Raw genomic sequence first — 57671 nt, 5'->3', positions numbered from 1 at the left:
ACTGCCCCAGATTTAAAGGAACTTGGTGTAGTTGATGAAATTATTCCAGAAGTAAAAGGTGGAGCACATAAAGATGTAGCTCAGCAAGCAACCAATATTACTGAGGTAATCGCAAGCTCTTTAAAAACTCTCTCAACTATGACAGGGGAAGAATTAATTCAGCATCGTTATGAAAAATATAAAAGAATAGGTCAAGTATCGTTTGCAAACGATCTACTTGGGGTAAAATAGAAAAACGTGTGGCCGACTGGTCCACGTTTTCTTTTGCGGATGTGAAAGAAAATACAATTCATTCTATTTTATTTACAGATTAGACTTTTTAGGCAAAGTAGGACAATAATTTTGCAAAATTACATAATTCATTAAACACAGCAGATAATTTATTGTATAATGAAAAAGGCTCATAAAAAGGTTATTCGACAAAAGTTGACTCTTTGTTGTATTGACATTATAATCATGTTATTTTGGAAGTAATTTAGTATTGCTACTTATCTATAGTGGGGTGAAAGTTTTGAAAAAAATTGGCGTCTTAACCAGTGGTGGAGATTCCCCTGGTATGAATGCTGCTGTTAGGGCAGTTGTACGTAAAGCGATCTATCATGATGTAGAGGTTTATGGAATCTACCATGGATATACAGGTTTAATTGAAGGAAGAATAGAAAAATTAGAACTTGGCTCTGTTGGAGATATTATTCACCGCGGAGGAACGAAATTATATTCTGCTAGATGTCCTGAATTTAAAACAATAGAAGGCCAGAAAAAAGGGATTGAACAGTTAAAGAAACATGGGATTGAAGGCCTAGTTGTTATTGGCGGAGACGGTTCTTACATGGGAGCGAAAAAACTAACTGAACATGGTTTTCCATGTGTAGGTGTTCCTGGAACGATTGATAATGACATTCCTGGTACAGATTTTACTATTGGATTTGATACAGCACTTAATACAGTTATAGATGCAATTGATAAAATTCGTGATACAGCTACATCACACGAACGTACATATGTTATTGAAGTAATGGGAAGACATGCTGGTGATATTGCCCTTTGGTCTGGTTTGGCTGGAGGAGCTGAAACAATCTTAATACCGGAAGCTGACTATGACATGGACAATGTTGTTGCCCGCTTAAAACGTGGTCATGAGAGAGGAAAGAAACATAGTATTATTGTAGTTGCAGAAGGTGTAGGTAGTGGAGTTGAATTTGCTAAGCAAATTGAAGAAGCTACTTCATTTGAGACTCGTGTTTCTGTACTAGGTCATGTTCAGCGTGGAGGTTCCCCAACTGCATTTGATCGTGTATTAGCAAGCAGACTAGGTGCGTATGCTGTTGAATTATTGTTAGAAGGAAAAGGTGGACGTTGTGTTGGTATTCAAAAAAATGAACTTGTTCACCATGATATTCTTGAAATACTAGATCAACCACATACGATTGATGATAATATGTACCGATTATCTAAAGAATTATCTATATAAATACTAGTTGGTATCGTTACCATATTATTTTACAAAGCTAAAAATAAAACAATAAAACCATACTAAAAATGGGTAAAGGAAGAAACGAATCTAATAGGGGATAAGTGAAACCTTTACCCTTCTAAATGGTAGGAGGAAACGAAATGCGCAAAACGAAAATTGTATGTACAATTGGTCCTGCAAGTGAATCAATTGATAAATTATCAGAATTAATGCAGGCTGGAATGAATGTAGCCCGTTTGAATTTTTCACACGGTGATTTTGATGAGCATGGTGCAAGAATTAAAAATATTAGAGAGGCTTCTGCCAATCTAAACAAAACTGTAGCTATTCTTCTAGATACGAAAGGCCCTGAAATCCGCACAAACACAATGGAAAATGGTGCTATTGAGCTTGAGGCAGGAAAAGAAATTATTGTGTCAATGACAGAAGTAGTTGGTACAACAGAAAAGTTCTCTGTTACATATGAAGGACTTATTGATGATGTACATATTGGATCAACAATTTTACTAGATGATGGTCTCATTGAGTTGGAAGTAATCGGCCTTGACCAAACAAAAGGTGAGATCAAAACATTAATTAAAAATACTGGTACATTAAAAAATAAAAAAGGTGTTAACGTACCAGGTGTTAGTGTGAAGCTTCCAGGTATTACAGAAAAAGATGCTAAAGATATTGTTTTTGGTATTGAACAGGATGTTGACTTTATAGCTGCTTCATTCGTTCGTCGTGCTTCAGACGTACTTGAAATTCGCGAGCTGCTTGAAGAGCATAATGCAGGCCATATTCAAATTATCCCTAAAATTGAGAATCAAGAAGGTGTAGATAACATCGATGAGATTCTTGAAGTGTCAGACGGTTTAATGGTTGCTCGTGGAGATTTAGGTGTTGAGATTCCTGCAGAGGAAGTTCCATTAGTTCAAAAAGAATTAATTCGTAAATGTAATGCTCTAGGAAAGCCTGTTATCACAGCTACTCAAATGCTTGATAGTATGCAACGTAATCCAAGACCGACTAGAGCGGAAGCAAGTGACGTAGCCAATGCTATTTTTGACGGTACGGATGCGATTATGCTTTCTGGTGAGACTGCGGCCGGTACTTATCCAGTGGAAGCGGTTAAAACAATGCACAATATTGCTTCAAGAGCAGAGGAAGCTTTAGATTATAAGCAAATTTTATCGAAACGCAGTGCACAGGTTGGCACAACAATCACAGATGCTATTGGCCAATCTACAGCTTATACAGCTTTAAATTTAGGTGTATCAGCAATTGTTACTCCTACTGAAAGTGGACACACTGCAAGAATGATTTCAAAATATCGTCCTAAAGCGCCGATCATTGCTGTAACAGTTTCTGATTCATATTCTCGCAAGTTAGCATTAGTATGGGGTGTTTACCCAAGAAGTGGAAATTATTCCACAACAACGGATGAAATGTTAGATCGTTCTGTATTAGAGGCAATTAATAGCGGACTTGTGACACATGGTGATCTTATTGTGATTACAGCGGGTGTACCTGTTGGTGAAGCAGGCACAACAAACCTTATGAAAGTTCACGTTATTGGAGATGTTATTGCAAAAGGACAAGGCATCGGTCGTAAATCAGCTTTTGGTAAGGTTGTAGTGGCAAGCACTGCAAAGGATGCACAGGAAAAAATGACACAAGGTGCTATTCTTGTTGCACAAGGAACCGACCGTGATATGATGGATGCTCTTGAGAAAGCATCTGCTCTTGTAACAGAAGAAGGTGGCTTAACAAGTCATGCTGCTGTTGTGGGGTTAAGTCTTGGAATTCCTGTTATTGTAGGTGTAGAAAACGCAACAACATTGTTAAAAGATGGTCAAGATATTACAGTAGACGCTGTTCGAGGAGTTATTTACCAAGGACATGCAAGTGTACTATAATTATCATTAAGAGAAGGGGTATTCCCTTCTTTTTTTTGCATTTTTAGAATAGAATAGAGAGGTATAGAGGCTTATCGTTTTATTAGTAGAGTTTAAGAGGTGAATACATGCGATTATTAATGTTTCTTATTATTGTTATACCTGCTCTAGAAATCGGAATTTTAATACTATCAGGCAATGCAATTGGTCCAATTCCAACTGTATTACTTATTATTTTAACGGGTGTTGTAGGAGCTTGGCTTGCTAAGAAACAAGGATTGGAAACGTTAAGAAAAGCTCAGCAAGACATGCAATTTGGACAAATTCCTGGAATGGCCATTATTGACGGGCTTTGTATCTTGATTGGTGGAGTTTTGTTATTAACTCCTGGCTTTATAACAGATACAGTTGGGTTTTTATTGTTATTTCCATTTAGCAGAAATAAGTTTAAACCGATTTTATTAGCAACTATTCGAAAAATGATTGATAAAAATCGGATAACGATCATTAGGTAGAAGTTGACCAAAGAAATTGCGGGGCTGATCTTAGTATCAGCCCCGTTTGTTTTACTATTATCTATTATTCCCTATGATGAATTTCCATAGGTCCTCATATAGACCCGCGCTTTTAAATGTTTTTAATATGACTAATGCAACTGGCCCAGCAATCAGCCCTAAAAAGCCAATTAGTTTATAACCTATAAAAAGTGAAACGAGGGTAGCGAGTGGATCTAGTCCGATATTGGAGGAAAGTACTTTTGGTTCCATTATTTGACGCTGTATTAAGACGATAAGGTATAATACTCCTAGTCCGATAGCAAGCGGTATTCCTCCACTGAACGATAAGTAAATAATCCATGGAATGAACACTAAGCCCGTACCTAAATATGGGAGAATATCAACTAAACCAATTAATAAAGCGATTGTGATCGCGTAATCAACCCGTAAAATCAAAAGTCCTATTAAAACAATGGCGGTGGTAATGGAAATTAAGGTTGCTTGTGCACGAATAAAACCTATCAATGCTTTCTTTAGCTCATCAGTAATTGTCCTGCCACTTGATTTTGCTCTCTGTGGTAGTAAACCTGAAACAGCAGATTTAAATTTATACCAATCTTTACTAATGAAAAAAGTTGCAAGTAAAGAGAAGATGATGACAGTTGCGGCATTTGGGAGCCAACTAATGATGACTGGAATATTTTCTAAAAAGCCTTTGATGAAATTTCCAACACTGGATGCAACTGATTCACCGATATTTTGAATGTTTGAGATAATGGATTGTTGCTGATTTGATTCAAGACTGTTAAAAAGGTATGTTAATTGGTTATATAGTGGCATGATTTTTGTAACAAAGAATGTTTCGATGTAAACAGCTAATAACTCTAAATGTCCAGGGAGAACTCTTGCTAAATAGGTGGTTCCTGTTACAATTTCTGCTACTAAAAGAATGAGAATACCTGCTATTAAACAAATCAGTAAAATAATTGAGATAATCACTGAAAATCCTCTCGGAATCCTGAGAATCCGTTCCAACCCATTTACAAGAGGATTAATAATCATAGCAATTAAGATTGCAATTAAAAATGGATAAGTCAAAGTAGATAGATAATAACATATTGATATTCCTAAAAATGTAACAGCGATAATAAGTAAAAGTCTTAACATGCTATATAAATAATTCATATTCACTTAATGAATTCCTCCCCATTTTTCAATTCCTATGGGCTTTTCCAATCTTTAAATAAGGCTATATAGCATGTTTATTACATATTAAGCTTGTTTATACTATTTGAATTAATCTTTTGAGTTTCGATGTTTTGTCATGGTTTAACCATATTATTACTATTTGGAGGTTTTACTCAGTGTTTAGTCAACCAGTACTCTTTTTATTAATCTTATTAGGAGTTGGATTTTTAGCGAAAAATCAATCATTGTTAATAGCTGTTGGATGCTTGCTAGTCATTAAATTGGTTGGATTAGAATCAAAGTTATTGCCAACTATTGGGGCAAAGGGAATTAACTGGGGAGTTACGGTTATTACAATTGCTGTCTTAGTGCCAATAGCAACAGGAGAAATTGGATTTAAGCAACTAATTGACGCTTTAAAATCTTCTTATGCTTGGATTGCTTTAGGAGCGGGGATAGCTGTCGCTTTAATTGCCAAAAACGGGCTAACGTTGCTAGCTGAAGATCCTCATATTACAACAGCTCTGGTATTTGGCACAATTCTAGCAGTTTCGTTATTCAATGGTGTGGCTGTAGGTCCTTTAATAGGGGCAGGAATAGCTTATCTAGCCATGCAAATTGTAAAACTATTTAGTTCTTAAACATACATTTACTTTAAAAAGCCAATTAATTTAGATGAATTATACACTAATATAACAAATATATGTTATGGTTATATTAGTAAGGCAGTTTTAACGAAAAAATCCCTAAAATAAAATTTTTCTAACAAATTTTTAAGTAATAAAGTGGTTTTCATTCACAAAAGTCTGATAATTGTTTATAATAGGGATATGTTCTAAAATAATGCCTACATGATAAGGCAACCTTATCTCATCTTGATATGAGATAGGTATACGATCTATCATTTAAAAGATTACCTGATAGTGTATATCACGTTCGATTTTAACGGAGTGATGCTTTATCAAAATAATGAAAAATGTAAGCATTTTCTTTTTCTTTGCTTGCATGTGAGCAAGCGCTCAATCATCTAAAAGTTTAAAATAATACTATAAATTCATGATTCGTGATCTACGAAACATAGAGAAATATCTACTTTGACAAAAGCTTCTTTCCTTACATATGGAACAGTTTATGACTGAGTCAAGTAGGATTTCTACTACTTATATCATTTAAACTTTTAAGATGAAACAAATGGGGAAAAAAGGTAAAGGAGAGGGATTTATATGACAGCAACAAAAGGTCTTGAAGGTATCGTTGCAACTACTTCATCTGTAAGCTCGATTATTGATGATACATTAACATATGCGGGCTATAACATTGATGATTTAGCAGAAAACGCAAGCTTTGAGGAAGTGGTTTATTTATTATGGCACAGAAAACTTCCGAATGCAGAACAATTAAATGAAATTAAAAAACAACTTGCGGAAAATGCAAAAATTCCACAGCAAGTTATTGAACACTTCAAATCATACCCTATCAATAAAGTTCACCCAATGGCTGCTCTACGTACTGCTGTATCTTTACTTGGCTTGTTTGATGAAGAAGCAGATGTGATGGATACAGAGGCTAACTACAGAAAAGCAATCCGTCTACAAGCACAACTTCCGATTGTTGTTACTTCTTTTGCTCGTATTCGTAAAGGTTTAGAGCCAGTTGAGCCTAGAACAGATTTATCAATGGCTGCAAATTTCTTATATACATTATCAGGAAATGAGCCAGATGAAATTGCTGTTGAAGCTTTTAATAAAGCGCTTGTTTTACACGCGGACCATGAATTAAATGCATCTACTTTTACAGCACGTGTATGTGTTGCAACATTATCTGATGTATATTCTGGTGTTACAGCTGCTATTGGTGCTCTAAAAGGTCCTTTACACGGAGGAGCTAATGAAGCAGTAATGAAGATGCTTTCAGAAATTGGTGAAGTAGCAAATGCTGAAAGCTATATTAATGAGAAGTTAGCAAATAAAGAAAAAATAATGGGCTTTGGACATCGTGTGTACCGTCAAGGTGACCCAAGAGCCAAGCACTTAAAGAAAATGTCTGAAAAGCTAACAAAAATTACAGGTGAACCAAAATGGTATGAGATGTCAACAAAAGTTGAAGAATTAGTTACTTCTCAAAAACCACTACCACCAAATGTTGATTTCTATTCAGCATCTGTTTACCATAGCTTAGGCATTGATCATGATTTATTCACACCAATCTTTGCTGTAAGTCGTGTATCAGGCTGGTTAGCTCATATTCTAGAGCAATATGAAAATAACCGATTAATTCGTCCACGTGCAGAGTATGTTGGACCAGAAAAACAAGCTTATATTCCTTTAGAACAAAGAGGATAATTTTATAGTGATATAGAATAGTGAAGAGACAATTCCACATTGTCCTCCCTCTATGGGAGGATTACTGTGTGGAATCGTTTTCTACGCTTTCAATATTCAGGCTTTTTATAAAACGCCTGAATAATATAAATTTAATTAATTTTATAAAAACAAAAGGAACAACACTTTAAGAGAAGTAAATCTATTGGTAAAATAGATTTGAAAAATCAATTACATAACCCGGGAGGTAATTTTCTTGACACAAGGTGAAAAAATTACAACAACTAATGGAGTATTAAACGTACCAAATAACCCAGTAATCCCATTCATTGAAGGAGATGGAATTGGTCCTGATATCTGGGCGTCTGCATCACGTGTTCTAGAAGCAGCTGTAGAAAAAGCATACAACGGAGAAAAACAAATCGTATGGAAAGAAGTATTAGCTGGTGAAAAGGCTTTTAACCAAACAGGTGAATGGTTACCAGCAGAAACACTTGATGTGATTCGTGAATATCTAATTGCAATCAAAGGACCTCTAACAACACCAATCGGTGGAGGAATTCGTTCTCTAAACGTTGCGCTACGTCAAGAATTAGATTTATTCACTTGCTTACGTCCAGTGCGTTATTTCCAAGGTGTACCTTCTCCTGTTAAACGTCCAGAAGATACAGATATGGTTATCTTCCGTGAAAATACAGAAGATATTTATGCTGGTATTGAATATGCCAATGGATCAGAAGAAGTTAAAAAGCTTATCAGCTTTTTACAAAATGAAATGGGCGTTAATAAAATCCGCTTCCCAGAAACATCTGGTATCGGAATTAAGCCTGTATCACAAGAAGGTACTAGCCGCCTAGTGAGAGCTGCTATTAACTATGCAATTGAACACGGCCGTAAATCAGTAACACTTGTTCACAAAGGTAACATTATGAAATTTACTGAAGGTGCTTTCAAAAACTGGGGTTATGAACTAGCTGAGAAAGAATTCGGTGATAAAGTATTTACATGGGCTGAATACGACCGCATCGTTGAAAACGAAGGTAAAGATGCTGCAAACAAAGCCCAAGCTGATGCTGAAGCAGCAGGAAAAATCATTGTAAAAGATTCTATTGCAGATATCTTCTTACAACAAATTCTAACTCGTCCACGTGAGTTCGATGTTGTTGCGACAATGAACTTAAATGGTGACTATATCTCTGATGCACTTGCTGCACAAGTTGGTGGTATTGGTATTGCTCCAGGAGCAAACATTAACTATGAAACAGGACATGCAATTTTCGAAGCAACTCACGGTACTGCTCCTAAATATGCAGGTCTTGATAAGGTTAATCCATCTTCTGTTCTTCTTTCTGGTGTTCTTATGCTTGAGCACTTAGGATGGACTGAAGCTGCTGAATTAGTAATGAAATCAGTAGAGAAAACAATTGCTTCTAAAGTTGTAACTTATGACTTTGCTCGTTTAATGGAAGGTGCAACTGAAGTTAAATGCTCTGAGTTCGGTGATGAGTTAATCAAAAACATGGGTTAATTTGTAACCTAAAAAGCTCTGTTAAAAAACACAGTAATTAGGGTATCTAGGTACTCTGCAAGAATTGACCATGAAAAGTCGAATAGAATCAAAGAGGGGCTTTGCGCATAAATGTACTTCATTTATGCGCTTTGCCCTCTTTCCTAATTTATACAGAATTTAAGGAGATGTTTACATATGGCTATTAAGCGTAGAAAAGTTTCCGTAATTGGTGGGGGCTTCACTGGAGCCACTACAGCGTTTTTATTAGGGCAAAAAGAACTTGCAGATGTAGTATTAGTTGATATTCCTCAAATGGAAAACCCAACAAAAGGGAAAGCTCTTGATATGCTTGAAGCTAGTCCTGTACAAGGTTTCGACGCAAACATTATCGGAACATCTAATTATGAAGACACAGAAAACTCTGATATTGTCGTTATTACAGCAGGTATTGCTCGGAAGCCAGGTATGAGTCGTGACGATCTTGTTGCAACAAATGCAGGCATTATGAAGGCTGTAACAAAAGAAATTGTTAAGTATTCTCCTGAATGCACGATCATTGTGTTAACCAATCCCGTAGATGCAATGACTTATACAGTTTTTAAAGAGTCAGGTTTTCCTAAGCATCGAGTAATTGGACAATCAGGAGTGTTAGATACAGCTCGTTTCCGTACGTTTGTTGCACAAGAGCTTAACCTTTCTGTGAAGGATGTAACAGGGTTTGTTTTAGGTGGACATGGTGATGATATGGTACCATTAGTACGCTATTCTTATGCGGGTGGTATTCCTCTCGAAACATTAATGTCTAAAGATAAATTAGATGCAATTGTAGAAAGAACACGTAAGGGTGGCGGTGAAATCGTTAATCTGCTAGGGAACGGCAGTGCATACTATGCACCTGCAGCTTCACTGGTGGAAATGGTAGAGGCCATTTTAAAAGATCAACGACGAGTTCTTCCATCTATAGTTTATCTTGAAGGAGAATATGGCTTTGATGGAATTTACCTAGGTGTTCCAACTGTACTAGGTGGAAATGGTCTTGAACAAATTATTGAACTTGAGCTCACCGAAGAAGAAAAAGCAGCACTTGAAAAATCTGCTGATTCTGTTAGAAACGTTATGAAAGTATTATCTTAAGAAAGTGTTTAAAATAAAAAGAAAGTTGAGGATTTCCTCAATTTTCTTTTTTACTAAGAAATAACCTAAATAGTAAAGTTACAGTGTTGTAAATCAGTTTCACTAATTTGGAAAAAGGGGTGCTAAAATGCTTCTTGGCAAAAAGAGAAAGATTGGTAGACATATCGAAGAAATATCGGTTGGAGAAAAATTAACTCTAACAGAAAAAATGGAAGATAAGGATTTACTTCTTTATTTAGGACTAACCAATGATGCCAACCCACTTTATATTCAGCATGATTATGCCTCACAAACTCCATACGAAAAGCCAATTGTACCAACAATCATGCTAACTGGAATCATTACAGCAGCTGTATCGAAATATTTACCAGGTCCAGGAAGCCACATTGTAAACCAAGAAATTTCATTCCTTCAACCGTTATACCATTATGATGTTGTCCAATTTCTCTTTGAGGTTGGAGAAGTCCATACTTCCGAAAATAAAATTGTAGTAAATATCCATGCTGTGAATAGTGAAGAACAAACAGTTTTAGAAGGAAAAATCACAGTATGCCCTCCTCACAAAATGACTCCAATGGAAGGAAAAGCATTAGAAAACTTCTAACTAAAATGTGCTGATAACTAACTGACTCTACTTAGAGCCAGTTTTTTTGTGAAGAAATATCCTGTTGTGAAGATAAGGTGAATTAAAAACAAAAACATTATTACAAACAATAGTTGCCCTTTTTCCCAACTATTCGCTAGAATAGAACTAACAAACATAGATAAATAACGAATAAAATAGATTGGTTCAATTGAAGGGAAATTTAATCTCTGGAGGCCTATATGAGTAAGAGAGTATTAGTAGTAGATGATGAACAATCAATATCAACCTTGTTAAAGTATAATTTGGAACAAGCAGGCTATACAGTTTCAACAGCTTTGGATGGTGAAGAAGGTCTGAATACTTGTTTGAAAGAAGAGCCTGATTTACTTGTGCTTGATTTAATGCTTCCGAAAATGGATGGAATTGAAGTGTGTAAACAGCTTCGACAAAGGAAAATCATGGTGCCAATTCTTATGCTAACCGCAAAAGACGATGAATTCGATAAAGTATTAGGCTTAGAATTAGGTGCAGATGATTATATGACAAAGCCTTTTAGCCCTAGAGAGGTTGTAGCAAGAATAAAGGCTATATTAAGACGCAGTCAGTCACAGCCTGAACCTGAGGTGCAAGAAATTGAGGATGAAAATCAAGTACTGATTGGCGATTTACGAGTGTTACCTGATCACTACGAGGCTTATTATGGAAAAGAACGTTTGGATTTAACTCCTAAAGAATTTGAATTACTAGTGTATTTAGCAAAACATAAAGGAAGAGTGCTTACAAGAGATCAGTTACTCAGTGCTGTTTGGAATTATGATTTTGCGGGCGATACTAGAATTGTGGATGTTCATATTAGTCACTTACGTGAAAAAATAGAAAGAAATACAAAAAAACCATTATATATTAAAACAATAAGAGGGTTGGGGTATAAGCTTGAGGAGCCAAAGCTGAATGAATAGATTTCGTTCACGCTTTTTGTTTGCCCTTATTACATTAATCATTGCGGTACTGGTTGGCTTAGGGTTATTGCTAGGGCAAATTTTTAATAGCTACTATCTGAACACGTTTAAAGAAGAGTTACAAAGAGAAGCGAATTCAATATTAACGATCATATCACGTGATGATTTATCGAACTCTCAAATCTCAGAATTACTGTCTGATTTAGGGAAAGATTATAAATCACATATTACTATCATAGATGAAGATGACACCATTTTGTTTGATGCAGGTGATTTAACACAAGATCTCGATATGAATTCATTGAAGAATAACGTACTTCCAATCATGAGGGGACAATCTAAGGGCTATTATTATAGTGACCAAGTTAACGGGGTAGCTTATTATGGATTGCCAATAAAGGAAAAAGCTGCTTATGAAGGGATTGTGCTCGTTAGCGCGTCTGTGAGTTCTTTAACTAAGGTAAATCAACAAATGTGGGGTATTCTAGTAGCTAGTCTCGGTATCGCATTTATCATTATATTATTAATTGGAGTAAGAATTACAGCCCAATTTACCAGGCCGATTGAGTCTGCAATTAAAGTATCTATGGAACTTGCAAAGGGAAATTATAAAGCACGTACATATGAAGATCATTTAGACGAAACAGGAATACTAAGTCAGTCAATTAATATACTCGCTCGAAACCTTCAAGATATGACAAGGGCACAGGAAATGCAACAAGATCGTTTGCAAACGTTAATTGAAAATATGGGAAGCGGGCTAATTTTGATTGATGGAAGAGGTTATATTAACTTAGTCAACAGAGCATATAAAGAATTATTTGAGGTTGACTCTGCTAAGTTTCTTTATCAGTTATATTATGACGCTTTCACCCATAAAGAAATTATTGAAATTGTTGAAGAGATTTTTATGACTGAGGTAAAAGTCAGAAAGCAGCTTCATCTTCCCTTGAAGATTGAACGTAAGCATTTTGAAGTGTATGGGGCACCTATTATTGGAACAAATGATGAATGGAAAGGAATTGTCCTTGTATTTCATGACATTACTGAACTTAAAAAACTCGAACAGATGCGTAAGGATTTTGTTGCGAATGTATCACATGAATTAAAAACACCTATCACATCTATTAAAGGATTTAGTGAAACATTACTGGACGGGGCACTTAGTGATAAGCAGACAGCCGAATACTTCCTATCTATTATTCTAAAGGAAAGCGATCGTTTACAATCTTTAATTCAAGATTTGCTTGATTTATCGAAAATTGAACAGCAAGGATTTGAATTATCAATCCAAACATGTGATTTACGGGAAATCTTGGATGATATTACTGTAATGTTAGAAAGTAAATCAAGAGAAAAAGAGGTAGAGCTTTCTGTTTCTTTACCTGAAGGTCTAACTTATATTGAAGGCGACATTTATCGATTAAAGCAAATTTTTATTAATTTAATTAGTAATGCTCTAACATATACTCCACAAGGTGGCTCTGTGCATGTAAAAGTGGATAAATATCCTGATTATGCAATCGTTACTGTTTCAGACACTGGGATCGGTATTAAAACGGAGGAAATTCCACGTATTTTTGAGCGTTTTTATCGTGTTGACAGGGCGAGAAGTAGAAACTCTGGGGGAACAGGCTTAGGATTGGCTATTGTAAAACATTTGGTGGAAGCTCATAAAGGTCAAATTAGTGTGGAAAGTGAAGTTGGAAAAGGTACTACGTTTACAGTTAAGCTGAATAGAAAATTTGATGAAACCTCATAACGGAGTGGCCATAAAACCTTTTGATCTATTAAATTCGACATTATTTACAATTAATTTACACTAGGTTTATTATTACTTAATAAAATGTTGGTAATATACTAAGTGAAAACCCCTTCATCCAAGGAGCCAATCTTTTGGACGTGAGTTTACCAAATAAACTCACGTCCCTTTTTTTGTTGTCATAATAAATCCTCATAAAATTCAACTCTTCATAAATTTATTTTCTAATTAATACTAATAGTGGGAAGCTATTAAAAGGGAAATGTGAAACCTTTTTAATGGTGATTCGTATATAACTTAACAAGAAAAATAAAGCAGTACATACTAAATGTACCGAATAAGAAAGGCAGGGGTTGGATGTTAAGTATAAAACGAGTACTCACGATCTTCGGATTTGCGTTGTTAATTGTGGTCTTAGGAGTTGTTGCTTTTACTTCATGGTATACCGTAGATGAGTCAGAACAAGCCGTGATGATTACTCTTGGAGAGGTAGAAGAAGGAATTAGTGAACCAGGTTTACATTTTAAGATGCCTTGGCCAATCCAATCAGTTGAAGTTCTATCTAAAGAAACCTTCAGTTTACAGTTTGGTTATGAGGAATCTGAGGATGGTGAAGTAAAAGATTTCCCAAAAGAAACAAAAATGATTACGGGTGATGAAAATATCGTTTTAGCAGATATGGTTGTTCAGTGGAAAATTACCGAACCAGGTAAATATTTATTTAATGCGGAAAATCCACAGGAGATGTTAGAAGATGCTACATCAGCAAGCTTGAGAAGTATTATTGGAAGCTCAACAATTGATGATGCTTTAACGTCTGGAAAGGTAGAAATTGAGAAACAAGTCCAGGAATTATTATCGAATCTTGTAGATGGCTATGATATTGGCATTACCATTTTAGCCGTAAAGCTTCAGGATGTAGATCTACCAAATGAAGAGGTTAGAAAAGCTTTTACAGCTGTTACTGATGCCCGTGAAACGATGAATACACGTAAGAATGAAGCAAATAAATACCGGAATAAACGAACAGAAGAAGCACAAGGGGAAAAGGATGCGATTATGTCTTCAGCAGCTGGTGATAAAGCCGCCCGAATGGAAGAGGCGCGTGGAGATGTTGCACAATTCAATGCAATTTATAACGAATATGTTAATAACAAAGAAATTACACAGAAGCGTTTAGTATTAGAAACAATAGATCAAGTTCTCCCAAATGCTGAGATTTATATTATGGAAGATAACGGAAACACAATGAAGTATTTGCCGATTAAAGATCCGGCTTCAAAGCCTGTCGTACCAGCTGAACAGGAAGGAAGTGATACGAATGGACAATGATAATATTGTCAACATGGAGGAGAAGAAACCTGCTTTTTCATTCAAGGGATATTTACGTGGAGGGATTATTCTTCTAATTTTAATTGTCTTACTTGTATTAGTCTTCACTAACCTTTTTATCGTTAAAGAAAATGAATATAAGGTTGTCCGTCAATTCGGTGAAGTTGTGAAGATTATTGAAGAACCAGGATTAAGCTTTAAAATACCGTTTATTCAATCAGTTACAACTCTTCCTAAATATCAAATGACTTATGATGTAGAAGAGGCTGAAATTAATACAAAGGATAAGAAGAGGTTAATCATTGATAACTATACAGTTTGGCGAATAAGTGACCCTAAAAAGATGATCTCCAATGCAAGGTCGATTGTTAATGCTGAAACGAAGATGGCTGAATATGTTTTTTCAACAGTTCGTTCTGAACTAGGTCAATTAAACTATGATGAGATTATTAATGATGAAAAATCTTCAAGAGGAAGTTTAAATGATAAAGTAACGGAGATAGTTAATAATTTATTAGAAAATGGTAACTATGGGATTGTTGTGACAGATGTGAGAATGAAAAGAACAGATTTACCTGCTGAAAATGAGCAGTCAGTATTCACACGAATGATTTCTGAACGGGAATCAACTGCACAGGGGTATCTGTCAAAAGGTGATGCTGAAAAGAATCGTATCATCGCAGATACTGATCGAGAAGTAAAAGAGATGCTAGCAAAGGCACAGGCTGATGCTGATGTTATTCGAAGTGAGGGTGAAAGGGAAGCAGCGAAAATTTATAATACTGCTTATTCTAAAGATCCAGGCTTCTATGAGATGTATCGAACATTACAATCATATAAACAAACAATTGATGAAGAAACCGTCATTATTATTCCGTTCAATTCTCCTTATGCTTCTTTGTTAAAGGGAGTCCAGTAAAACAATAACAAATTATATAGAACCCCTGATTTTCCTTTCTATTTCAAGACATGATAAAATAGAAGGAAATAAGGGGTCTTTTTTGGTTTATTGCTAATTTAGGTACATGTACAAGTAAAAGAGTGCTCCCGGACCTCCTGCAAAAAGCGAGTGTCTGAATTAGAAATCAATAGACCAGTAAAAGAGAGCTTTAGACATAAAATGTTGAACAAGAGCTTGTTCAACAATGAATACAGGAGGCTGTAAAAGTTGACGAAAAAAATAGTATTAATTGATGGGAATAGTATTGCCTATCGGGCTTTCTTTGCCCTACCATTATTAAATAACGACAAAGGTGTACATACGAACGCAATCTATGGATTTACCATGATTTTAATGAAAATACTAGAAGATGAGAAGCCATCTCATATGCTTGTGGCTTTCGATGCAGGTAAAACAACATTTAGACATAAAACATTCCAAGAATACAAAGGCGGAAGACAAAAAACTCCTCCTGAGCTATCAGAGCAATTTCCGTTTATTCGAGAACTATTAGATGCTTATCAAATCTCAAGGTATGAACTGGAAAACTATGAAGCAGACGATATTATCGGAACTCTTTCCAAACAGGCTGAACAGGATGGTTATGAAGTTAAGGTTATTTCAGGGGACAAAGATTTAACTCAATTAGTTACAGATAAAATAACAGTTGATATTACAAAAAAAGGGATAACAGATGTAGATTCCTATACGCCTGACTTTGTGATGGAAAAGTATGGATTAACTCCTGAGCAAATTATTGATATGAAAGGTCTTATGGGAGATACGTCTGATAATATTCCTGGTGTACCGGGAGTAGGAGAAAAAACAGCAATAAAACTGTTAAGTGAGTTTAAAACATTAGAGAGTGTATTAGATTCAATTGAGAAAGTAAGCGGGAAAAAATTAAAGGAAAAGCTTGAAGAAAATCGCGAGCAGGCTTTAATGAGTAAAAAGCTTGCAACGATTGACTGTGAAGCACCCTTAGCGATCACATTGGATGAAGTGCAATATGAAGGATTCGATGCTAGTAAAGTAAAGGAAATCTTTAAGGAGCTAGGCTTTAATTCTTTGTTAGAAAAGATGGGTGAAGATGTAGCTGAGGAAGAAGTGTACGAGGATATCAGCTTTGAAAACGTAACAGAGCTTACCTCAGATGTACTGACAGATGAAGCAGCACTGTATGTAGAAATACTAGAGGATAGTTATCACCAGGCAGATATAAGTGGCGTTTCAATTATAAATAAAAATGGTCATTATTATGTATCAGCTGAACTTGCTCTTAACTCTGATTTATTTAAGGAATGGGCTGCAGACGAAACCAAACGTAAAACAGTTTATGATGGTAAAAAAACAACAGTTGGCTTAAGTTGGAAAGGAATCTCTTTAAAAGGGATTGACTTTGATATTTTAATTGCGGCTTATTTATTGAATCCTTCGGCAACATTTGATGACGTGGCTAGTGTAGCTAAAGCACATGGGATATCGATTGTACAAGCTGATGAGGCTGTTTATGGAAAAGGTGCAAAACGTTCTATTCCTGGTGAAGAGACTCTTAGTGAGCACCTTGTTCGTAAAGGATTAGCGATCTTTGATTTAAAAGAAAGGTTAATTGAACAACTCGAACAAAATGATCAGTCATCTCTATTGTATGATTTAGAATTACCTTTATCTCTTATTCTTGCGCAAATGGAAGCAGAGGGAATAGCTGTTGATGTGGACCGTTTAAAAGAGATGGGTGAACATTTAGCAGAACAATTAAACACTCTTGAAAAAAATATCTATGAGCATGCTGGTGAATCATTTAATATTAATTCACCAAAGCAACTTGGTGTTATTTTATTTGAGAAGCTTCAGCTGCCAGTTGTGAAAAAGACGAAGACAGGTTATTCAACTTCAGCGGATGTATTAGAAAAGCTTGAGGATAAGCATGAAATCGTAAAGGATATCTTGCATTATCGTCAGTTAGGTAAATTGCAATCAACCTATATTGAAGGGTTATTAAAAGTTGTTCATAAAGACACACATAAAATTCATACTCGTTTTAACCAGGTGCTAACAACAACAGGAAGACTTAGCTCAATCGATCCTAACTTACAAAACATACCGATTCGATTAGAAGAAGGACGTAAGATTCGTCAAGCTTTTGTACCTTCTCATAAAGATTGGGTCATTTTTGCGGCTGACTATTCACAAATTGAATTAAGGGTATTAGCGCATATCGCAAATGATCAAAATTTAGTTGAAGCCTTCCAGAATGATTTAGACATTCATACGAAAACAGCTATGGATGTGTTTCATGTTAAAGAAGATGAAGTGACTTCAAATATGAGAAGACAAGCAAAGGCTGTTAACTTTGGCATTGTATACGGAATCAGTGATTTTGGGCTTTCTCAAAGTTTGGGGATTACTCGTAAAGAAGCCGGTGAATTTATAAAGCGCTATTTAGAATCCTTTGTTGGAGTACAAGACTATATGGATGATATTGTAGCTGATGCAAGAGAGAAGGGTTATGTTAAAACATTGCTTCATCGAAGAAGGTATATTCCTGAAATCACGAGCAGAAACTTTAATCTTCGTAGTTTTGCTGAACGAACAGCTATGAACACTCCAATTCAAGGAAGTGCAGCCGATATTATCAAAAAAGCGATGATTGATATGGCTGCAAGATTAAAGCAAGAAAAGCTGCAAACAAAGCTGTTATTACAGGTGCATGATGAATTGATTTTTGAAGCACCTAGGGAAGAAGTCCCTATCTTAGAAAAAATTGTTCCAGAAGTAATGGAAAATGCGGTTGAGTTAAAAGTGCCGCTTAAGGTGGACTATTCTTATGGAGATTCTTGGTATGATGCAAAATAACATAGAATGTAAGGGGGCTTGATTGGCCCCTTTGTTTTTATACTATAGGAATAACTAATGCTTTCGCCATTAGAACTAGGTGATAAGCTAAGTTCTAATGTAAAAAGGATGTGGATAATTAACAATGCCTGAATTACCAGAGGTTGAAACTGTACGACGAACGTTGCTTCAGTTAGTGAAAGGGAAAACAATAAACGGAGTCAATATCCATTGGCCTAAAATCATAAAAAAGCCAGAAGAACCTGAACAATTTAGAGATGCAATCATTGGTCAAACAATTCATGATGTTCAGCGCAGAGGCAAATTCTTAAAATTTATGCTTGATGATTTTGTTCTTGTTTCTCATTTGCGAATGGAAGGAAGATATGGTTTATATCAACCACATGAGGAATTTGATCATCATACACATGTTATTTTCATGTTTACAGATCAAACGGAGTTAAGATATCGGGATGTTCGAAAGTTCGGGACTATGCATTTATTTAAGAAGGGAGAAGAAGAACGTACACTTCCACTTTCTCAATTAGGTCCAGAGCCATTTTCTGAAGAATTCACGGTGGACTATCTCCGAGGTCGTCTAGCAAAAACTGAACGGAAAATTAAAACGGCTTTGTTAGATCAATCAGTTGTTGTTGGACTTGGGAATATATATGTAGATGAAGCTCTTTTTAGATCAGGTATTAAACCAGATCGTATAGCCAGTAAATTAACAAAAGCGGAATATAAGATTTTACATGAGCAAATCATTAAAACCCTTGAAGAAGCAGTTGCTCAAGGAGGCAGTACTGTTCGCTCTTATGTAAATACACAAGGTGAAATCGGTATGTTTCAGCTTCAATTATACGTTTATGGCAGAACAAATGAGCCATGTAAAACATGTGGAAAAACATTAACTAAAACAGTTGTGGGCGGACGTGGAACTCATTTTTGTGAGCAATGTCAAAAATAGTATGAAGAGAAAAGGCAAAAAACATAAAAATGTTTTTTGCCTTTTTTATTTATAAAGAAACCATATAAATCATAAAGTAATCCATACTTAAAAAAATAAAGCGACCTTCTTTAACATTCTCTAGGCGTTCATCATACACTATCTTAGCAATTAGAAGGAAGGAGCTAGGCAATATGTTTCAATATACATCACTCTTGTTATTAGCGATCGCAGTTAGTTTGGATAGCTTTTCAGTTGGATTTACTTATGGAATGCGAAAAATGAGGATACCAATCAAATCAATATTAATTATTGCGTGTTGTTCTGCTGCCACAATGCTTGGAGCGATGTTTCTTGGTGAGCTATTAACAAAAATCTTTCCAGTTGTCGTAACTGAAAAGCTTGGTGGTATTATTTTAGTGTTTATTGGCGCATGGGTTTTGTACCAATTTTTCCGTCCTGCAAAAGAAGAAACTTCAGATGAAGAAGAAACTGAAAAAATGTTAATTAATTTTGAGATCAAAACATTTGGAATTGTCATCAATATACTTAGAAAACCTATGACGGCAGATATTGATAAATCTGGTACGATTACAGGTGTCGAAGCATTGTTACTTGGGCTGGCATTATCACTGGATGCCTTCGGAGCAGGTATTGGCGCTGCATTATTAGGTTATTCTCCTATTGTAATGAGTTTACTAGTAGCGTGTATGAGCTCGTTATTTGTATCAATTGGGATTAAATCAGGACATATTTTCTCTAAATTTGCGTGGATGGACAAATTTTCTTGCCTACCGGGTATTATTCTCATTATGATAGGGATATGGAAACTTTAGACAATGGAGGCTTATCATAGTGACAGTAGTTATTGGTCTAACGGGTGGAATTGCAAGTGGTAAAAGTACAGTTTCAAATATGTTGCAAAACCTGGGAATCCGCGTTGTAGATGCAGACCAGATTTCTAGGGAAGTGGTTGAGGTTGGAAAGCCAGCTTATCAACAAATACTTTCTTTTTTTGGTGATGAAATACTGCATCAAGATAAAACCATAAATCGAGAAAAGCTTGGTTCCATTATTTTTGGTGACCATTCCAAAAGAGAGCAATTAAACAAAATAGTACATCCCGCAGTTAGAAAAGAAATGCTAAACGGAGTTGAAGAAGAAAAAGCTAAAAATTCAAAGGCAGTAGTGCTTGATATACCATTGCTTTTTGAAAGTAAATTAACTCATATGGTTGATAAAACCATTCTTGTGTATGTGAATGAGGAAACACAGCTTAAACGTCTTATGGAGAGAAATGGATATACAGAGGAAGAAGCCAAAATGAGAATCGAATCACAGCTTCCATTACACAGTAAAAAAGAACTCTCCGATGAAATTATTGATAATAATGGCACAATTGAACAGACAGAAAAGCAGTTACATGAAATTTTAAAGAAATTAATTTAACGAGGAGACTTTTATAGTCTCTTTTTTTATTTCTCTAATCTCAATCAAAAGTCTGTTTTAAGAAAATGATACATTTTATTAACACATCTTTTAATTAAATGTGTTATACTAATTGTATAAAAATAATTAAAAGTATAACATATAAATGAGAGGGGAAACGATGATGAGAGCCAATATTGCAATAAATGGGTTTGGTCGAATTGGGAGAATGGTTTTTAGGTATGCAATGATGGAAGATATGAATATTAAAGCAATCAATGCAAGTTATCCAGCTGATACTCTTGCTCATTTAATAAAATATGACACAACACACGGGAGATTTCAGGGAGAAGTAATTGCACATGAAGATCATTTACTTGTAAATGGTCAAAAGGTGTTATTAATCAATGAACGTGACCCTGAGAAGCTTCCTTGGGATGTTTTAGGGATCGATATTGTAATTGAGGCAACAGGGAAGTTTAATAGCAGGGAAAAGGCAATGCTCCATGTTAAGGCTGGAGCAAAGAAGGTTATCCTAACTGCACCTGGTAAAAATGAAGATATTACGATTGTGATGGGAGTTAACGAAAATCAGTTTGATGCAAATCAACATGAAATTATTTCAAATGCCTCGTGTACAACAAATTGTCTTGCTCCGGTCATTAAGGTGATAGATGAATCTTTCCATATAAAAAATGGTTTAATGACAACCGTACATGCTTATACAAATGACCAGAAAAACATTGATAACCCGCATAAGGATTTGAGAAGGGCTAGAGCTTGTGGGCAATCCATTATCCCGACAACAACAGGTGCAGCAAAGGCACTAGAGCTCGTTCTCCCAAACATGAAAGGCAAGTTACATGGTATGGCTTTACGAGTCCCAACACCAAATGTTTCATTAGTTGACCTTGTAGTTGATGTAGAAAAACCAGTAACTATAGAGGAAGTTAATCGAGCATTCCAATTTGCTTCAAGAGGCTCTTTAAAAGGAATTCTAGACTTCACGACTGAGCCGTTAGTATCAATTGACTTCAATACAAATCCACATTCAGCCATCATTGACGGTTTATCAACAATGGTAATGGAAAATCATAAAATAAAAGTTTTAGCCTGGTATGACAATGAATGGGGTTATTCATGCCGTGTTGCCGATTTAACAAAATTAGTAGCAAATAGTATGACTCATTTATTAGAGGTTTAAAAAAGTTTTTTGGATAATAAAGTTCCCGACGGTTAAAGTAATAAATGTATGACCGCATGTTTGATTAACCCTTTAACTAATTTTTTTCAAAAAGTGTGTTGCAAAACAAATACAAACAAAGTATACTATTTTTCGTGAACTTCTTATCAAAGCCAAGGTGTTACGGCTACTTAAAGGGTTAGGACCTCTCTGGACTAACTTTCCCCCGTGGTAGTTACACATACCATTAAGCGAAGAATTCATGTATAAAAAATAGTTAAAGGGGGATCCATGAATATGGAAACAATGGGTAGACACGTAATCTCTGAATTATGGGGTTGCGATTTTGATAAGTTAAATGACATGGATTACATTGAAAAAACATTTGTAAATGCAGCATTAAAATCAGGCGCGGAAATTAGAGAGGTTGCTTTTCACAAATTTGCTCCTCAAGGAGTAAGTGGTGTGGTTATTATCTCTGAATCACATTTGACAATTCACAGCTTTCCAGAGCATGGTTATGCTAGTATCGATGTTTACACTTGCGGTGACTTAAATCCGAACATTGCTGCAGATCATATTGCAGAATCTTTAGGAGCACAAACTCGTGAAAACATTGAGATCCCTAGAGGTATGGGACCGGTACAAGTAAAGCAAGCTCAAGCAAAAGCTCTTTAAAACGTAAAGAGGTGCGGATTAATTGATCTGCACCTCTTTTTATTATCGACAAATTTCAGTATGATAGTAGTAGAATAAATTTCGATACATAAAGTGAAAATTAATAAGAAAAAAGGGGAATATGACAATGAGTTTTGTGAATAAATTAAAAGATATTTTTAGTACCCATCAAGAAACACGGGAAAATCACCATAATCCAGATTTAAAAAGTCATTATTATAAAACCACAAATAAAAAAGCATTACAATCTGTAAAAGAATTAATTGAACAAACACCAGGAATGACTGTTACATCTGTTTCAGAAGAACGTGGAGAAATGAGCGTAAACGTTGATCGTCCTAGAAAAGCTTTTCTTATTGTAACGGTTATTTCTGTGCGTCCTTTTGAGACAGCAGTTGATTTTACAGCAACCACGACAACTGTCCTCCCGACAGATTTTGGATACAGTAAGAAATTAATTACTGAACTTTACAAAAAGCTCGACCAAAAAGAATCGTTTGTTGGAACTGGGAAAACTAAGAAATAAATGTAAAATAGAGTGATGAAATGTCAACAACTTAAAATTTTGACGTTTGATTGGAGCTGGTCATATGAAATGTCCTTCGTGTCAACATAATGGGACAAGAGTGTTAGACTCACGACCTGTAGATGAAGGAAAATCAATTCGACGCCGACGTGAATGTGAAGAATGTCAATATCGATTTACTACATTTGAAAAGGTTGAGGAATTTCCATTAATTGTCGTGAAAAAGGAAGGGACTAGAGAAGAGTTTAGCCGGGAGAAAATTTTAAGAGGTCTTATTAAAGCGTGTGAAAAAAGACCGGTTCCCCTACAAAAGCTTGAGGACGTAGTTCATGATATTGAGAAGGAACTGAGAAATCAAGGCGTCTCTGAAGTTAACAGTGAATTTGTAGGTGAAATGGTCATGGACAGGCTTGCGAGAATTGATGAAGTTGCTTATGTAAGGTTTGCATCTGTTTATCGCCAGTTTAAAGATATTAATGTGTTTATTGAAGAGTTAACCGATTTAATTAAGAAAGTAAGATAGAATCGAAAGAGCTTTTGAAGAGGTGTTCTCTCAAGCTCTTTTTTCAGTGAAGGAACTTTTTCGCGTTTAATATATTGTAATGAAAGGTTGAAGGGGATGGAACAGCATTGGAAGGAATTGCTTGCTATTGACCGTTATTCAGTAAAGAGCAACTCAATTCTACAAGACATGGATAGAAAAATAATAACATTGCTTTATCAACCATTGATTGGGTCAAAATGTTTCAGTTTATTTATGACTCTTTGGGGAGAGTTGGAGCAGAATCGCATGTGGAGCGAAGAAACAACGCATCATAGTTTAATGACGATTATGCAAAGTAACTTGCGTGACATTTATCAAGAACGTCTTAAATTAGAAGGTCTTGGTCTATTAAAAACGTTTGTAACCGAAGAAGACGGTGTTAAGAAGTATGTATACGAGCTACAAGCACCAGTAAGACCGGCAGAGTTTTTTCAAGACGGGGTATTAAATGTTTATCTTTATAATCGGGTAGGCAAAAATAAATTTTTGCAGTTAAAACATTTTTTCTCAGATGAACAAAAAAGTGAAGGCATGAAGGACATTACCAAGTCTTTTAATGATGTTTTTGACTCTGTTCGTTCCGCTGAAATGGCTGGAAGAATGAATGAAGAAACGATAAATGATTTGTCACTAGAAAAAAATCGAGAGTTTGTTAGTACAGAAAGTAGATCTAAATTAGAGATTTCTGATTCTGCTTTTGATTTTGATTTATTCTTAGCAGGACTTTCTGATGCTCTCATCCCACATAAATCTATAACATCCATAGTGAAGGATGTAATAAAGAAGCTCTCTTACCTGTACGGCATTAATGCTATTGATATGAAAAATGTTGTGATGGCAAGTATTGATCAGGACGAAAACATTGATATTGAATTGCTTAGAAAATCTGCACGTGATTGGTATCAATTTCAGCATGGAGACGAATTACCTGGTTTAGTAGATAAAGTACAGCCACCATTATTACGAGGGAAGCAAGATCAGAAACAATTAACAAAGGAAGAAGAGCTAATCTTTCAACTAGAAAGAATATCGCCAAAACAATTTTTGATGGATGTGTCAGGTGGAGTTACCCCTTCTGTTGGTGATTTGCAAATTATTGAAGAAGTGATGCTTCAACAAAGACTCGAGCCTGGAGTTGTGAATGTATTAATTTATTATGTTATGTTAAAGACGGATATGAAGCTTACGAGGGCTTATGTTCAAAAAATTGCGAGTCATTGGACAAGGAAACAAGTGAAAACTGTAAAAGATGCAATGGACTTAGCTAAACAAGAGCACCGTCAATATCAACAATGGGCAGAAGAAAAGACAACAAAGAAGAAAACGGAGAATAATAAGAAAGCACCAATTCGTAAAGAAATGCTACCAGCATGGTTAAGTGAAGAAACAACGAATGATCATAAAGAACAGCAAGAATTAAAACAGCAAGAAAAAGATGACGATAAAACATCAAGCGTGGATCTTGAACAATTTGAGTTAGAGAAAAAGAAATTATTTGATCGGATAAGAAAATATAAGGATAATAAAAATAACGAGACATAATGAGAGGAGGGGGAATAAATGGAACATTTAAGCAATTCCTTTAAAAAATTAACAAATAGATCAGACTTTAATGATCGCTATAATGATTTGAAAAAAGAAGTATTAAACAATCCTGATGTACAAGCTTTTATAACGAAACATTCGACTGAAATAGAAGAGGGTATGATTAATAGAAGCTTGGTTAAGCTTTATGAATTTGTCAATCAAAGCAAAAATTGCAAAAACTGTCCTTCATTATCACAGTGTAAAAATATTTTAGAAGGCTATCATCCACACTTAGTAATTCAGGGGCGTATTATTGACCTTCAATATACAAAATGCCCAACAAAGGAAGCAACTGATGAACGTAAGAAACACGAGGCTCTTATTAAAAGCATGTATATTCCAAAGGATATCCTCGAGGCTCAATTTGATAAAATTGATGTGGATGTGGAGGAAACAAGCAGATTGAAAGTGATCGGGATGGCTCAAGATTTTGTGGAAGCATATAACAGTGGGCAACGTACAAAAGGTTTATATTTATATGGATCTTTTGGAGTCGGTAAGACCTATATTTTAGGTGCAATTGCAAATGAACTAGCTTCACATAAAGTATCGTCTATGCTTGTTTATGTTCCGGAATTTATGAGAGAGCTAAAAGGATCGTTTCAAAATTCATCATTGGATGAAAAGCTTGATGCTGTTAAGAAAATTCCTGTTCTTATGCTCGATGATTTAGGAGCTGAATCAGTATCAAGCTGGATGAGAGATGAGATATTAGGAACAATCTTACAATATCGTATGCTTGAAAACCTTCCTACTTTTATCTCATCAAACTTTGGTCTTAAAGAACTTCAGCATCACCTTGCATATTCTCAACGTGGAGAAGAAGAACCTGTTAAAGCTGCAAGAATTATGGAACGAATCAAACATATGACAATTCCAGTAGAACTGGTCGGTCGAAATCGCAGAGGCTGAGTGGAGGTAGAAAAGAGATTGAGATACATCAATCTCTTTTCTTTTATATTATCGAACCAATTCTTTACTTCTAAAATGTATGTTCCCCCCATATATATGAATCGAGGTGCTGCAAATAGGGGGGACAAACATGCTCGAGATATTATTTGGGTCTCCGAAAGAGGCAAGAGCAATCTATTCGATCTTTCACTCGATTCACGATAAATTTCATTCAGAACTTCAATTAGTTAATAATCAGTCCATAAAACTCCATCCAAAATCATGGGATATTACAGTAAAACAACTAGTTATACCAGGTTTAATTCAATTTATTATCAACCATAAAGAGCATCTTATTATGTTAAAAATGATAAAAGAAAATTACTATTTTAGTGAGGAAGAGGAACAGCAACAGATTATACATATTGCACAGTCTATTATGGAAGGCCAAAGGGAAGAAATTCCAAGGGTTCAGGAAATATCTTCCAGAGAGCAAATGATTAGTGATGCACTTGAACAATTTCTTCGTCCTGACTTATATTTTTCATTTTCATCTTTTCAAAAATTTCGTCTTCACAAATATATAGATAGTTTAAGAGAATATGTAGAAATTGCGATTGAAGAATATAAAATGGAACAAGAATATCAGAGTTTTGTTCAAAGTTTAAGAGATTACTTGGCAAAAAAAGAAAGTAAACTACCTAAGCTTCAAATTGTATTTGATCAAGAATGTTTGGTTTATGACGAGGACAAACAATTAATGACTGAAAATCAACTAAATAAATTTATTGATAAAGATTTTGTTTATCAACATCCGATGTATATTGATAAGCAATTGTTGGCACCACTTGTATCAATTGCACCGGATTGGCTTTTGCTTTATACAAATAACTCATTTGAAGGTATGGTTCAGACCATTCAAAATATCTTTGAGGAACGGGTGACAATATATCCACTGGAAAATTTTTAAGGTTCTCTACATATGTTTAATTGAAATCCTTTCTTGATTTTAAAGATGAAACATTTTATAATACGAGGTAATTGAAAAATTATCTGTAATGATAAGGACACGAGTTTGTTTTTACGGTTCCCAGAGAGGGAAGGAATTGCTGAAACCTTCCTAATACGATTAACGAACTTACCACCTTTAAACTTCAGTTGTGAAAGGATGCTGTGTGCATCTAATTAATAGCTGACGGTCTCCCGTTATCGAGTTTAAGCCATGTCTATTTGTTATGTATGTTTTTAGATAGATATTGGGAACAAGGGTGGAACCACGGTCCATTGATAAGTTATCTAACTCGTCCCTTTTTAGGGACGGGTTTTATTTATTTTTAAGGCAATTTTAACCGGCCTATTTTAAAGAAATTATAACATTATATGAGGTGAACAAGGATGTCAGACGTTATAAAAATTGCGTTTCCAGACGGAGCTGTAAAGGAGTTTGCAAAAGGTACCACAACAGAAGACATTGCGGCATCCATTAGCCCTGGTTTAAAAAAGAAGTCACTTGCAGGGAAAATTGATGGTCAATTGGTCGACTTACGTACACCAATTGAAGAAGATGGTGCAATTGAAATTGTTACACAAGATAGTGCTGAAGCATTAGAGATTATGAGACACTCGACTGCCCATTTAATGGCTCAGGCTATTAAGCGTTTGTATAAAGATCAGTCAGTAAAGCTGGGAATTGGACCAGTTATTGAAAATGGTTTTTATTATGACATTGATATGGAGCAAGCTATTACTCCTGAGGATCTACCGGCAATTGAAAAGGAAATGAAAAAGATTGTAAATGAGAACCTTGACATTGTACGTGTAGAAGTAAGCCGTGAGGAAGCGAAACGCCGTTATGAAGAAATTCAAGATCCATTAAAGCTTGAGTTACTTGAAGCAATTCCTGAAGGAGAGGCAGTTTCATTTTACGAGCAAGGTGAATTTTTTGACCTATGTCGTGGAATACACCTTCCTTCAACGGGTAAAATTAAAGAATTTAAATTATTAAGTGTTGCTGGAGCTTACTGGCGTGGGGACAGTAATAACAAAATGTTACAACGAATCTATGGAACAGCTTTCTTTAAAAAAGCTGACTTAGATGAACATCTTCGATTATTAGAGGAAGCTAAAGAGCGTGACCACCGTAAATTAGGAAAAGAGCTTGGATTATTTACTTCTTCTCAAAAAGTTGGACAAGGTTTACCGCTATGGTTACCAAAAGGTGCAACAATTCGTCGTATTGTTGAGCGCTACATTGTTGATAAAGAAGAGCGCTTAGGCTACCAGCACGTGTATACACCTGCTTTAGGGAGTGTTGAGCTTTACAAGACATCTGGACACTGGGAGCACTACCAAGAGGACATGTTCCCTAAAATGGAGATGGATAATGAAGATTTAGTTCTTCGCCCAATGAACTGTCCACACCATATGATGATTTATAAAAATGACATTCACAGCTACCGCGAACTACCAATTCGTATTGCTGAGCTTGGATTAATGCATCGTTATGAAATGTCAGGAGCACTAACTGGTTTACAGCGTGTTCGTGGAATGACGTTGAATGATGCTCATATCTTTGTACGACCTGATCAAATTAAAGATGAATTTATTCGTGTTGTACGTTTAGTTGAAGCTGTTTACAAAGACTTTGGAATTGAAAAATATTCATTCCGATTATCTTATCGTGATCCGGAAGATAAAGAAAAGTACTTTGACGATGATAACATGTGGGAAAAAGCACAAGGCATGTTAAAAGATGCAATGGATGAATTAGGTCATGATTATTATGAAGCAGAGGGAGAAGCGGCATTCTATGGTCCGAAGCTTGATGTACAAGTAAGAACAGCTCTAGGCAAAGATGAAACTCTTTCAACTGTTCAATTAGACTTCTTACTTCCTGAGCGTTTTGATTTAACATACGTTGGTGAAGATGGAAAACAACATCGACCTGTTGTTATTCACCGTGGTGTTGTTTCAACAATGGAGCGTTTTGTTGCATTCTTAATTGAAGAATACAAAGGAGCATTCCCAACATGGCTTGCACCTGTTCAGGTTCAAGTCATTCCAGTATCACCAGCCGTTCATCTTGACTATGCTAAGCAAGTTCAAGAGCAACTACAAGAAGCTGGACTTCGTGTAGAGCTAGACGCTCGTGATGAGAAGTTAGGATATAAAATCCGTGAATCTCAAATCCAAAAAATACCGTATATGCTTGTAATTGGAGATAATGAGATTACTGAGAAAGCTGTTAACGTTCGTAAATATGGTGAACAAAAATCAGAAACTGTGCCATTCGAACAATTCTTAGAACAGATTAAGCAAGAAGTAAAAAGATCATAATGTAAAAAAACAGTAGAGGCATATAACTCTACTGTTTTTTCATACATTAACTAATTAAAAAAGGTATTGCATGAATGAAATCGTTCTGTTAGAATAACATATGTTGTTAAAACGTTGTTAAAACATACAATACTTACTTGCAACAAACTAGTAATGGTGTTATAATTTTCAAGGTAATTGAATAGTCTTTTATATATACAAGTAGAAGCACCCGCTTCTCACCTGATTGACACATCCGTTTGTAGTTGGCAGGTTGCGATGATAGATGATAACAATCGTAGTGTGGGTGTTTTGCGTCCACGCTTTTTTATTTTTCCTGAAAAATAAAAGAACCGTGACCTACAAAATCGGATTTAAAAATCACTATTCAGTTTTTAAAAAACCTTGGAGGTGGCTAATTATTAGCAAAGATATGATGGTAAATGACGGAATTCGCGCACGTGAGGTTCGTCTAATCGGTGCCAACGGAGATCAGCTTGGAATTAAATCTCGCCAAGAGGCTTTAGAAATTGCAACAAGAGCTAATCTAGATTTAGTTTTAGTAGCTCCTAATGCGAAGCCTCCTGTATGCCGCATCATGGATTACGGTAAATTTCGTTTTGAACAGCAAAAGAAAGAAAAAGAAGCACGTAAAAATCAAAAGATTATCAATCTTAAAGAGGTTCGCCTGAGCCCAACAATTGATGAGCATGACTTTAACACAAAGCTTCGAAATGCACGTAAATTCCTTGAAAAAGGCGATAAAGTAAAAGCTTCTATCCGCTTCAAAGGCCGTGCAATTACTCATAAAGGAATCGGTCAAAAGGTGCTTGATCGTTTCTCTGCAGAATGTGCTGATTTAAGTACGATTGAATCACATCCAAAAATGGATGGTCGTAGCATGTTCTTAGTTTTAGCACCGAAAAATGAAAAGCAATAATCCCTTAAGGAGGAATACCTTATGCCAAAAATGAAAACTCACCGTGGAGCTGCTAAGCGTTTCAAGAAAACAGGCTCTGGTAAACTTAAACGTTCACATGCTTACACAAGTCACTTATTCGCTAACAAATCTACAAAAGCTAAACGTAAATTACGTAAATCAACTGTAGTAAGCAAAGGCGATTTCAAACGTATTCGTCATTTATTAGACAATCTTAAATAATCGGACCATCGTAATATAGGAGGGAATTTACATGCCAAGAGTAAAAGGCGGTATCGTTTCACGTAAACGTCGTAAAAAAGTATTAAAATTAGCTAAAGGTTATTTCGGTTCTAAACATAGATTATACAAAGTTGCAAACCAACAAGTAATGAAATCATGGATGTATGCTTACCGTGATCGTCGTCAAAAGAAACGTGATTTCCGTAAGTTATGGATCACTCGTATCAATGCAGCTGCTCGTGTAAATGGTCTTTCTTACAGCCGTTTAATGCACGGATTAAAGCTTGCTGGTATCGAAGTTAACCGCAAAATGCTTGCTGACTTAGCTGTTGTTGATGAAAAAGCATTTGCTCAATTAGCAGACGCTGCTAAAGCACAGCTTAACAAATAATTGTACGGGAAAGAGCTGACTCTTAAATGAGTTAGCTCTTTTTTCATAGAATCGGATACTCTGAATAAAGAATAAGTATATGAAAACAAAGGAGAAAAACATGACCTATCTAATTGGTTTTTATTTAATAATAAATCTTATTGGTTTTACGATAATGGGCATGGATAAAAATCGAGCTAAAAAAGGAGAATGGAGAATAAAGGAGTCAACGCTTTGGCTTGTTGCTGCTATTGGAGGGGCGTTAGGTAGCTATTTAGCTATGAGGAATTTCCGACATAAAACAAAGCATTCTTCATTTAAATATGGGCTGCCCATTTTAACCTTGGTACATATCGGTCTTTTTGTTTATTTATCTGTACAATTAGCATAAACTCATAAACCTTCTCGTAAAATGGAAACAAACACTACAAACTTCTAGAATGGCAAACATGAAAGTGGTGATGAAGATTCAACTCGCAACCTCCACTGTATTAACAGCTATTGAAACAACTGGATTTTTTGCGCCCTTGGTCTTTATATTGTTTCATATTATTAGGCAGTTTCTTCTTATTCCTGTAGCGGTAGTATGTTTAGCAGGTGGGATCTTATTTGGTACACTTTTTGGATCGGTCTATTCTGTCATTGGACTAACATGTGCTAGTATTACATTTTATTTTTTCTCCAAACTCTTTCCGATTTTTATTAATCGATTTGTTAAGATGAAAGAGAAATGGTTGGGAGCTTATACAAACTTATCAATTATGCAAATTATCATTTTAAGAATTATTCCTTTTGTAAACTTTTCTCTGATTTCTTTGTGTATTTTAGACCGAACAAAAACATTTCGTCGTTATACGAAGGTATCGTTTTTAACACATATACCGTCAACTCTTTGTTTTACTTGTTTAGGTGCTTCCATTCAAACCCTATCACCATTATTAATCGTTGGCATTGTTATGATGTTACTAGCAATGATTTATTTTTTTAGAGAAAAACAGGCCTTTATTAAATGGAGCGATTTTTTTGTGAAGGAAAAAGCATAAAAGCTTGAGAAAAGTCCTCTCAAGCTTTTTTGTATTTGGATCAACTTTCACGTTTCTTAATTAACAGTTCCTTAATAGGGCTTTTCCAATCAACCTTAGAAAATGGATAACGTTTTTTTACTTCTTCCTCAATATAAGTAAAATCATCCAATGTTAGCCCTTGTAAGCTGCTAGTTGATTTGGTCCATATAAAGACTGACACGACCTCAAAAGCGTTAGTTGTTGTTCCTAGATATTTTTCTCCTTCAAATAATGCTCCTTTATAGGTGAGAAGGAAGTTTTTTCTTACATTTTCTTTATCATCTAAAAAATAAAATTGCTTTTGCTCATGAGCTAATTCAAGCTTTCGTTTCGGGTTAAATAAATATTTAAAACCTGAATAAAGCAGAAATAGGATGATAATGATTAAAAGTAATCGTAAAATTATCACAATCATTTGCTAACCCCTCCTCAGGGTAATTTTCCTTATATACGAATAAAGGTAGAAAAGGTTCCAAGTTTCTCTCAATTTGTTATAATTTTTTTGAAGTAATTATTTTATGGGGGATAAGTTCATGAACTTTTCAATATTATTTAACTTGCAGCAAGAATTAGACAGCAAAATAGAAGCTCAACATCAACTACAAAGTGAAAATTTAATTGAGCGAAAGGTTTTAGCATTATTAGTTGAAGTCGGAGAGCTAGCTAATGAAACAAGATGCTTTAAATTTTGGAGTTTAAAGCCACCTGCATCAACTTCCGTTATATTAGAAGAATATGTAGATGGGATCCATTTTATCCTGTCATTGGGATTAGAGATTAAAGTAAATACGTTAATGGACTTAAAAGAGGTACAAGCGGATTCAACAACCATAACTGAACAATTTTTAAAGGTATATGAAACAATACAAGCTTTTAAAAAAGATCAATCTCACTCAACCTATAAAGACATGTTTGAGGAATATTTGCTGCTTGGAAAATTGTTAGGTTTTTCATCAAAACAAGTGGAAGAAGCATATATTTCAAAAAATGAAGTGAATCATCAAAGACAGGAGCAAGGTTACTAAACCGTGTTATTTTCTTTCGACTAAATACTTGTTGTATAATGAATTTGATTGTTAATTGAAGGAGGCAACATAATGACAAAGCTAGATGAAACGTTAACAATGCTAAAAGATTTAACAGATGCAAAAGGCATACCTGGAAACGAGCGTGAAGTTCGTGATGTGATGAAAAAATACATAACTCAATATTCAGATGAAGTGACAACAGATCATTTAGGAAGCTTAATTGCTAGAAAGGTTGGACAAGAAAACGGCCCTAAGATTATGATTGCGGGCCACTTAGATGAAGTAGGCTTTATGGTGACTCAGATTGATGACAAAGGCTTTCTTCGTTTCCAAACAGTTGGTGGATGGTGGTCACAGGTAATGCTTGCACAACGTGTGACGATTGTGACAAGTAAAGGTGATGTAACTGGAATTATCGGCTCTAAGCCTCCACATATCCTACCTCCTGAGGCTCGTAAAAAACCGGTCGAGATTAAAGATATGTTTATTGATATTGGTGCAACAAGTCGTGAGGAAGCTTTAGAATTTGGTGTGAAACCAGGTGACCAGGTTGTTCCTTATTTTGAATTTACAGTGATGAAAAACGAGAAGTTTCTTCTTGCGAAAGCTTGGGACAACCGAATTGGCTGTGCGATTGCAATCGATGTATTGAAGAATTTAAAAGGAACGGATCATCCAAACGTAGTATATGGTGTTGGGACTGTTCAAGAAGAGGTTGGTTTACGTGGAGCAAGAACTTCTGCTAACATGATTGAGCCTGATATTGCTTTCGGTGTTGACGTAGGTATTGCTGGAGATACTCCGGGTATATCAGATAAGGAAGCGGCAAGTAAAATGGGTGAAGGTCCACAAATTATTCTTTATGATGCTTCAATGGTATCTCATAAAGGCTTGCGTGATTTAGTAACAGATACAGCCGATGAATTGAGTATTCCATATCAATTTGATGCGATTGCCGGTGGCGGTACTGATTCAGGTGCGATTCATATCTCGGCAAACGGGGTACCTGCGTTATCTATTACAATCGCTACTCGCTACATTCACTCACATGCAGCAATGCTTCATCGTGATGACTATGAAAATGCCGTGAAATTAATTACTGAAGTTGTAAAGAAATTAGATCGTGACACAGTAAACAAAATTACATTTGATTAAAAATAAGAAATGCTGGGGAGATCTCCCCAGCATTTTTTTATTGAACGTTCTTGTTTAGACCTTGCTCTAACATTGTTAACATTTCTTTTTTATCTTCATTATTAGCATTTTGCCAAATCACTTCGAAAAGAACACCTAAGCCTGGTAGCATTTTTTCTTCACCGCTTTGTATAGCATCAACAATCGTGTCTTGTAATTGATCTTGCGAATTTCCTGAAACATTTGAGATAACTGCATGGCGTAGATTTAAATTCAATGTAGCACACTCCTTCTTTTTAGCTTTAATTATTTCTAGCTTCGTTCCTTGATGAGTAAAACTTATGTAAAGTATCAAGGCTTCTCCGCATTTAATTTTAGAATTTGTTAATTAGGTTAGAATTATGTATGATTGGAAAGAGAAAATGGAATTGTTATAAAAGGAGTATGAAAGTGGATCGAATAGAATCAGTCAAAAATCCAAGAGTAAAGCAATGGAAAAAATTACATACAAAAAAAGAACGTGAGGCAACCGGTACATTTCTGATTGAAGGGCTACATCTAGTTGAAGAGGCTTTAAAAACCAAAGAAATGATTAGGTTATTAATTGTTTCGGAAGATATGTCGCTTCCACCTCATTTAAATGTCGATAATTTAAACATAACACTTGTTACAAAGGATGTTATGAAAGCAATAAGTGATACAGAAGCACCACAAGGACTAGCTGCTATATGTGAATTCCAACGAGAGCACTCTCCACAATCATGGAATAAAATTTTATTAATAGACAGTGTTCAAGATCCAGGAAACTTAGGTACAATCATACGTACTGCTGACGCGGCAGGAGTTGATGGGATAATATTAGGTGAAGGAACTGTTGATCATTATAATTCAAAGGTTATCCGTTCAAGTCAAGGTTCACTCTTTCATCTTCCAATTGCAAAAGGTAATTTAGAAGAATGGATCGATGTTTACACGGAAAAGGAAATTCCTACTTATGGTACTTCGTTGCAAAATGGGCAAAGTTATAAAGAAGTTGCTCCGGCAGAGAAATTCTGTCTGATAGTTGGTAATGAAGGTAGTGGAGTAAACGATAAATTATTACAAAAAACATCTAAAAATCTGTATATACCTATATATGGAGGGGCAGAATCGTTGAACGTGGCCATTGCAACAGGAATATTACTTTATCATTTACGTGGCTAGGCAGGTTGCGGTAACAAAAGAGTTTGATTATAATAAGATAGAAATTACATAAGCTTAAAAAACGATGACAGAGACTAGTACTTTACAGTTCGTCTACCCAGGGAGAAAATGCCTCGACTGAAAGCATTTTTTAGATTGAAGTAAATGAATTCATCTCTCGAGTTGACACTAGGACCGTTCAAGGGTTTCGGTAGGTAGTGAAGGTTTTGTTTTTAACTGACCCCCACATCCGACCTCTAAAACGTAAAGGTGTTCCGGTTTTTACCGTTATGGAAATGAAGTGAGTTGTACTTAGATATAGGAGTATGACTAACAAGGGTGGTAACGCGAATTCAACTCGTCCCTTTTATGGGGCGAGTTTTTTATTTTGCAAAAAAAGCTGCTAATACGCTTTTTAAATAAAGGAGGAAACAACATGCAGGAGCAATTAAAACAGCTTCAACAAGAAGCGCTTGAAAAAGTAGAACAAGCGCAGGATTTAAAAGCTTTAAATGACATTCGTGTCGCTTATTTAGGGAAAAAAGGTCCAATTACAGAAGTGTTACGTGGAATGGGTAAGCTTTCAGCTGAAGAACGTCCAGTAATGGGGGCGTTAGCAAATGAAGTAAGAGAAGCAATTGCTACGTCTATTTCTAGTAAGCAGGAGCATTTAGAACAGCTTGCTGTTGAGCAAAAGCTAGCAACAGAGACGATTGATGTGACGTTACCAGGTCGTCCTGTAAGAGTCGGAAATCATCACCCAATCACTGCTGTTATTGAAGAGATTGAAGATCTTTTCCTTGGAATGGGCTATCAAATTGCCGAGGGTCCAGAGGTTGAAACTGATTATTATAACTTCGAAGCTTTAAACCTGCCAAAAGGTCATCCAGCTCGAGATATGCAGGATTCTTTCTATATAACAGAAGAACTTCTTTTACGTACACATACCTCACCGGTTCAAGCAAGAACAATGCAAAAGCATGAGGGCAAGGGACCAGTTAAAATTATTTGTCCAGGTAAAGTGTTTCGACGTGATAACGATGATGCTACACACTCTCATCAATTTACACAAATTGAAGGACTTGTTATTGATGAAAACATTAGTATGAGTGATTTAAAAGGTACACTTGAAGTGTTTGCGAAGAAAATGTTTGGTGAAGAGCGTGAAATACGTCTGCGCCCTAGCTTTTTCCCATTTACAGAGCCATCTGTTGAAGTAGATGTATCTTGTTTCTTATGTGGAGGAAAAGGCTGTAACGTTTGTAAGAAAACAGGATGGATTGAAATGCTAGGAGCTGGAATGGTACATCCGAATGTATTAAAGATGGCTGGCTTTGATCCTGAAAAATATACTGGCTTTGCATTCGGGATCGGTGGAGAACGTATCGCCATGTTAAAGTACGGTATCGATGATATCCGTCATTTCTATACAGATGATGTACGATTCTTAAAACAATTTAAACGAGCGTAAATAGGAGGCTTAAAACATGTATGTTTCATATAAATGGTTAGCAGATTATGTTGATTTATCGGGCATTACACCAGATGAATTAGCAGAAAAAATCACACGCAGTGGTATTGAGGTTGAAGGTGTAGAGGTTTTAAATGAAGGCATGAAGGGTGTTGTTGTTGGTCATGTCGTAGAAAAAGAACAACATCCTGATGCGGATAAACTAAATAAATGTCAAGTGGATTTAGGAAACGGTGAAGTTGTCCAAATCATTTGTGGAGCTAAAAATGTTGATAAAGGACAAAAGGTTGCAGTGGCAACAGTAGGTGCTGTTTTACCTGGTAACTTTAAAATCAAAAAAGCCAAGCTTCGTGGAGAAGTGTCAAACGGAATGATTTGTTCATTGCAAGAGCTAGGGATCGAAAGCAAGCTCGTAGCGAAGGAATATTCTGAAGGGATTTTTGTTTTCCCTAATGATGCAGAAGTTGGAAAAGATGCTTTAGAACAATTAAACCTTGATGATGCTGTACTTGAGCTAGGATTAACACCAAATCGTGCTGATGCCCTTAGCATGTTAGGGGTGGCACACGAAGTTGCAGCGATATTAAATCGTGAAGTGAAGTATCCGGAAATTTCTTATGAAAGCTCATCAGAGACAGCTTCAAATTATGTTCAAGTCAATGTAGAAGCAACTGACGATAATCCTTTATACATCGCAAAAGTAATGAAAAATGTCACGATTGCTCCTTCACCGTTATGGATGCAATCTCGTTTAATGGCAGCTGGAATTCGCCCTCATAATAATGTAGTTGATATTACAAACTTCGTACTATTAGAATACGGCCAGCCTCTTCATGCTTTTGACTATGACCGTTTAGGATCTAAGGAAATCTTGGTTCGTCGTGCAAAGGACGGAGAGAAAATTGTTACACTTGATGATCAAGAACGAACACTAACTTCAGAACATTTAGTGATCACAAATGGTACAGAGCCTGTTGCATTAGCTGGAGTAATGGGTGGAGCGAATTCAGAAGTACAATCTGATACAAAAACAATTCTTTTAGAGTCTGCTTTGTTTAATGGCCAACGTATTCGCACAGCTTCAAAAGATCATGGATTAAGAAGTGAAGCAAGTGCACGATATGAAAAAGGAGTTGACCCTAATCGTGTTCCTGCAGCTGCGGAGCGTGCGGCACAATTAATTTCTTTATATGCTGGTGGAGAAGTGCTAGAAGGAGCAGTAGAGGTTAGATCTACAACTTTTGAACCTGCTGTTGTAAAAACAACAGTTGAAAAAGTAAACAGAGTGCTTGGAATGAACATTTCAGCGGAAGAAATGAAGAGTATTTTTGAACGACTTCAATTTGGGGTGGAACTAGATAACTCTACAATCATTGTAACTGTACCTACTCGTCGTGGTGATCTAACAATTGAAGAAGATCTAGTAGAAGAAGTAGCAAGACTTTATGGTTATGATAATATCCCAACAACATTACCTGTTGGTCAAGCGATTCCAGGTAAATTAACTGATTACCAGGAAAAACGTCGCAAAGTTCGCCGTTATCTAGAGGGTACAGGATTATATCAAGCCATTACTTACTCACTAACTAGTGAAGAAAAGGCACCTAAATATGCTCTTGAGGCATCTGAACTAACTAAGCTTGCTCTACCAATGAGTGAGGAAAGAAGCGTATTACGTCTAAGTCTTCTTCCACATCTTTTAGATGCGTTACGATACAATTTGGCTCGACAAATTGATCAAGTGGCACTATATGAAATTGGATCAGTATTCCTTTCACAAGGAAAAGATGTTCAGCCGCTTGAAAAAGAACGTTTATCAGGAGCTGTTACTGGCCTATGGCACTCACACTCATGGCAGGGTGAGAAAAAGCCTGTTGATTTTTATGTTGTAAAAGGAATAATTGATGGTCTTGTTGATTTATTAGGCTTATCAGATGTGATTGAATATAAACAATCTAAACGAGAAGGCATGCATCCAGGACGTACTGCCGAAATATTCCTTGGAGAAAAGCTTGTTGGTTTCGTCGGTCAAGTGCATCCAACTGTTCAAAAGGAACTAGATCTTACAGAAACATATGTGTTTGAACTTTCATTAGTTGATCTTTTAACAGCAGATGTAGAAGAAACTCGTTTTGAAGTCATTCCTCGCTATCCTTCTATCACTAGAGACATTGCACTTGTTGTAAACAAAGATGTTATTGTTGGTGATATTGAAAAGGTAATTAAAGAAGCTGGAGGAAAAATGCTGAGAGATGTGGCTGTTTTTGACCTTTATGAAGGCGATCGTCTTGAAGAAGGGAAAAAATCAGTGGCATTCTCATTACGTTACTTCGATCCTGAACGTACGTTAACAGATGAAGACGTATCAAAGGCGCACGAAAAAGTATTAAGTGCTGTAGAAGAGAAAACTGGAGCAACATTAAGAGGGTAAAATAAAAACGAATCACCGATTTGGTGATTCGTTTTTTGTGCTTCACTTGAATAGGCTTAGTGATTGGGTAGGTTTTTGTTGAAAATTGTCTAAAAGAAGATAAATTCTGAGAATCGAAGATAAACGGTCCGGAATCGAAGATAAATTCTCAGAATCGAGGATAAACGGTCCGGAATCGAAGATAAATTCTGAGAATCGAAGATAAACGGCCCGTAATCGAAGATAAATTCTGAGAATCGAGGATAAACGGTCCGGAATCGAAGATAAATTCTCAGAATCGAGGATAAACGGTCCAGATTCGAAGACAAATCTTCAGGAATCGCCGATAAATTACCCGAAATCACAAATAAACCCGCTTATTCGTTTCTGAGAACCTTATTGTTCATCACCTTCTAGCTAGCTTTGCTGCTTTCTCGGTATTTGCAAAATGTTTTTTTGTAATAGTAGCTAAAAATTCTGGACCTTTCTTTTGAATGATTTTTGCAGCGGCAACGTCAACCTGTGCACCTGCACCTTTTGGGATGATAACACCCGCTTTTTCAGATAGCTTTTCGAATTCTTTAATAAAGGAGTATCTCGCAATAATAGATGCAGCTGCAACCGCTAGGTGAACACCTTCCGCCTTTGTTGAAAAATAGATATTTTCTTTATACACTTTTTTCCCTTGAAGATGCTTAAAATACACAGCTGGCTCTGCAAACTGATCAATTAAAAGTCCGTCTGGTTTTTCAGGATCAATCTTACTTAGTAGCTTGTTTATTGCTTGATTATGTAATAAAGCCTTCATTTTGCCCTGTGACATTCCTTGCTGTTGAAGCTCGTTATATTTTTCGTTATGAAGGATTAGCAAGCTATAAGGTATCGTTTTTATGAGGTCCCTTGCAATCTCACAGATTTGAGGATCTTTTAAGTTTTTCGAATCTTTAACACCGAGCTCCTGTAATAACTGCATTTGCTCTTTTCTAACGTATGCTGCTACTACCGTCATTGGTCCAAAAAAGTCTCCAGTTCCAACTTCATCTGAACCGATAATAGAGAGACTCGAAATATTGGAAGGTGGCTGAAAACCAGTTGGCGTTTTGCTTGCTGACGGACCTTTTTTAGCTGAAGGTGTAACCGTCCCCCATTTGGCTGCTTCCACTTCTGCTGAAGCTCCTTGAAAAAGAACCTTACCCGATTTGTACGCAGTTATTGTACATCCATTGGTTTTTGCTGAAAAAACAGCACCTTGAGGAGTTTTCTCTGTTCTATTGTTTTCATAATGTTTTTCCATTTGAGTGATCGTTGTCGAATTTACTTTAATGACTGAGTTGGCCATATGAAACATCCTTTCGTTTATATACTCTTTTAGAAAAGTAATGGCTATCGATATTCTTCCCATATGATAAAGCTTCGTGTTATGATAAGAATTAGGATTTGCAGGAAATGGAGGATTTATCGTTGTCAAATCGCCCTAAGTCTAAAACAACAGTAGATATATATGGTCAACAATTTTCAATTATTGGGACTGAAAGCACAAGCCATATTCGAGCTGTTGCTGCAATGGTTGATGATAAAATGCGAGAGATTAATAGTAAAAACCCTTCTCTTGATATTAATAAATTAGCTGTTTTAACAGCAGTCAATGTTGTTCATGATTATTTAAAATTAAAAGAAGATTATGAAAAACTGGAGAAACAACTAATAGAAAAGGATTGAAGCTAAGAAATGCTAGATTTCGTATTATTTATTATTCTACTATTCGGGATACTAGTCGGCTTAAAACGCGGTTTTATCCTTCAATTTGTTCATTTGACAGGATTTATTATCGCATACATAGTAGCATACCAGTATTTTGATGATCTTGCACCCAAATTGAAACTGTGGGTACCATATCCCGCTACAAGTGATGGGCCAGCTATTCTCTCATTGTTAAATGGAGAGGATCTTGAAGGTGCCTATTATCGTGCTGTAGCATTTGTTATTTTATTTATAGGAACGAAAATTGTGATGCAAATTATCGGGACAATGCTTGATTTTGTTGCGCTGTTGCCGATATTAAAGCAATTAAATAGGTGGGCTGGTTCTATACTAGGTTTTTTGGAATCATACCTTGTTTTATTTATCTTACTTTTTATTGCTGCCTTAATTCCTATGGAACAGATACAAACGGCTTTAGATCAATCAGTATTAGCCAACTTAATCGTGAATCATACTCCTTACTTCTCAGATAAAGTTAATGAGCTTTGGATTCAATATATGTCCTAAAGAGACTGACTCAAAAGGGTAATCCCTCCATCACTCAGCAATTATGAGACCAGAGGATCTTGCCCTTGGTTTGAGTCAGTCTCTTTTGATATGTTATGAAATGGGTAAAAATTGTACTTTTTCTTTAATTATTTGTATCATTTTTAGAGAAGTGTTAGATATAGAGGTGAAAAAAATGGATATTCATAAAAAAGATGTTATTCGACTATTAGAAAATATAGCAGTATTAATGGAATTAAAAGGAGAAAATCCTTTTAAAATATCAGCATTTAGAAAAGCAGCAAATGCTTTAGAATCGGACGATCGAAGCTTGGCTCTTATTGATGACTTTACAAAGATAGCAGGAATTGGAAAAGGCACTTCAGCCGTGATTAAAGAATTCGTTGAGACAAAAAGATCAGAGGTTTTGGAGCAATTGCAAAAAGAGGTACCAGAAGGGTTGCTACCATTATTAAAGCTTCCGGGATTAGGTGGCAAAAAAATTGCTAAGCTATATAAAGAACTTAATATAGATAGTGTTGAGTCTTTAAAACGGGCTTGTGAAGAAAATAAAATCCAAGGATTAGCTGGCTTTGGGAAAAAGTCAGAAGAAAAAATAGTAGCGGCTATTGAGGAAATGGGCAATCGTCCTGAACGGTTACCATTGTCTTTCATGTTGCCAATAGCTGATGAAATTGAAGCGTATCTTGAAGAGTGTGAAGGAATTGAAAGTTACTCACGAGCAGGAAGTCTGCGTCGTATGAGAGAAACAATTAAAGATTTGGACTTTATTATTTCTACAAATGAACCTAGTAAGGTAAGAGATCAGCTCTTAGCTTTACCGAGATTGTCAGACACTATCGCGAGTGGAGATACGAAAGTTTCAGTTCAATTGCAATATGAATATGAAGTGAGTGTTGATTTTCGTTTAGTTAAGCCTGCAGAATTTGCTACAACCCTTCATCATTTTACGGGCTCAAAGGATCATAATGTAAGAATGAGGCAGCTTGCAAAAGAGCGTGGCGAAAAAATAAGTGAATATGGTGTAGAAAATATAGAAACAAATGAAATCAAAACGTTTCAAACTGAGGAAGAGTTTTATCAGTATTTTAACCTCCCACATTTTTCACCTGAAATCCGAGAAGATGGAACAGAGGTAGATTCGTTTGGTCATCGAACTCAGCTTATCTCATTAGAAGATATAAAGGGAGATCTTCATATGCACTCAACTTGGAGTGATGGTGCATTTACGATTAGGGAAATGGTAGAGGCTTGTCGTAAGAAGGGCTACAAATATATTGCTATTACTGATCATTCTCAATATTTAAAAGTAGCAAATGGTTTAACACCTGAAAGATTAAGAGCACAAAGAAAGGAAATTGATGCTCTGAATGAAGAATATGACGATATAACAATCCTTGCTGGAGTAGAAATGGATATACTTCCTGATGCTACATTAGATTATGATGATGAGCTATTAAAGGAAATGGACATTGTTATCGCTTCTATCCACTCTAGTTTTTCACAATCACAGGATGTTATTATGAAAAGATTAAAAACAGCTCTTGAAAATCATCACGTTGATATTATTGCACATCCAACCGGAAGAATTATTGGTAAACGTAAGGGATATGATGTGGATATTGATCTACTAATACAGCTTGCAAAAGAAACTGATACCGCGCTTGAATTAAACGCAAATCCTCATCGTTTGGACTTAAACTCAGAGTATGTAAGGAAAGCTCAAGAAGCTGGAGTGAAAATTGTGATTAATACTGATGCGCATAATATGGAAATGCTAGAAGATATGACAATAGGTATATCAACAGCTAAAAAAGGCTGGATTGAGAGTGAAAATGTTATTAACACTTGGGATCTTGACAGACTCAAATCATTTTTAAATAGACATCATAGTGAGTAACACTTTATACATTGTTTTTGTAAAAAGTCATGCCTACTAAAATAGTGGCATGTTTGTTCTAATTAGGAGGTAAACCACATTGCAGCAAAAAGTTTTACATGTGTTAGAGTTTGAAAAAGTAAAAGAACAACTAATAAAACATGCTTCCTCTTCTCTTGGAAAAGAGAAGGCAAAGGCACTTATTCCTTCAAGTGATTACCTGGATGTTGTCACCCTCCAAGAGCAAACAGATGAGGCTGCAAAGGTGCTCAGGCTGAAGGGAAACATACCATTAGGTGGACTTGTTGATGTAAGGTCAACAGTGAAAAGAGCGAAAATTGGCGGTATGTTAAGCTCGGTGGAATTAATAGAGGTTGCAGGAACTTTATATGCAGCACGTCAGATGAAGCGTTTTGTTGAAAAAATGGTAGAGGAAGAAATCGAATTAACACATTTGCCACAACTTGCAGAGCAGATTATTATTCTTCATGACTTAGAGAGAAATATTAATCAATGTATTGATGATAATGGTTATGTACTTGATAGTGCTAGTGTCACTTTAAAAGGAATCCGTCAACAATTAAGAACAAATGAAGCAAGAGTTAGAGATAAATTAGAATCAATGATCCGCTCGTCTTCTGCTTCTAAAATGTTATCAGATGCCATTATTACGATAAGAAATGACCGTTTTGTTTTACCAGTTAAGCAGGAATATCGAGCTTCGTATGGTGGGATTGTTCATGATCAATCCAGCTCTGGTGCGACGTTATTTATCGAGCCTCAAGCTATCGTAGAATTGAATAATGTTCTGCAGCAGGCTAAGGTAAAAGAAAAAGTAGAAATCGATCGAATTTTAACGCTTTTATCACAGGAAGTTGCTGAGCAGGGTGATGACATTTTACAAAATGTCAATTGCTTAGCAGACATGGATTTTATGTTTACAAAGGCTAAATATGCAAAGCAAATCAAAGGAACAAAGCCAGAAGTGAATCAAGATGGTGTTATTCGAATGTTAAAGGCTCGACATCCACTTTTACCTTTAGACGAAGTTGTTGCTAATGATATTGAATTAGGAACTGATTTCACAACAATCGTGATTACAGGACCAAATACAGGTGGTAAAACTGTTGCTTTGAAAACACTTGGATTATGTACACTTATGGCACAGGCTGGGTTACAAATTCCAGCACTAGATGGTTCAGAAGTGACTGTATTTAAAGCAGTATATGCTGATATTGGTGATGAGCAATCAATTGAGCAAAGTTTAAGTACGTTCTCCTCGCATATGGTGAATATTGTTGATATTCTTCAAAAAGCAGATGACCAAAGTCTTGTGTTGTTTGATGAGCTTGGAGCTGGAACGGATCCGCAAGAAGGGGCAGCGTTAGCGATTTCTATACTTGATGAAGTGTATAACAGAGGAGCAAGAGTTGTTGCAACAACTCATTATCCGGAATTGAAAGCATATGGCTACAATCGTCCAGGCGTGATTAATGCGAGTGTTGAGTTTGATATCACAACCTTAAGTCCGACGTATAAGCTTTTAATTGGTGTACCCGGTCGTAGTAACGCTTTTGAAATTTCTAAGCGATTAGGTTTACAAGAACAAATCATTAATATGGCAAGAGCACAAATGAGTGACGAAAGTAATGAAGTTGATACAATGATTGCTTCATTAGAAACAAGCAAAAAAACTGCTGAACATGAACGTGTTGAAGCCGAGAGATTTCGTCAAGAAGCTGAAAAGCTTCATAAAGAGCTTCAAAAACAAATCATTGAATTTAATGAGCAACGTGACGCCTTATATGAAAAAGCAGAACGTAGTGCCGCAGAAAAACTAGAAGAGGCAAACAAAGAAGCTGAACAAATTATTAGAGATTTAAGAAAGATGCGCAAAGAACAGCATGCTCAAGTTAAGGAGCATGAATTGATTGATGCAAAAAAACGACTGGAAGAAGCTCAGCCCCATTTTGTGAAAAGCAAAAAGGTAGAGAAAAAGCAGCCTGTTAAACAAGAGTTCTTGCCTGGTGATGAAGTAAAAGTGATTAGCTTTGACCAAAAGGGCCATCTTGTTGAAAAAGTGAGTGATAATGAATGGCAAGTGCAAATGGGAATTATGAAAATGAAGGTTAAAGAAGCAGATCTTCAATACATCAAACGTCCTAAGCAGGAAGTACAAGCAAAGCCACTAGCTGCTGTAAAAGGGAAAGATTATCACGTCTCGCTTGAATTGGATTTACGTGGAGAACGGTATGAAAATGCCTTATTGAGAGTAGAAAAGTACCTGGATGACGCGGTTTTAGCGGGGTATCCAAGAGTTTCCATTATCCACGGAAAAGGAACAGGCGCGCTGAGAACAGGTGTTAAGGAGCTATTAAAGAATCACCGCAGCGTGAAAAATACACGATTTGGAGAAGCCGGAGAAGGCGGTACAGGAGTTACTATTGTAGAACTCAAATAGTGGGGAGAAGATAATATGAATACATTTTGGGAAAATGAGCTTGTTCAAATTGCTGCCTACTATAGTGTTGTTGTTTTATGTATCATTGTATTTTTGACCATATTTGAACTCGTTACGAAATATAAAAACTGGGAAGAAATTCAAAATGGTAATTTTGCCGTTGCAATGGCTACTGGTGGGAAAATTTTTGGGATTGCCAATATCTTTCGATTTTCTATTAATCAACATGATAGCTTATTGGAAATGATGGGTTCGGGTTTATTTGGCTTCATATTGTTACTTTTAGGTTATTTTATTTATGAATTTATGACGCCAAAATTTAAAATAGATGAAGAGATACAAAAGGATAATCGTGCAGTAGGATTTATTTCGTTAGTCATATCTGTAGGTTTATCATTTGTTATAGGGGCGGCAATATAAGGAGTGTATACTATTGGAGACGTTGGCAAAGGTAATGTTCGGTTTATGCGGTCTATTTATTTTAATTGGGGTTATTTATTTAGTTTTCTTTTAAATGATATTTATAAAAAGTCTGGCTATATGTCAGGCTTTTTTATTTGTTTAATTTAGTCATCATATAGTGAGTATGCCTTTTATAAATATTTTATATTTCTGAAAATAAAAAAATCTGCTATACTTTTTTTAAGTGGAAGCGCAAGTGAATATTTTCAAAAAGATTAGATTTCCTCATTGCTTATATATCCCTCAGGAGGAGGAGAGTAAAATGGAAAGTCAAAAACCTTGGTTATCATTATATCCTACCGAAATTCCTCATCAAATTAATACTGATCAAAAACCACTGCATTATTATTTAGAGCAATCTGCACTAGAATTTCCTAATAAAATCGCTATTCATTTTTTAGGAAAGGAGTTAACCTATTCAGACCTATATGATCAATCTTTAAAGCTGGCGAATTATTTCCAATCCTTGGGGTTAGAAAAGGGAGATCGTGTGTCAATAATGCTTCCAAATTGTCCACAAGCAGTGATCTCTTATTATGCTGTATTACTAGCTGGCGGTATAGTTGTCCAGACGAATCCTTTATATATGGAAAGAGAATTAGAATACCAACTAAAAGACAGCGAGTCCACTTTTATCGTAACGCTTGATTTATTATATCCGAGAGTTTCTAAAATGAAAGCGTTAACAAAATTGCGGCATATTATCGTCACAGGCATTAAAGATTATTTGCCATTTCCGAAAAATTTATTGTATCCTTTTGTCCAAAAGAAGCAAAATCAAATCGTTGTAAAAGTAGAACATGAGGGCAGCACGCATTTGTTTAAAAAAATTATGGAATTATCAAAGCCTTCTGTTGAAGTACCAGCATATATTCCTTCAGAAGACGTGGCCCTCCTGCAATATACTGGAGGTACGACAGGTTTTCCTAAGGGTGTTATGCTTTCACATGAAAATGTTGTTTCAAACACAAAGATGTGTGCAGCATGGATGTACAAATGCAAAAGAGGGGAAGAATCTGTATTAGGAATTATTCCTTTCTTTCATGTTTATGGGATGACAACTGTTATGAACTTATCTGTGATGCAAAGCTTTAAAATGATTCTTTTACCAAAGTTTGATGCCACAGATACATTAAAAACAATTGAAAAATTAAAGCCAACATTATTTCCAGGTGCTCCAACAATTTATATTGCACTTTTGAATCATCCTGATATTCATAAGTATAATCTTTCCTCAATCGAATGCTGCATAAGTGGATCCGCTCCGCTTCCTGTGGAAATACAAGAAAAATTTGAACAAATAACAGGTGGGAAATTAGTAGAAGGCTATGGCTTATCGGAAGCATCTCCCGTTACTCATTCAAATTTTATTTGGGGGAAAAGAAAGAAAGGCAGTATTGGTGTTCCATGGCCAAACACAGACGCAGTTGTTCTTTCTTATGAAAATGGGGGGATCGCTGAGCCGAATGAACTTGGAGAGATTGCGATTAGAGGTCCTCAAGTTATGCAAGGATATTGGAATAAAAAGGAAGAAACAGAAGCGACGATTAAAGATGGTTGGCTGCTAACAGGTGATATTGGCTACATGGATGAAGAAGGTTACTTTTATATTGTAGATCGTAAGAAGGATATGATTATTGCTGGTGGGTTTAATATTTACCCACGTGAGATTGAAGAAATTCTATACGAGCATGAAAAAGTCAAAGAGGTAGTGGTTGCGGGAATTCCTGATCCCTATCGTGGAGAGACAGTAAAAGCTTATATAGTTTTAAAGGATCATCAACATGCAACAGCCGAGGAATTTAATGAATATGCGCGTAAACATTTAGCGGCATATAAGGTACCACATATTTATGAATTTAGAGACGATCTTCCTAAAACAGCTGTCGGAAAAATATTAAGACGTGCATTAGTTGAAGAGGAAAAAGAAAAAATGAAAAACGCAAACTAATAGTGAAATAAAGAGAGAGGGTTTTAGGGTTTTATACTAAAGACCCTCTCGATTACATATTGAAAAATGAAAATAAAAAATTGCTAATTGAGGGCTTGACATAAAGCTAAGGAAAACTTAAGATTGAATTATGAATGATGATTCATTCATTAAGAAAAAGGAGTCGAACATTACATTGAGACAGAAGAAACCAAAGTTTATTCAGATCATTGATGCAGCTGTTATTGTAATTGCAGAAAATGGTTATCATCAAGCACAAGTATCCAAGATTGCTAAGCAAGCTGGAGTTGCTGATGGAACTATATACTTATATTTTAAAAATAAAGAAGACATCCTTGTTTCTCTTTTTCAAGAGAAGATGGGCGTTTTTATAGAAAAAATTGAAGAAGAAATAAAAGATAAAACAAATGCAGCAGACAAGTTGTATTCTCTGATTGAAAAACACTTTACACTACTTTCAGAAGATCATCAACTTGCCATTGTGACACAACTTGAGTTAAGACAGTCTAACAAGGACTTACGACTGCGAATAAACGAGGTATTAAAGGGTTACCTCAATGTTGTTGACAAAATTATTCAAGAAGGAAAGGAAAGTGGAGAATTTAGACAAGACTTAGATGTAAGATTAGCAAGACAAATGATTTTTGGAACCATTGATGAAACAGTAACAACATGGGTCATGAATGAACAAAAATACAGTTTAGTTAATCAAACAAAGAAAGTTCACGATTTATTTGTTTACGGTTTTGTGACACCTAAATCCTCATGAAATTTGTTCCCTTCTCTAAATAAGGGAGGGGACATGATAAATAAGGCATTTTCCTACTATAAAGAAAATACATTTAAGTAGATTTTAGTAAATAGGAGGAATTAGATGAAGCTGTTAAGGCTAACCAAAGAAAAAAATGTTGCTGTTGTGACGATTAATCATGAACCAGCAAATGCACTTTCATCAAATGTTTTGAAAGAGCTTTCAATTTTACTTGATTCAATTGAACAAGATGACCAGGTCCGAGCGGTCGTACTTCATGGTGAAGGAAGATTTTTCTCTGCTGGAGCAGATATTAAGGAGTTTGTTACTGTTTCATCAGATGGAGAGTTTTCAAAATTAGCAGAAGAGGGACAGAAAATATTTGAAAGAATTGAAAACTTCCCTAAGCCGATTATTGCAGCCATACATGGTGCTGCATTAGGGGGCGGTTTAGAACTTGCAATGTCTTGTCATCTACGAATTGTAACGGAAGATGCTAAGCTTGGATTACCGGAATTACAACTAGGAATTATTCCAGGTTTTGGTGGTACTCAAAGGCTACCAAGATATATCGGTAGGGGCCGTGCATTAGAAATGATGGTAACAAGTGAACCAATCCTAGGGAAGGAAGCAGTAGAACTAGGTCTTGCAAATCATGCCTACCCGCAAGAGAGTATGTTAGAAGAAGCAAAGAAATTAGCTGGCAAGTTTGCTCAAAAAAGTCCAGGCTCAGTTAAAGCAGTCATATCACTTTTAAATGCTTCTAAAATCTCCACCTATGAGGAAGGAATGAAACAGGAAGCTAAGCTTTTTGGGGAACTTTTTAATAGCGCTGATGCAAAAGAGGGGATTACAGCTTTTATTGAAAAGAGAAAGCCGAATTTTACGGGAAAATAAAGTATCTATTAAAATACTTAACTTAACATGGGGGAATGGAAAATGAATATCTTCGTAATTATGAAAAGAACGTTTGATACTGAGGAAAAGATTGCTGTGCAAAATGGAAAAATCAATGAGGATGGAGCAGAGTTTATTATAAATCCTTATGATGAATATGCAATCGAAGAAGCTATTCAATTACGTGATGCAAATGGGGGAGAAGTAACGGTAGTCACAATTGGTGGAGAGGATTCAGAGAAAGAATTAAGAACAGCTTTGGCTATGGGGTGTGATAAAGCTGTTTTAATTAATACTGAAGATGATTTAGAAAATGGTGATCAATATTCAACCTCAAGAATTTTAGCTGAATATCTTAAAGACCAAGAAGTAGATATTATCCTAGGTGGAAATGTAGCTATTGACGGTGGATCTGGTCAGGTTGGTCCAAGACTAGCTGAGTTATTAGATATTGCGTATGTAACAACCATTACTAAGCTTGAAATTGATGGAGACAAAGCAACGATTGTTCGAGATGTAGAGGGAGACTCTGAGGTTATTGAAGCATCTCTTCCACTTCTTGTAACAGCTCAACAGGGGTTAAATGAACCTCGTTATCCATCATTACCAGGAATTATGAAAGCAAAGAAAAAGCCATTAGATGAGCTTGAATTAGATGATCTTGATTTAGACGAAGACGATGTTGAAGCTAAAACAAAAACAATTGAAATCTATTTACCACCGAAAAAAGAGGCTGGAAAAGTATTAGAAGGTGAAATAGGGGATCAAGTAAAAGAATTAGTTTCATTACTTAGAAATGAAGCGAAAGTTGTTTAATTGATAGAGAAGGTTCTGTGAAGTATGGGAGAGAAATTTTAAATAGTTGAACAGGGGGAAATGATAATGGCAAGAAAAGTACTTGTATTAGGTGAGGTTCGTGATCAATCACTACGTAATGTATCTTTTGAGGCGATTGCTGCAGGAAAAACAATTGCAGAGGGTGGAGAGGTTGTTGCTGTTTTATTAGGAGATAATGTTTCATCATTATCAACCGAATTAATTCATTTTGGTGCTGATCGTGTTGTGGCGGTTGAAAATGAAAAATTACAAACATATACACCAGATGGTTACTCTCAAGCTTTATTGTCGGTTATTTCAGAAGAAAATCCTGAAGGCATTGTTTTTGGTCATACGGCACTTGGTAAAGACCTATCACCTAAAATTGCAGCAAGATTAGGCTCGGGGTTAATTTCAGATGCTACAGCTATTGAGGTAACAGGTGGAAATGTGGTATTTACTCGTCCAATTTATTCAGGAAAAGCATTTGAGAAGAAAATAGTAACTGACGGAGTTATCTTTGCCACTATTCGTCCAAACAATATTGCTCCACTAGAGAAAGATGATACAAGAAGCGGAGACACAAATACCCTATCTGTAGATATTAAAGATTTAAGAACAATTGTAAAGGAAGTTGTTCGTAAAGCTTCAGAGGGTGTTGATTTATCAGAAGCAAAAGTTGTTATTGCAGGTGGTCGTGGAGTTAAGAGTGAAGATGGTTTTGAACCTTTAAAAGAATTAGCAAATGTTTTAGGAGGAGCAGTAGGGGCTTCGCGTGGAGCATGTGATGCTGAATACTGTGATTACTCTCTTCAAATCGGTCAAACTGGAAAAGTGGTAACTCCTGATTTATATATTGCATGCGGAATTTCAGGTGCGATTCAACATCTAGCAGGTATGTCAAACTCTAAGGTCATAGTGGCAATTAACAAAGACCCTGAAGCTAACATCTTTAAAGTAGCAGACTATGGAATCGTAGGAGATCTATTTGAAGTTGTTCCACTATTAACAGAAGAATTTAGAAAATTAAAGGTTCACGCATAATTTTAGTTTAAACAAAAGCACGTTTCCAAAGCGTGCTTTTTAATTTAAGGTGTTTTGCCAAAGTGTTATATTTATTGATATCATGTTTTAGCTTAATAGTGGAATGTAGCGAAAGACACTCGACTCCTGCGGGAGGTAGAGGAAAGGCTGAGACCCCGCAGGCAAAGCCGAGGAGGCTCAGCTTCCTCCCCGCGGAAAGCGAGTGTCTGTAGCGCAATGAAACGAACTAATTTCACACGGGTTGAGAAATAAAAAAGAAAGAATTAAATGTATTTGCTTCAATACAACTTAATCTATACAAAATATGTCGTTTATTGAAAAAACATGTTATTCTTTCTCAACATAGGGAAAAGTAATACTGAAGCAAATCATTAGCTTACTTAGCACTGTAATGCTATACTTTAAACATATTTACCCTTACAATTTAGGAGGAATTACGAATGGCAATTACAAATGTAACAGATCAAACATTTTCAAACGAAACAAACGAAGGTGTCGTATTAGTAGATTTTTGGGCACCATGGTGCGGACCTTGTAAAATGATTGCTCCAGTTCTTGAAGAGCTTGATTCAGATATGGGAGATAAAGTGAAAATTGTTAAAGTTGATGTTGATGAGAACCAAGAAACAGCTGGCAAATTCGGCGTTATGAGTATCCCAACTTTACTTGTACTAAAAGACGGTGAAGTTGTTGATAAAGCTGTAGGATATCAGCCAAAAGAAGCGCTTGCTGAAGTATTAAACAAGCACGTATAAGAAATTACCTTGATTTTTATCATGCTGTTTATAAAAAGGATTGACCTTGTGTCAATCCTTTTTACAATGAATGCAAGATAGGAAAGAATTTCATAGAATACGACAAATTAACAAAGGACGAAAGAAAGTGTACATGATAAAATGGTCTATAGCTATTATGAAATAGGCAGTAATTCGCCTTTTTAATTCAGAATTAAAGTGGGGAATTACTGCCTATCTTATTGTCAATTACTATTATAAAAAAGGAGTGTCTGCTATGAAAGAACATATTAAGGAAAAGCTTGCACTTCTTCCTGATCAACCGGGTTGTTATATCATGAAGGATCGACAGGGAACTGTCATTTATGTAGGGAAAGCAAAAGTACTGAAAAATCGCGTTCGCTCTTACTTTACAGGTTCACATGATGGAAAAACATTACGTTTAGTTAATGAAATTGTTGACTTTGAATATATTATTACCTCTTCTAATCTAGAAGCATTAATATTGGAATTAAATCTGATTAAAAAATATGATCCCAAGTATAATGTAATGTTAAAGGATGATAAAACATATCCTTTTATTAAAATTACAAATGAACGGCACCCTAGACTCCTTGTAACAAGACAAGTTAAAAAGGATAAAGGAAAGTACTTTGGGCCATATCCGAACGTTCAATCTGCGCGTGAAACGATAAAATTACTAGATCGTTTATACCCGCTAAGAAAATGCTCGACATTGCCTGATCGTGTTTGTCTTTATTACCATATGGGTCAATGCTTAGCACCGTGCGTTAAAGATGTGTCTGAAGAAACAAATCGACAAATGGTAGAGGAAATTACGAAGTTCCTAAATGGTGGATACAAAAATATTAAGAATGAATTATCGGAAAAAATGAGTAAGGCTTCAGAAGAGCTTGAATTTGAGCGGGCAAAAGAGCTTAGAGATCAAATTCTTCATATAGAAGCAACGATGGAAAAACAAAAGATGACGTTAAATGATTTTGTTGATCGTGATGTGTTTGGGTATGCATACGATAAGGGTTGGATGTGTGTACAAGTCTTTTTTATCCGACAAGGAAAATTAATTGAACGTGATGTGTCAATGTTTCCAATCTATGATAGTCCTGAACAGGAGTTTCTTACGTTTTTGGGTCAATTTTATTCTAAAACAAGTCACTTTATCCCAAAGGAAATCCTGCTTCCGGATAGTATCGAATTTGAATTAGTTGAAAAGTTGTTAGACGTAACAACACTTCAGCCTAAGCGTGGTAAAAAGAAGGACCTTATATTATTAGCTCACAAAAATGCAAAGATTGCTCTTCAAGAGAAATTTTCTTTAATTGAAAGAGATGAAGAAAGAACAATTAAGGCTGTTGAAAATTTAGGTGATAAATTAGGGATCCATACTCCCCATCGAATTGAAGCATTTGATAATTCAAACATACAAGGAACTGACCCTGTATCAGCAATGGTTGTGTTTGAGGATGGAAAGCCGGCAAAAAAATATTATCGTAAGTATAAAATAAAAAGTGTAAAAGGTCCTGATGATTATGAGTCTATGAGGGAAGTTGTCAGAAGACGCTATACAAGAGTTTTAAAAGAACAATTAGCATTACCTGACCTTATTATTATTGATGGTGGAAAAGGGCATTTGGCAGCTGCTCAAGATGTGCTAGAGAATGAGTTAGGGTTATCTATTCCTGTAGCCGGATTGGTGAAAGATGATAAACACCGAACTTCTGAGCTCATAATAGGTTCACCACCTGAATTTATAAAGCTAGAAAGAAACAGCCAGGAATTTTACCTGCTTCAAAGAATTCAGGATGAAGTCCACCGTTTTGCGATCACCTTTCATCGTCAACTTAGAGGAAAGAATGCCTTTCAATCTATTTTGGATGATATTCCAGGTGTTGGAGAACAAAGAAAAAAGATGCTCTTAAAACATTTTGGATCTGTTAAAAAAATGAAGGAAGCAAGTCTCGAAGATTTTAAAGAAGCTGGTATGCCGGAAAATATAGCAAAGCAAATAACGGATTATTTAAAAGAGGAAAATGGAAACTGATAGTCCATTATGTTTCCTTAACAAATAATCTCTTGCGCTTTTCTATAATGTTTGATAAGATTTTATTAATTTGATATTGATCGTTAGTTTGTAAATGATGGTAGAGGTGCGGTCATTAATAGTAACTAGTTTGAGGAAAGTGGATTCCAATGACAACTAGTGAAAGGAATGATTGCCGAAGTGATAAAAGCTCCATTACTTTTATCGCTGGTTTTACATTTAAGAGATGTAAAATTGTCAAGAAACACTATGTTCTTGGAGAGCTATCTCATTGTATAAGCGAATATAATTTTCGTTTAGTTAGCAATGGGATTTTATGTGCCCATTGCTTTTTTGTTGTTCTGCAATGTGATTTCTTATCTACTAACAAATGATCGATCATTGAAAAACAAATATGGAAGGTGAGATATCATTGGGTATTATTGTTCAAAAATTCGGCGGAACGTCAGTGGGTTCAGTAGAAAGAATTCAAAATGTTGCGAATCGTGTTATACAAGAAAAAGATGCAGGTAACGATGTGGTTGTTGTTGTTTCTGCAATGGGAAAATCGACTGATCAGCTTGTTGATTTAGCAGGGCAACTCACTTCTAAGCCGAGCAAGCGTGAAATGGATATGCTTCTTACAACTGGTGAGCAAATAACCATTTCCCTTCTATCAATGGCCCTAATAGAAAAAGGGTATGATGCCATTTCATTTACTGGCTGGCAGGCAGGGATTGAAACGGAGTCAACACATGGAAATGCAAGAATTACGAATATATATCCTCAAAAAATTAATAAAGAGCTAGAGAAGGGAAAAGTTGTCGTTGTTGCCGGATTCCAAGGGGTAGCGGTAGAAGGTCAGATTACTACATTAGGTAGAGGTGGATCTGATACGACAGCAGTAGCCTTAGCTGCAGCACTGAAAGCAGACAAGTGTGACATTTACACTGACGTTACTGGAGTCTTTACAACAGACCCTCGATTTGTAAAGGAAGCAAGAAAACTAGAATCGATATCATACGATGAAATGTTAGAATTAGCAAATTTAGGAGCTGGTGTTTTGCATCCAAGAGCAGTAGAGTTTGCGAAAAATTATAACATCCCATTAGAGGTTCGTTCTAGTATGGAAAATGAGCGGGGCACAATTATTGAGGAGGAAGCGGAAATGGAACAAAACTTAATTGTTAGAGGAATTGCATTTGAAGATCAAGTAACAAGAGTATCAGTGTTAGGGTTGCCTAATGAATTAACAACATTATCAACTATTTTTTCAACATTAGCGAAAAATGGGCTAAATGTGGACATTATTATTCAGAATACAACAACTGATAACAAAACTTCTATTTCTTTTTCAGTTAAAACAAATGATCTTGAAGATACTATTCGTGTATTGGAGCAGTATAAAGAAGAGTTAGGTTATGAACGCGTTGAATCTGAATCCGGATTGGCAAAAGTCTCTATTGTAGGTTCAGGAATGGTTTCAAACCCTGGTGTAGCTGCAGAGATGTTTGATGTATTAGCAAAACAAGGTATAGAAGTGAAGATGGTTAGTACATCTGAAATTAAAGTTTCAACGGTTATTTCTCAAGCGCATATGGTATCTGCTGTTGATACGTTGCACAATGCGTTTGAGCTCTCAAAACCTGCTGCAACCGTGTAATTCAGAATAAAGAGGGGAGATTGCCCCTCTTATTCTATTATTAATCATCTTTGGCTTCTTTTACCTAACGGTGCATCATCAAGAATGTCTTTGCTATCCCACTTTACAGTAAACACAACTTTGTTTGCGCGCTTCTTTAGTTGCTCATATGTCTCAGTTATATGCTTGTTCATCATCTGAAGTTGTTCAGCTATAAATCCTGCTTCTAACTGAAACGTATATTCATTACTTTTAGAAAAACGAATGGAAATTAGTTCTCCACTCAGCTCAAATTCCATTTCATTTTTTTTATTATGTAGCAAAGTAAGCTGTCCCCATCCTGCTGCTTGAAAAAAATCAGAGAGTTCTTCAATTGAGGATACAGGATATTTTCGTGCTAACCCTTTACCTGCCCAATAGAGCATTTGCTGGTAGTCTTGGCCGAGAATATCAGGGATTAAAACTTCCCTGAGTAGTTCCAGTCCGAATGCAGGCATTTGGATATTTTCTAATTTGTCCTTATCAAGTCTTGCGGATTGTTTGTTCACGGTATTCCCCTCTTTCTATTTCATATTATATATCAACATCCAAGGTGAAAAACATGAAATATTAAGGAAAATTATGAACGACGTAAGTTAGAACTAGTAATGAGTCTGAAATTTCCAGAATAGGATGCTAAAGTAGGTTGTTTTAAAATAAGGTATACTGATAAAATAAAATTACATGTAATTAGTATTTGTCGAAAAATTATAATTTATGAACACGTTTTCTTGACGCTCTTTCTTTAAGGGAGTAAAATGTACTTGTTGCATTTACCTACTTTTAAACTAGCATGAAAGATTACTAGACTGCTAGTTTATATTCGTAAATTTTACTGACTGTAATGTAGACCACTATTACATTTGGTAAACTTTATTAGGAAACAAATTAGTTTTAAAAAAGTGAGCGCATTATTGATACTAGGGGGTAAGTTTTATGGCTGGAAACCGAGAGTTTATTAATCGTAGACTGCACTCATTACTTGGAGTAATTCCGGTAGGGATCTTTTTGATTCAGCATCTAATCGTCAACCATTTTGCCACAAGAGGTGCAGAAGCATTTAACAATGCAGCACACTTTATGGAAATGTTGCCATTTAGGTATGTGCTTGAGATTGTAATTATTTTCCTTCCACTTTTATACCATGCGATTTACGGAGTTTATATTGCATTTACAGCAAAAAACAATGTAAGTAACTATGGTTATCTTCGAAATTGGTTATTCATGCTACAGCGTGTAACAGGAATTATTACCTTTATTTTTATCGCTTGGCATGTATGGGAAACGAGAATTGCTGCTGCGCTTGGAGCAGAAGTAAACTATGACATGATGGCTTCTATCTTAAG

The 57671-nt window shown here is 35.8% G+C and carries 54 protein-coding genes, 1 riboswitch and 2 other annotated features (2 of these 57 only partly in view); of the genes, 49 read left to right on the top strand and 5 right to left on the bottom strand.

Annotated features, from left to right (window positions below; translation table 11 throughout):
* The 4 genes from accA to D9842_RS13925 form a co-directional block, all read left to right on the top strand.
* On the top strand, positions 1-231 hold the 3' portion of the coding sequence (gene accA, locus D9842_RS13940; RefSeq protein ID WP_121663036.1) for an acetyl-CoA carboxylase carboxyl transferase subunit alpha. It extends 747 nt beyond the left edge of the window; only the last 231 of its 978 coding nucleotides appear in the window; its start codon lies beyond the left edge, outside the window; the stop codon is at positions 229-231.
* 280 nt (positions 232-511) lie between these two features.
* On the top strand, positions 512-1471 hold the full coding sequence (pfkA, locus tag D9842_RS13935) for a 6-phosphofructokinase (protein ID WP_098795029.1): 960 nt from the start codon (positions 512-514) through the stop codon (positions 1469-1471).
* Positions 1472-1614: 143 nt separating this feature from the next.
* Positions 1615-3375: a pyruvate kinase gene (gene pyk, locus D9842_RS13930; protein WP_121663035.1), complete on the top strand. Its 1761-nt coding sequence runs from the start codon at positions 1615-1617 to the stop codon at positions 3373-3375.
* Between the two features lie 107 nt (positions 3376-3482).
* Positions 3483-3869, top strand: a complete 387-nt coding sequence (locus tag D9842_RS13925; protein WP_098795031.1) for an FxsA family protein — start codon at positions 3483-3485, stop codon at positions 3867-3869.
* 57 nt (positions 3870-3926) lie between these two features.
* Here D9842_RS13925 and ytvI read toward each other — a convergent pair whose 3' ends face one another.
* Entirely contained in the window at positions 3927-5042 is a 1116-nt protein-coding gene (gene ytvI / locus D9842_RS13920; RefSeq protein ID WP_098795032.1) for a sporulation integral membrane protein YtvI, read from the bottom strand.
* 173 nt (positions 5043-5215) lie between these two features.
* On the opposite strand from ytvI, the gene D9842_RS13915 reads away from it, so the two are divergent.
* From D9842_RS13915 to D9842_RS13790, 26 genes are all read left to right on the top strand, one after another.
* A complete protein-coding gene (locus tag D9842_RS13915) occupies positions 5216-5680 on the top strand; it encodes a DUF441 domain-containing protein (RefSeq protein WP_098795033.1) in 465 nt (154 codons plus the stop codon).
* A 582-nt stretch (positions 5681-6262) separates the two neighbouring features.
* Positions 6263-7381 (top strand): citrate synthase, encoded by a 1119-nt coding sequence (gene citZ / locus D9842_RS13910; RefSeq protein WP_098795034.1) that lies wholly within the window; start codon positions 6263-6265, stop codon positions 7379-7381.
* 235 nt (positions 7382-7616) lie between these two features.
* The gene (gene icd, locus D9842_RS13905) at positions 7617-8888 is read left to right on the top strand and encodes an NADP-dependent isocitrate dehydrogenase (protein ID WP_098795035.1); all 1272 of its coding nucleotides are present in this window, start codon (positions 7617-7619) and stop codon (positions 8886-8888) included.
* Positions 8889-9065: 177 nt separating this feature from the next.
* Positions 9066-10004: a malate dehydrogenase gene (gene mdh, locus D9842_RS13900; RefSeq protein WP_098795036.1), complete on the top strand. Its 939-nt coding sequence runs from the start codon at positions 9066-9068 to the stop codon at positions 10002-10004.
* A 127-nt stretch (positions 10005-10131) separates the two neighbouring features.
* Entirely contained in the window at positions 10132-10608 is a 477-nt protein-coding gene (locus D9842_RS13895; RefSeq protein ID WP_098795037.1) for a MaoC/PaaZ C-terminal domain-containing protein, read from the top strand.
* Positions 10609-10829: 221 nt separating this feature from the next.
* Positions 10830-11549 (top strand): response regulator transcription factor, encoded by a 720-nt coding sequence (locus D9842_RS13890; protein WP_098795038.1) that lies wholly within the window; start codon positions 10830-10832, stop codon positions 11547-11549.
* Entirely contained in the window at positions 11542-13311 is a 1770-nt protein-coding gene (pnpS, locus tag D9842_RS13885; RefSeq protein ID WP_121663034.1) for a two-component system histidine kinase PnpS, read from the top strand. Before D9842_RS13890 ends, pnpS begins: the two co-directional genes overlap by 8 nt.
* A 357-nt stretch (positions 13312-13668) precedes the next feature.
* Positions 13669-14643, top strand: coding sequence for an FtsH protease activity modulator HflK (gene hflK, locus D9842_RS13880; protein ID WP_098795040.1), 975 nt, complete (start codon positions 13669-13671; stop codon positions 14641-14643).
* On the top strand, positions 14633-15562 hold the full coding sequence (gene hflC / locus D9842_RS13875) for a protease modulator HflC (protein ID WP_098795041.1): 930 nt from the start codon (positions 14633-14635) through the stop codon (positions 15560-15562). Before hflK ends, hflC begins: the two co-directional genes overlap by 11 nt.
* 249 nt (positions 15563-15811) lie before the next feature.
* Positions 15812-18439, top strand: coding sequence for a DNA polymerase I (gene polA, locus D9842_RS13870; protein ID WP_121663033.1), 2628 nt, complete (start codon positions 15812-15814; stop codon positions 18437-18439).
* A gap of 124 nt (positions 18440-18563) precedes the next feature.
* Positions 18564-19388, top strand: coding sequence for a DNA-formamidopyrimidine glycosylase (gene mutM, locus D9842_RS13865; protein WP_121663032.1), 825 nt, complete (start codon positions 18564-18566; stop codon positions 19386-19388).
* Between the two features lie 173 nt (positions 19389-19561).
* Positions 19562-20203 (top strand): sporulation membrane protein YtaF, encoded by a 642-nt coding sequence (gene ytaF / locus D9842_RS13860; RefSeq protein ID WP_098795044.1) that lies wholly within the window; start codon positions 19562-19564, stop codon positions 20201-20203.
* Positions 20204-20222: 19 nt separating this feature from the next.
* Positions 20223-20816 (top strand): dephospho-CoA kinase, encoded by a 594-nt coding sequence (gene coaE / locus D9842_RS13855; RefSeq protein WP_121663031.1) that lies wholly within the window; start codon positions 20223-20225, stop codon positions 20814-20816.
* A 163-nt stretch (positions 20817-20979) separates the two neighbouring features.
* Positions 20980-21999, top strand: a complete 1020-nt coding sequence (locus D9842_RS13850; protein WP_121663030.1) for a glyceraldehyde-3-phosphate dehydrogenase — start codon at positions 20980-20982, stop codon at positions 21997-21999.
* Positions 22000-22275: 276 nt separating this feature from the next.
* Positions 22276-22656, top strand: coding sequence for an adenosylmethionine decarboxylase (gene speD / locus D9842_RS13845; RefSeq protein ID WP_098795047.1), 381 nt, complete (start codon positions 22276-22278; stop codon positions 22654-22656).
* Between the two features lie 127 nt (positions 22657-22783).
* Positions 22784-23182, top strand: coding sequence for a cytosolic protein (locus tag D9842_RS13840; protein ID WP_098795048.1), 399 nt, complete (start codon positions 22784-22786; stop codon positions 23180-23182).
* A 64-nt stretch (positions 23183-23246) separates the two neighbouring features.
* Complete coding sequence (gene nrdR, locus D9842_RS13835) at positions 23247-23705, top strand: transcriptional regulator NrdR (RefSeq protein ID WP_098795049.1); 459 nt, start codon at positions 23247-23249, stop codon at positions 23703-23705.
* A gap of 96 nt (positions 23706-23801) precedes the next feature.
* Entirely contained in the window at positions 23802-25268 is a 1467-nt protein-coding gene (locus tag D9842_RS13830) for a replication initiation and membrane attachment family protein (RefSeq protein ID WP_121663029.1), read from the top strand.
* Between the two features lie 18 nt (positions 25269-25286).
* The gene (gene dnaI / locus D9842_RS13825; protein WP_098795051.1) at positions 25287-26225 is read left to right on the top strand and encodes a primosomal protein DnaI; all 939 of its coding nucleotides are present in this window, start codon (positions 25287-25289) and stop codon (positions 26223-26225) included.
* A 130-nt stretch (positions 26226-26355) separates the two neighbouring features.
* On the top strand, positions 26356-27174 hold the full coding sequence (ytxC, locus tag D9842_RS13820; RefSeq protein WP_121663028.1) for a putative sporulation protein YtxC: 819 nt from the start codon (positions 26356-26358) through the stop codon (positions 27172-27174).
* A 425-nt stretch (positions 27175-27599) separates the two neighbouring features.
* A complete protein-coding gene (thrS, locus tag D9842_RS13815) occupies positions 27600-29540 on the top strand; it encodes a threonine--tRNA ligase (RefSeq protein ID WP_121663027.1) in 1941 nt (646 codons plus the stop codon).
* Between the two features lie 193 nt (positions 29541-29733).
* Positions 29734-29855 (top strand) — a sequence feature (ribosomal protein L20 leader region).
* Positions 29856-29937: 82 nt separating this feature from the next.
* Entirely contained in the window at positions 29938-30459 is a 522-nt protein-coding gene (infC, locus tag D9842_RS13810; RefSeq protein ID WP_162987575.1) for a translation initiation factor IF-3, read from the top strand.
* A gap of 21 nt (positions 30460-30480) precedes the next feature.
* Positions 30481-30681 carry a 50S ribosomal protein L35 gene (gene rpmI, locus D9842_RS13805; RefSeq protein ID WP_098795055.1) on the top strand — a complete coding sequence of 67 codons (201 nt, stop codon included), beginning with the start codon at positions 30481-30483 and terminating at the stop codon, positions 30679-30681.
* A gap of 31 nt (positions 30682-30712) precedes the next feature.
* Positions 30713-31072 carry a 50S ribosomal protein L20 gene (gene rplT / locus D9842_RS13800; RefSeq protein WP_098795056.1) on the top strand — a complete coding sequence of 120 codons (360 nt, stop codon included), beginning with the start codon at positions 30713-30715 and terminating at the stop codon, positions 31070-31072.
* A 100-nt stretch (positions 31073-31172) separates the two neighbouring features.
* On the top strand, positions 31173-31442 hold the full coding sequence (locus D9842_RS13795; RefSeq protein WP_121663026.1) for a DUF1294 domain-containing protein: 270 nt from the start codon (positions 31173-31175) through the stop codon (positions 31440-31442).
* A 58-nt stretch (positions 31443-31500) separates the two neighbouring features.
* Positions 31501-32094: a TVP38/TMEM64 family protein gene (locus tag D9842_RS13790; protein ID WP_162987433.1), complete on the top strand. Its 594-nt coding sequence runs from the start codon at positions 31501-31503 to the stop codon at positions 32092-32094.
* A 40-nt stretch (positions 32095-32134) separates the two neighbouring features.
* Here the strand turns inward: D9842_RS13790 and D9842_RS13785 are convergent, their stop codons facing one another.
* The gene (locus D9842_RS13785) at positions 32135-32527 is read right to left on the bottom strand and encodes a sigma-w pathway protein ysdB (RefSeq protein WP_162987574.1); all 393 of its coding nucleotides are present in this window, start codon (positions 32525-32527) and stop codon (positions 32135-32137) included.
* A 121-nt stretch (positions 32528-32648) separates the two neighbouring features.
* Between D9842_RS13785 and D9842_RS13780 the strand changes: the two genes are divergently transcribed.
* Together D9842_RS13780 and D9842_RS13775 are read left to right on the top strand one after the other, a co-directional pair.
* Positions 32649-33140, top strand: coding sequence for a dUTP diphosphatase (locus D9842_RS13780; RefSeq protein ID WP_121663024.1), 492 nt, complete (start codon positions 32649-32651; stop codon positions 33138-33140).
* A 72-nt stretch (positions 33141-33212) separates the two neighbouring features.
* The gene (locus D9842_RS13775; protein ID WP_098795061.1) at positions 33213-34298 is read left to right on the top strand and encodes a M42 family metallopeptidase; all 1086 of its coding nucleotides are present in this window, start codon (positions 33213-33215) and stop codon (positions 34296-34298) included.
* 37 nt (positions 34299-34335) lie between these two features.
* Here the strand turns inward: D9842_RS13775 and sspI are convergent, their stop codons facing one another.
* Positions 34336-34554: a small acid-soluble spore protein SspI gene (gene sspI, locus D9842_RS13770; protein ID WP_098795864.1), complete on the bottom strand. Its 219-nt coding sequence runs from the start codon at positions 34552-34554 to the stop codon at positions 34336-34338.
* A 173-nt stretch (positions 34555-34727) separates the two neighbouring features.
* Here sspI and D9842_RS13765 point away from each other — a divergent pair, with 173 nt between their 5' ends.
* The 3 genes from D9842_RS13765 (at position 34728) to pheT (ending at position 39361) form a co-directional block, all read left to right on the top strand.
* The gene (locus tag D9842_RS13765) at positions 34728-35480 is read left to right on the top strand and encodes a TrmH family RNA methyltransferase (RefSeq protein ID WP_121663023.1); all 753 of its coding nucleotides are present in this window, start codon (positions 34728-34730) and stop codon (positions 35478-35480) included.
* A gap of 55 nt (positions 35481-35535) precedes the next feature.
* Positions 35536-35828 (top strand) — a binding site (T-box leader).
* 67 nt (positions 35829-35895) lie between these two features.
* Positions 35896-36930, top strand: coding sequence for a phenylalanine--tRNA ligase subunit alpha (gene pheS / locus D9842_RS13760; protein ID WP_098795866.1), 1035 nt, complete (start codon positions 35896-35898; stop codon positions 36928-36930).
* A 16-nt stretch (positions 36931-36946) separates the two neighbouring features.
* Positions 36947-39361: a phenylalanine--tRNA ligase subunit beta gene (pheT, locus tag D9842_RS13755; protein ID WP_121663022.1), complete on the top strand. Its 2415-nt coding sequence runs from the start codon at positions 36947-36949 to the stop codon at positions 39359-39361.
* Between the two features lie 385 nt (positions 39362-39746).
* On the opposite strand, the gene rnhC is transcribed toward pheT, so the two are convergent.
* Entirely contained in the window at positions 39747-40679 is a 933-nt protein-coding gene (gene rnhC, locus D9842_RS13750) for a ribonuclease HIII (protein ID WP_121663021.1), read from the bottom strand.
* Between the two features lie 122 nt (positions 40680-40801).
* Here rnhC and zapA point away from each other — a divergent pair, with 122 nt between their 5' ends.
* From zapA to D9842_RS13685, 13 genes are all read left to right on the top strand, one after another.
* Entirely contained in the window at positions 40802-41059 is a 258-nt protein-coding gene (zapA, locus tag D9842_RS13745; RefSeq protein WP_098795869.1) for a cell division protein ZapA, read from the top strand.
* 9 nt (positions 41060-41068) lie between these two features.
* Positions 41069-41608 carry a CvpA family protein gene (locus D9842_RS13740; RefSeq protein WP_098795870.1) on the top strand — a complete coding sequence of 180 codons (540 nt, stop codon included), beginning with the start codon at positions 41069-41071 and terminating at the stop codon, positions 41606-41608.
* A gap of 175 nt (positions 41609-41783) precedes the next feature.
* Positions 41784-43508 (top strand): DNA polymerase/3'-5' exonuclease PolX, encoded by a 1725-nt coding sequence (polX, locus tag D9842_RS13735; protein ID WP_121663020.1) that lies wholly within the window; start codon positions 41784-41786, stop codon positions 43506-43508.
* Positions 43509-43587: 79 nt separating this feature from the next.
* The gene (locus D9842_RS13730) at positions 43588-45948 is read left to right on the top strand and encodes an endonuclease MutS2 (RefSeq protein WP_121663019.1); all 2361 of its coding nucleotides are present in this window, start codon (positions 43588-43590) and stop codon (positions 45946-45948) included.
* Between the two features lie 15 nt (positions 45949-45963).
* The gene (locus tag D9842_RS13725) at positions 45964-46368 is read left to right on the top strand and encodes a DUF350 domain-containing protein (protein ID WP_098795873.1); all 405 of its coding nucleotides are present in this window, start codon (positions 45964-45966) and stop codon (positions 46366-46368) included.
* 304 nt (positions 46369-46672) lie between these two features.
* A complete protein-coding gene (locus D9842_RS13720) occupies positions 46673-48361 on the top strand; it encodes an AMP-binding protein (RefSeq protein WP_098795874.1) in 1689 nt (562 codons plus the stop codon).
* Positions 48362-48536: 175 nt separating this feature from the next.
* On the top strand, positions 48537-49130 hold the full coding sequence (locus D9842_RS13715; protein WP_098795875.1) for a fatty acid metabolism transcriptional regulator FadR: 594 nt from the start codon (positions 48537-48539) through the stop codon (positions 49128-49130).
* A gap of 105 nt (positions 49131-49235) precedes the next feature.
* Positions 49236-50009 carry an enoyl-CoA hydratase gene (locus D9842_RS13710; protein WP_121663018.1) on the top strand — a complete coding sequence of 258 codons (774 nt, stop codon included), beginning with the start codon at positions 49236-49238 and terminating at the stop codon, positions 50007-50009.
* A gap of 42 nt (positions 50010-50051) precedes the next feature.
* On the top strand, positions 50052-50825 hold the full coding sequence (locus D9842_RS13705) for an electron transfer flavoprotein subunit beta/FixA family protein (RefSeq protein WP_121663017.1): 774 nt from the start codon (positions 50052-50054) through the stop codon (positions 50823-50825).
* Positions 50826-50891: 66 nt separating this feature from the next.
* Positions 50892-51869 carry an electron transfer flavoprotein subunit alpha/FixB family protein gene (locus D9842_RS13700; protein ID WP_121663016.1) on the top strand — a complete coding sequence of 326 codons (978 nt, stop codon included), beginning with the start codon at positions 50892-50894 and terminating at the stop codon, positions 51867-51869.
* Positions 51870-52309: 440 nt separating this feature from the next.
* On the top strand, positions 52310-52624 hold the full coding sequence (gene trxA, locus D9842_RS13695; RefSeq protein ID WP_098795879.1) for a thioredoxin: 315 nt from the start codon (positions 52310-52312) through the stop codon (positions 52622-52624).
* Between the two features lie 256 nt (positions 52625-52880).
* The gene (gene uvrC / locus D9842_RS13690; protein WP_098795880.1) at positions 52881-54665 is read left to right on the top strand and encodes an excinuclease ABC subunit UvrC; all 1785 of its coding nucleotides are present in this window, start codon (positions 52881-52883) and stop codon (positions 54663-54665) included.
* A 93-nt stretch (positions 54666-54758) separates the two neighbouring features.
* Positions 54759-54939: riboswitch (Lysine riboswitch) on the top strand.
* 138 nt (positions 54940-55077) lie between these two features.
* Entirely contained in the window at positions 55078-56307 is a 1230-nt protein-coding gene (locus D9842_RS13685) for an aspartate kinase (RefSeq protein ID WP_098795881.1), read from the top strand.
* 44 nt (positions 56308-56351) lie between these two features.
* Here D9842_RS13685 and D9842_RS13680 read toward each other — a convergent pair whose 3' ends face one another.
* Positions 56352-56783, bottom strand: a complete 432-nt coding sequence (locus tag D9842_RS13680; protein ID WP_098795934.1) for a YslB family protein — start codon at positions 56781-56783, stop codon at positions 56352-56354.
* 478 nt (positions 56784-57261) lie between these two features.
* On the opposite strand from D9842_RS13680, the gene D9842_RS13675 reads away from it, so the two are divergent.
* Positions 57262-57671: the 5' portion of a succinate dehydrogenase cytochrome b558 subunit gene (locus D9842_RS13675; RefSeq protein ID WP_098795882.1), read on the top strand. It continues 199 nt past the right edge of the window; 410 of the gene's 609 nt are visible here — the first part of the coding sequence; its start codon is at positions 57262-57264; its stop codon lies beyond the right edge, outside the window.

The organism is Metabacillus litoralis (genome assembly GCF_003667825.1).
In the GTDB taxonomy this organism is placed as follows: Bacteria; Bacillota; Bacilli; order Bacillales; family Bacillaceae; genus Metabacillus; species Metabacillus litoralis_B.
This window is presented reverse-complemented; position numbering and strand designations above follow the sequence as displayed.

Excerpts from the sequence above, each read along its gene's own strand:
- pheT (WP_121663022.1), top strand. The coding sequence starts at position 36,947 with ATGTATGTTTCATATAAATGGTTAGCAGATTATGTTGATTTATCGGGC.
- D9842_RS13680 (WP_098795934.1), bottom strand. The coding sequence starts at position 56,783 with ATGCCTGCATTCGGACTGGAACTACTCAGGGAAGTTTTAATCCCTGAT.
- rplT (WP_098795056.1), top strand. The coding sequence starts at position 30,713 with ATGCCAAGAGTAAAAGGCGGTATCGTTTCACGTAAACGTCGTAAAAAA.
- dnaI (WP_098795051.1), top strand. The coding sequence starts at position 25,287 with ATGGAACATTTAAGCAATTCCTTTAAAAAATTAACAAATAGATCAGAC.
- D9842_RS13850 (WP_121663030.1), top strand. The coding sequence starts at position 20,980 with ATGAGAGCCAATATTGCAATAAATGGGTTTGGTCGAATTGGGAGAATG.
- ytaF (WP_098795044.1), top strand. The coding sequence starts at position 19,562 with ATGTTTCAATATACATCACTCTTGTTATTAGCGATCGCAGTTAGTTTG.
- pheS (WP_098795866.1), top strand. The coding sequence starts at position 35,896 with ATGCAGGAGCAATTAAAACAGCTTCAACAAGAAGCGCTTGAAAAAGTA.
- mutM (WP_121663032.1), top strand. The coding sequence starts at position 18,564 with ATGCCTGAATTACCAGAGGTTGAAACTGTACGACGAACGTTGCTTCAG.
- uvrC (WP_098795880.1), top strand. The coding sequence starts at position 52,881 with ATGAAAGAACATATTAAGGAAAAGCTTGCACTTCTTCCTGATCAACCG.
- citZ (WP_098795034.1), top strand. The coding sequence starts at position 6,263 with ATGACAGCAACAAAAGGTCTTGAAGGTATCGTTGCAACTACTTCATCT.
- thrS (WP_121663027.1), top strand. The coding sequence starts at position 27,600 with ATGTCAGACGTTATAAAAATTGCGTTTCCAGACGGAGCTGTAAAGGAG.
- D9842_RS13830 (WP_121663029.1), top strand. The coding sequence starts at position 23,802 with ATGGAACAGCATTGGAAGGAATTGCTTGCTATTGACCGTTATTCAGTA.
- D9842_RS13700 (WP_121663016.1), top strand. The coding sequence starts at position 50,892 with ATGGCAAGAAAAGTACTTGTATTAGGTGAGGTTCGTGATCAATCACTA.
- D9842_RS13725 (WP_098795873.1), top strand. The coding sequence starts at position 45,964 with ATGAATACATTTTGGGAAAATGAGCTTGTTCAAATTGCTGCCTACTAT.
- D9842_RS13710 (WP_121663018.1), top strand. The coding sequence starts at position 49,236 with ATGAAGCTGTTAAGGCTAACCAAAGAAAAAAATGTTGCTGTTGTGACG.
- polX (WP_121663020.1), top strand. The coding sequence starts at position 41,784 with ATGGATATTCATAAAAAAGATGTTATTCGACTATTAGAAAATATAGCA.
- ytxC (WP_121663028.1), top strand. The coding sequence starts at position 26,356 with ATGCTCGAGATATTATTTGGGTCTCCGAAAGAGGCAAGAGCAATCTAT.
- hflC (WP_098795041.1), top strand. The coding sequence starts at position 14,633 with ATGGACAATGATAATATTGTCAACATGGAGGAGAAGAAACCTGCTTTT.
- pnpS (WP_121663034.1), top strand. The coding sequence starts at position 11,542 with ATGAATAGATTTCGTTCACGCTTTTTGTTTGCCCTTATTACATTAATC.
- hflK (WP_098795040.1), top strand. The coding sequence starts at position 13,669 with ATGTTAAGTATAAAACGAGTACTCACGATCTTCGGATTTGCGTTGTTA.
- rpmI (WP_098795055.1), top strand. The coding sequence starts at position 30,481 with ATGCCAAAAATGAAAACTCACCGTGGAGCTGCTAAGCGTTTCAAGAAA.
- D9842_RS13795 (WP_121663026.1), top strand. The coding sequence starts at position 31,173 with ATGACCTATCTAATTGGTTTTTATTTAATAATAAATCTTATTGGTTTT.
- rnhC (WP_121663021.1), bottom strand. The coding sequence starts at position 40,679 with ATGGCCAACTCAGTCATTAAAGTAAATTCGACAACGATCACTCAAATG.
- mdh (WP_098795036.1), top strand. The coding sequence starts at position 9,066 with ATGGCTATTAAGCGTAGAAAAGTTTCCGTAATTGGTGGGGGCTTCACT.
- speD (WP_098795047.1), top strand. The coding sequence starts at position 22,276 with ATGGAAACAATGGGTAGACACGTAATCTCTGAATTATGGGGTTGCGAT.
- D9842_RS13925 (WP_098795031.1), top strand. The coding sequence starts at position 3,483 with ATGCGATTATTAATGTTTCTTATTATTGTTATACCTGCTCTAGAAATC.
- D9842_RS13780 (WP_121663024.1), top strand. The coding sequence starts at position 32,649 with ATGAACTTTTCAATATTATTTAACTTGCAGCAAGAATTAGACAGCAAA.
- D9842_RS13720 (WP_098795874.1), top strand. The coding sequence starts at position 46,673 with ATGGAAAGTCAAAAACCTTGGTTATCATTATATCCTACCGAAATTCCT.
- D9842_RS13840 (WP_098795048.1), top strand. The coding sequence starts at position 22,784 with ATGAGTTTTGTGAATAAATTAAAAGATATTTTTAGTACCCATCAAGAA.
- pyk (WP_121663035.1), top strand. The coding sequence starts at position 1,615 with ATGCGCAAAACGAAAATTGTATGTACAATTGGTCCTGCAAGTGAATCA.
- D9842_RS13740 (WP_098795870.1), top strand. The coding sequence starts at position 41,069 with ATGCTAGATTTCGTATTATTTATTATTCTACTATTCGGGATACTAGTC.
- trxA (WP_098795879.1), top strand. The coding sequence starts at position 52,310 with ATGGCAATTACAAATGTAACAGATCAAACATTTTCAAACGAAACAAAC.
- D9842_RS13775 (WP_098795061.1), top strand. The coding sequence starts at position 33,213 with ATGACAAAGCTAGATGAAACGTTAACAATGCTAAAAGATTTAACAGAT.
- D9842_RS13790 (WP_162987433.1), top strand. The coding sequence starts at position 31,501 with ATGAAAGTGGTGATGAAGATTCAACTCGCAACCTCCACTGTATTAACA.
- D9842_RS13895 (WP_098795037.1), top strand. The coding sequence starts at position 10,132 with ATGCTTCTTGGCAAAAAGAGAAAGATTGGTAGACATATCGAAGAAATA.
- D9842_RS13705 (WP_121663017.1), top strand. The coding sequence starts at position 50,052 with ATGAATATCTTCGTAATTATGAAAAGAACGTTTGATACTGAGGAAAAG.
- D9842_RS13890 (WP_098795038.1), top strand. The coding sequence starts at position 10,830 with ATGAGTAAGAGAGTATTAGTAGTAGATGATGAACAATCAATATCAACC.
- nrdR (WP_098795049.1), top strand. The coding sequence starts at position 23,247 with ATGAAATGTCCTTCGTGTCAACATAATGGGACAAGAGTGTTAGACTCA.